We start from the raw sequence: 48,548 nt of genomic DNA on the forward strand, positions 1-48,548 counted from the left end.
AGCCGCGGGCCGTGGTCAGGCTTGTGACGAGTTTGCGCACCCATGCCACGAGGTCGTCGGCCAGGTCGCCGGTGTGGTTCACCGACGCCAGGATCCTGTCGGCGTCTTCGAGCATGACGTCGGCGACCAGCGCGGGGCGGCTGGGCCACCAGCGATAGATCGTCTGCTTTCCCACACCGGCGACCTGGCCGACGACCTCGTGGCATGGGTGCGCAAACTCGTCACAAGCCTGACCACGGCCCGCGGCTCGGCCATGCTGCGCACCCTGACCGCCGCCGGCATGGAGCATGAGGAGACGGCGGTCAAACTGCGCGCCGGCTTCTCCTCGCCGCTGCACGAAAGCGTCCGCAACCGGCTGCTTGCCGACGGCCACGACGAGGCCACGGCCGATTCCGCCGCCGACGCCATCGTCGGCGGCGTGGTGTATCCGATTCTTTCTGGCGCACAACCTTATTCGCGGCTGCGGGCCGAAACGACCACCCGGATAGTCGTCGACGCTCTTGCCCGCCGGCCCTGACAACCCACCCGAATCGGCAGCGCGAGCGCGAGACATGGTCTAGGTATGAAGCTATGACGCTAAATCAGGGGCTGGAGCCGTCTGATCAGCTCGCCCCGAAGTCGCTCGCCGCGTGGCAGTTCTTCCAGCAGATGCTCGCCGACGTCACCAAGGTGGTGACGCAGGACGCCGAGTCCGAGCGAGAACTGCTCGAGGGGCTGCGGGTCATCGCCCGGGTGTCGTCGCTGTGCTCGCAACTATCGGTCGAGGCCGACCTCGACCGGCCGTCGTTCTTCGACATGTGCTCGGACAACCGGATGATCGGCGGCCCCAACCCCGACGGCAACTACTACCTGGCGATGATCCGCGGCGACCGGCGCTACCGGATCACCGGCGCCCGGGGCACAAGCGCCTATCTCGGATTCCAGATCCTGGCCGGCACCGGCCTTAGCCCGCGCCGGATGTCCAACTACATCAGCGACACCGACCTGGCCCTGACGTCGGGCGAATTCGCGCTCGTCCTGTCGGCGGACGAACCGTCCGATCTCGGTGGCGCGCGGTGGGTGCAGATCCCCGACGACGCGTCATCGGTCGTCGTGCGGGAGTATCTCGCCGACCGCGGGTCCGAGGAGCTGGCCACCCTGCGGATCGAAGCGCTCGATCCCGGTCCGCTCGCTCCGCTGACCGACGACGAACTCGCCGAGCAATTCACCGCGATGGCATGGACGCTGATGAAGCTCGTCACGCTGCACCGCACGATCAAGCCCGAGCTGTTGGAGCGTCCCAACACGCTGCTGACGGCCGAGGCCGCCGATCTGGGTGCGGCCGACACCACCCCGGACAACCTGTACATGATGGGCACGTTTCGGCTCGACCCCGGCGAGGCGCTCGTGCTCGACATCGCGCCACCCGACACCAGGTACTGGAACGTCACGCTGGAAAGCGTGTGGCATGAGTGCCTGGAGCCACGCCGCCGGCACAGCTCGGTGACCAACCGTGGGGTGCGGCCGGACGCGGACGGGCGCGTGCGCATCGCGATCTCCGCACAGGACTTCGGTTTTGGCCACTGGCTCGACACCGGTGGCCGGCATCGCGGGTTCGTGGTGCTGCGCTGGCTCGACAACCCCAATCCGCCCGACGTCGCGGTGACGGTGCGCCGGCAAGGGGAACGGGCATGACGCTGAAGGAGAAGTTCGACCCCGACCGGCTCATCGCCGCAGCCTGCGAAGAAGCGGGCAGCGACGACTTCGGCGCGGACGGCTGGCGGCCCGGGCTGGATCGTCTCACCGACGCGCTGATCAACGAGGCACGGCTCTCGGACCTCGGTGTCGAGATCGCCTGCCTGGATGTGATGCGAGCCCTGAAGAACCGGCTCGGCGTGATCGCATGGCGCAAAAAACACCCCGAGATCGCCAGCGAGCCAATCACGCAGCCGATCTTCATCGTCGGCCAACCCCGCTCCGGAACCACGATCCTGTACGACCTGCTCGCCCAGGATCCAGAGCTTCGCGCCCCACTGACCTGGGAGGTCGACGAGCCCTGTCCGGTCCCGCGGCCCGAGACGTATCACACCGATCCGCGCATCGCGCAGGTGCAGGCCAGCATCGAGCTCTCCGAGCAGATCGTTCCCGGCTTCCTCGCATTTCACCCGATGGGCGCGCTCGTCGGGCAGGAGTGCGTCCGGATCACGGCGAGCGAATTCACCAGCATGATCTTTCCGGTGCAGTACCGCCTGCCGAGCTACTCGCATTGGCTCCTCTATGACGCCGACTACGCCGGTGCGTACCGCTTCCATCGAATCTTCCTGCAGCACCTGCAGTCTGGCGTTCCCGGGCAGTGGCTGCTGAAGTCGCCGGCGCATCTGTGGCAGTTGGATGCGCTGCTGGCCGAATATCCCGACGCGCTGATCGTGCAGACGCACCGCGATCCGCTCAACGTCATCTCGTCGATCGCGGCGCTGACCCACCACCTGCGACGGATGTGCAGCGACGAGTCCGACATCGCCGAGTGCGCGGCGCAGTCCTACGAAGAGATCGTCGTCGGCCTCGATCGCGGGATGATGCTGCGCGACGGCGGCGCGGTGCCCGCCGGCCGGGTGATCGACGTGCTGTTCACCGATTTCATGAACGACCCGTGGACCACGATCAACGACATCTATCGGAGGCTGGGCCGCGAGCTGAAACCGGATGCCGCACAAAGGATGCGGGACTTCCTGGCCGCCCATCCCGGGGACGGCGGACGGGGCCGCTACACCTGGTCGGACACCGGCTTGGACGCCGGCGAGGTGCGGGAACGGGTGAGTGCCTATCAGGAACGCTACGGGGTGCCGACCGAACAGCTGCGGTAGCGGATCAGCCCGCGACCGAGGCGTCGTAGATCGACTGGATGGCCGCGTCCAGCGTGGCGTTGAACTGCTCGTCTGATTGGTCGGCGGTGAGCCCCTCGGTCAGCGCGCGGCTGAAGCTGGCGATCACGCCGGTGTTCTGCGCGAGCAGCTTGTTGGCGTCCTCGCGGGAGTAGCCACCCGACAGTGCCAGCACCCGCATCACCCGCGGATGTTCCACCAACGGACGGTAGTGGTTGACCGCGCTGGGCAGGCTGAGCTTGAGCATCACCCGCTGTCCGTCGGGAACGGTTTCGAGCTGCTTGGTGATTTCGTCGCGCAGGATGTCCTCGGCCTGCGCCTTGTCAGCAATCGAGATGGTGACTTCGGGTTCGATGATGGGCACCAGTCCGTGCGACAGCACCTGATGGGCCACCTCGAATTGCTGGGCGACCACTGCGGCAATGCCCTCGGCGTTGGCGCCGCCGATCACCGAGCGCTCTTTGGTGCCGAAAACACCCTTGCCCGCGGCCCGCTCCAGCAGCTCGTCCAACCCCGGCATCGGCTTCATCAGCTGCACTTCGTCGGAGGCCTCGGCCAAACCCTTGTCGATCTTGAGGATCGGCACCACGCCCTTGGTCTCCCACAGGTAGGTGGTCGACGGCTTGCCCTCGATCTCGCGGTCCATGGTCTGCTCGAACAGAATCGCCGCCAGCACCCGGTCACCCGTGAACGCCGGGGAGGTGATGATCCGCGAGCGCATCTGGTGGATGAGGTCGAACATCTCTTCCTCGGAGGAATAGGCGTCCTCCTCGATGCCATACAGGCGCAACGCCTTCGGCGTCGAGCCACCGCTCTGGTCGAGCGCTGCGACGAATCCCTTGCCCGACGTCATCCTGTCTGCTTGCTTTTCGTTCGGCATGGAATTCTCCACTCCCTTGTGGTCGTCGCGCCCCTTTCGTCACGGTGCGCAATCGGGCTCGGATCGTGTCGATCATATTTCGGCCGGCCACAGCCCGGACAGGCGGTGGTCAGGCCTCGGTTGCGTCCTGCTCCGGCGACGCACTTTTGCCGGGCCACAGCGCCATGCGATCGAGAAGCCCGTCGCGCAGCACGAGCGTGTGAAACAGCACCGCGCAGACGTGCGCGGTGAAGGTCAGGAAAAGCAGGAGGGCGAAGACGTTGTGGGCCTGCCGAAGCACGGCGTAGACGTCGATGTTGTGTGGCGCGATGCCGGGCAGCTGAAACGGCCCGACCATGCCGACGGGAAACCGCGCCGCCGAGAGCATGGCCCAGCCGACCAGGGGCTGGATGAGTAGCAGGGCGTAGAGCAGGTACTCCGACCACGACGCGATGCGGCGCTCGGTGGGGCCCATGGTGGCCAGGAAGGGTGGCAGCCGGTGGGTGAGCCTGTTCGCCAGGCGCACCACGGCGAAGATCAGGATCAGCAACCCCAGCGGCCGGTGTATCGCCAGGAGCAGCGGGTAGTAGGTCAGCGATGCGATCATGGTCACCCCGATGAGCAGCTGCGCGATGACCATAGGCGCCATCAGCCAGTGCAAGATTCGGGAGGGAAGGGCGAAACGCCCACGGGCGGCGGTTGTTTCGCTGGCCTCGTCGGTCATGCGCGCACCTGGCTGACGTTGACCTCGCTGGCCGATTTGGGTTCCTCGGCGCGGCGGGTGAAGGAGCGCGCGTAAACCGCCGATCTTGCGGCAAGCAACGGGTCGTCGGAGGCCGCGATGCCATCGGGCAACACCAGCGGGTCGAAGTTGATATCGCGGGCGTTGCCCGCCTCCTCGGTCGCCACCGCGGTGATGGTGATGGTGCCGGCATCGATGCGGCGGCGCGATTGCGGCCACGGTTTGGTGGCGTCGTTCGTCGGATCCCCGGGTTCGCCGATCGTGAGCACCAGCCGCCACTTCAATGGCCGCTGCGCCAACGCCCCGACGAGGTCGTCGAACAGGTAGTCCTTTCCCACCGACGACGCCGGGGGATTCGCCGCGCCGGCTTCCAGCGGAACGGCGGACCAGCGCACGGGAACGGTCGCGCCCGCACCGTTGGTGAAGTGAAAGGCATTCAGGCCGTAGAACGTGCTGTCCGCGAATCCCGCGCTCGGCGGTGATTGCTTGATGAGCTTCATGGCCGCGACGGTCTCGGGGTGGCGGTCGAGGAATGCGGCCATCGCCTGCGGGTCGGGCTTCCCGGTGCCGGGCATGGGCCTGGACGCGAGCAACCGATCGTAAAACCCCTGCGGGGTGCTGTCGGCGAAAACGGGAATGTTGATCATCGCCGTGCGCCACTGCTGCCCGTTGGGAGTCTGGAAAAGCAGCCCCAGTCCGCGGACCGTGTCGGGCTTGTCGGCCTGATCCGGCAGACCGCCGGACAGCGAAAACCGACCGATCACCGGAACGCTGCCCCGCGCGAAAACCGCCGCCCGGCAGATGGCCGCGCCCGCGCCCGTGCTCGCGAAAGACCCTGTGGCGGAAAGCCCTTTGGCATGGTTGCGCCGAAACCCATCGTGGTGGCCGTAGACATGTTCGAAGCGATCGGCGAACCCCGAGGGCGTGAGTTGCGCACCCGGCCGCAGCCAGCCGCCTGCATAGGCAAAGCCGCCGACGTCCACCGCGGCGATACCGGCGACCGCGCCCATCCCGAGCAGCGCGCTACGCCGGGTCAGCGGGCCGAGGCGGGTGGGCCTGGCTTCGGCGGCGTTGTCGTCCCGCTCGCCTTCCTGGTCACCGGGTTCCATGCCCACCATCCTTTCGGTGCTTTTCCGGTGGAGGCTACGGCGCGGGGCCGGAATTCGTTCAACGTGCGGGCGCTCGGCGCGACAAAGTTCAGGCAGATGTCATCTTGCCCGCGCGAGAACGGGGCTCACCTTGCCGTAGCCAGCAGCGAACACCATCGTGCCGTGCGGCCACGCGGCGAAGAAGGTAGGAGGCGAATTCGTCCGCGACGGAGTGGCCCGTTAATCCCCTTTTAGGTCAGATAATCGCCTGCGCTGCAATGGGATTCGACGATAGAAAGGCCAGCAACAACGCATCCCGTAACATCGGCGCCATGGAACCGAGCCGCTGGTGGGGCGACGACCGCGCGATCCTCGATGACGAGGAGGCCCGCCGGCGCATCCTGGACGCCGCCGCCCGCTGCATCGTGCGCCGCGGCAGCACTCAGTTCCGGGTGGGCGAGGTGGCAGACGAAGCCGGGGTGTCGCGGTCGACGGTGTACCGGTACTTCCCGGGCCGCGACGACGTCCTGCTGGGCCTGCTGCTGATGCGCATCGACAACGCGCTTGGTGAACTCGTGCGCTCGCTGCCCGCTCCCGACGACCCGGTTCGGTCGGTGCCCGAGATGGTGTTGGCCCGCGTCGAGTCGGTGGATGGCAATCCGCTGAACGAAGCGCTGTTCGCGGCCGAGAGCACCGCCGTGGCCACCGCCCTGGAGAAGGGGTCCGAACCGATCGTGGAGTTACTGCTGCAGCACTACGAGCCGTTGCTGACTCGATGGAAGCGTGCGGGCCGTCTCTACGACGATCTCGAGGCCCGGTCGATCGTCCAGTGGCTGCACACGGCCACGTTGTTTTTGCTGGCGCCCTCGTGGCGGCGCCGTCCGGCGGCCGACAAACGTGAATTCGTCGAGCAGTTCGTGGTGCGCGCCCTGGTTCCACCAATCAGACAATAATCGGGTATTGTCTGATGTCCAGACGTTCGGTTATTTTTGTCTGACGATGCGTCGGCTCGCGACTGATCGGTGCCCGAATCAGGACGGAACGACATGAAACACGCTGTGGGACAGGCCTTCTCCGCCATGGGCCTGGCCGCCCATCTGGGCCGCGGGCTGGGCCGGGTGACCGCGGACGCCGTGGTCGGAGGCCGGTTGGGGTTGCCGCGCACGGTCGACGACGTCGACACGTCCGTCCTGTCCAAGATCATGGGAAAGACCGTCAGGTCGGTGCGTGTCCTCGGCAGCGACGCGGGGACGTCCTCGCGGGCGCGGTTGGTACTGACCGGAAAAGACGTACCCGAGTCGGTATTCGTCAAGCTCGTGGCACAGACCGTCGCCACCCGCCTGATGGGCGAACTCGGCAGGCTCGGACACACCGAGGTGCGCTTCTACAGCCAACTCGCGCCGGAACTGACCGGCGTCCCCGAGTGCTACGGCGCCGCATTCGACCCCTGGACCGGCCGGTACCTGTTGGTCTTGGAAGATCTGCCGGCCGAGTCGTGCGAATTCCCTGACACGTTGCACCCGCTCTCCCCCGACCAGGCCAGCCTCATCGTCGAATTGCTGGCCGAGTTGCACGCCACCTTCTGGCATCGCCTGCCCCGCGATGGCGGCGGCCCGCTGGGATGGCTCGACACGCCATCGGGTGACGTAACGTCCCTGCTGACCGGTTCGCTGATGCACGCGTCGATCAAACGCCTCGCCGATCGCACCGCCATCCCGGTCGATAACGGCCGCTTCATCGCCGACAACTACCGCGCCGTCGCCGCGGTGATCGACACTCCCCCGCATACGGTCATGCATGGCGACGCGCATCCGGGCAACATGTACTTCTACGGCGGCAAGGCGGGACTGCTGGACTGGCAGGCGGTGCGGCGCGGCCATCCCTCTCGCGAGCTGGCCTACACCCTGATCACTAGCCTGACGCCGGATGACCGCCGCGCGACGCAGCGCGAGTTGCTCGACGACTACCGTCGTGCGCTCGCGGCCGCCGGGGGGCCCGGCCTGGACCGCGACGACCTGTGGCTGCGATATCGCCAGGGCGCGCTGTACGGATATGTCGCCCCCCTGATCACCGCCGGAATGGGCGGAATGCAGGTCGAGGGCATCGCGATGGAAGGACTGCGGCGGGGGGTCGAGGCGCTCGACGACCTGGACGCCGTCGCGGCGCTGAAGCGTTCCCTGTAGCCGAGGCGAAATTCGGCCGAACCTATTGCCATAGCCGCCGCAGGAGTTACGCTACTTCGAGTAGCGAAATACGCGCACAGCTCACTCGGCAACGCAAGGAGAGTCTCGTGTTCGACCTCAAGATCACCGGTGGCACCGTCGTCGATGGCACCGGCGCGGATCGGTTTCGCGCCGACATCGGCATCAAGGATGGAGTGATCGTCGACGTCGTCCGCCGCGGATCCAGCGACGCCGAGATGGGCGGCGAGGCCGCTGAAACCATCGATGCGACAGGTCATGTCGTGGCCCCTGGCTTCGTCGACATCCACACCCACTACGACGGCCAGGTGAGTTGGGACAGCCTGCTCGAGCCGTCCAGCGGCCACGGCGTCACCACGATTGTGACCGGCAACTGCGGCGTCGGCTTTGCGCCGGTGCGGCCCGGCAGCGAGCAGTGGCTGATCGAGCTGATGGAGGGCGTCGAAGACATTCCCGGCACCGCGCTGACCGAGGGCATCACCTGGGGCTGGGAGACCTATCCCGAGTACCTCGACGCGATCGGCAAGCAGAAGTTCGCGATCGACGTGGGCAGCCAGGTCGCCCACGGCGCCATCCGCGCCTACGCGATGGGCGAGCGGGGCGCCCGCAACGAGCCGGCCACCCCCGACGACATCGAGGCGATGGGTCGCCTGGTCACCGAGGCGATCGAAGCCGGTGCGCTGGGCTTCTCCACGTCGCGCACGATGGGCCACCGCGCGATGGACGGCGAACCGGTGCCCGGAACGTTCGCGGCCGAGGAAGAACTGTTCGGCCTGGGCCGCGCCATGGCGGCCGGCGGTCAGGCGGTGTTCGAGCTGGCCCCGCAGGGGTCCGCGGGCGAGGACATCGTCGCCCCGAAGAAGGAACTGGACTGGATGCGGCGGTTGGGCGCCGAGATCGACCGGCCGGTGTCGTTCGCCCTGATCCAGGTGGACGCCGATCCGAAACTGTGGCGCGAAATGCTGGACCTCTCCGCGGACGCGCACGCCGCGGGCAGCCGGTTGCACCCACAGGTCGCGGCGCGTCCGTTCGGCATGATGATCGGTTTCCAGGGCCATCACGGTTTCAGCCACCGGCCCACCTATCGCAAGCTGCAGGCCGAGTTTGGCCGCGAGGAACTCGCGCAGCGCCTGGCCGATCCCGCGGTCAAGGCCGCGATCCTGTCGGAGGACGACGTGCCCGCCGACCCGACCCTGTTGTTCGACGGCATGTTCGCCCTGGTGCAGCACTCCCTGCACCGCCTGTACGCGCTCGGCGACCCGCCCGACTACGAGCCCACCCCCGACCGCACCGTCGCGGCGATCGCCAAGGCGCGCGGCGAGGACCCGCTGTCCACCCTGTACGACCTGATGCTCGAGCGGAACGCGACCGCGATGCTGATGCTGCCGCTGTTCAACTACGCCGAGGGCAACTGCGAGGCGATCCGGGAGATGCTGCTCCATCCCGCCGGGGTGCTGGGACTCTCCGACGGCGGCGCGCACTGCGGGATGATCTGTGACGCCTCCTACCCCACGTTCCTGCTGACGCATTGGGCGCGCGACCGCAGCCGAGGCGAGAAGTTGCCGTTGGAATACGTGATCCGCAAGCAATCCCGTGACACCGCACACCTTTTCGGGCTCACCGATCGCGGCACGATCGAGCCCGGCAAGAAGGCCGACATCAACGTGATCGACCTGGACGCGCTGAGGTTGCACCCCGCGGCGATGGCCTTCGACCTGCCCGCGGGCGGGCATCGGATCCTGCAGGGCGCGAGCGGATATGCGGCGACGATCGTCAGCGGGACGGTGACCCGGCGCCACGATGTCGACACCGGCGCCCGTCCGGGTCGCCTGGTTCGGGGAGCGCGTTAGGGTCCGGCGCATGAAAGTGGCCGCCGGCAACCCGGCCCGCACCCGCGACGAGGATGCGATCGGCGTCCCGCCGGCAGGCCCTACCCTGGTGCCGGCCGAGCGCTACTACTCTCCGGCGTTCGCCGCGCTCGAGATCGAGCGGATGTGGCCGAAAGTCTGGCAGGTCGCCTGCATGCTCGACCACGTCGCGGAGCCGGGCGACTATTTCGAGTACCGCTGCGGGCCCTACGGCGTGCTGATCGTCCACGGTGACGACGGCGTGCTGCGCGCCTTCCAGAACGTCTGTCGCCATCGCGGCAACTCGATCTGCGCCGGCTCGGGTTCCGGACTGCGCGAGCTGAAGTGCGGCTATCACGGCTGGACGTGGGACCTCGCCGGCACGCTCAAGCGGGTGCCCAACCGCAAGGGATTCGGCGCGCTGCGCATGTCGGACTTCCCGTTGATACCGGCCAGGGTCGATACCTGGGAGGGCCTCGTCTTCGTCAACCTCGACGTCAACGCGATGCCGCTGCTCGACTACCTGGAGTCGGTGCCCGACGACATCGCGTGGTGCAATCTGGGCGACTTCCGCTGCTATGCCACCCTCACCGTCGAGGTCGACGCCAACTGGAAGACGATCGCCGACGGCTACAGCGAGACCTACCATATTCAGACGCTGCATCCCGAACTGCTGCGCTGCGTCGACGACATCCATGCGCCGCAGCAGATCTGGGGTCACACCGGCAAGTCCGATCAGCCCTACGGTGTGCAAAGCCCGCGCTTCGACGGCGCATTGAGCGATGAAGAGGTTTGGGACGCCTACGTTTACACGCAGGGTGCGCTCATGGGCGCGGCCGAAGGCACGCCCTTCCCCGCCGATGAACTCCAGCCCGGACAGACGGTGCAGGACCTGATTGCGGCACGCACACGGGCGTTCGCGGCATCCCGCGGTGTCGACCTCGACTGGGCCGACACCGACCGGATCACTCGGCTGCACCAGTACAACGTGTTCCCCAACATGACGCTGCTGGCCAACGCCGACCACCTGACCATCATGTGCTCGCGCCCCGGGCCGGACCCCGACCATGGCGAGTTCGTCATGTTCTTGATGACGCGGATGCCGCCCGGCGCGGCGCGCAACAAGCCGACGGACGTCCGCATGAGCGCCGGGGAGGCCGAGCCCGGCCTGGTCCTAACGCAGGACATCCGCGTGCTGCCGGGCTTGCAGCGCGGCATGCACCAACCCGGCTTCACCCACTTGGTGCTCTCCGGCGAGGAGCGGCGAGTGATCAACATGCATCGCAACCTCGAGCGCTACCTCGACCTACCCGAGGCAGACCGAATCGGCGGGCCCACGTCCGCGGATCGCGGCGAAGTAATTGGCGCGGAGCCTACGAAATAGCCCCCGAGCGAATTACAATCCGGCTGTGGCGATCCCGTCGAACCCGTGCGGTGGCGAGTGGGGGCGGCTATCACATCGGCTAGAGATGCAGTATCAGATTGTCGGCCGCAGGGGGGCGCGGCGGCTGTGCAAGCGCTTCGCGCAGGTGGGTGTCAGGACGCAGCCGGACCGGCTGCAGCAGATGCTGGCAGGCATGCCCGGCTCGGACGAGGAAGTGGCCGATGTCAGATTTGCCTTGATCGCTTCACAGCTGAATCGTCAAACGCGGGCCGCAAAGCTGAAGCGGCTGCAACGACACGGCACCCGCTCGCTGCTGTTCGCGGGCTTGGTTCTGGTCGTATTGAACTTCCTTTTCTGCGTTGCCTACGTCTTGTTGAACCTGGCCCAACAGGCCACGCCGCTGTAAGGCGGGGAAAACGCCCGTACCGGAACTAGTTTGGCTCGAGTCTGAAGACCGCGCAGCGGCCCGCGAGGGCCTCGAACTCGTCGGCGGTTCCCTGCTCGACCAGCCCCGCGCGTTTAAAGAAGCCGACACCCCTCGGTACCTTCTCCGGAAACGCGCGCAATACCGGGCGAGCCTGCTCCGCGTTGAGTTCGACGAAGCTGACGCGCTGCGCGCGACGGCCGCGGGTGACGGTCCCTGCGCCGGCGGCGCGGGCATTGAGCACCCAGTCCGCGTTCGGGTATCCACCGACGACGTAGAGGCCGTCATGCAGCGTGAACGGGGTCGCCGGCGTGCTGCGCGGCTCACCCGATTTGCGGCCGGGCACCGTCAGCACGCGTACCGGTCCGGTGGCGATGCCGGCCTTGTGCATGGCGATCATGACCTTGTTCATTGGTTTGAGCCAGGCGGGTGGTTTCTGATCAGACATCATGTCCTCTTCGACTGGTGTGCCGGCGCGCCTTCAGTAGTATCAATGTGGCTGATATATGTCAAGGCGCCTGACACTAGGCGGGGCCACGCCCATCACCCGCCAGTGTCACGAGAAGTCTTGTCCCCCCCAGCGGACTGGCGTGCAAAGACGCCTCGCCGCCATGCAATTCGGCCTGCTGGGCGACCAGCGCCAGCCCCAATCCGGACCCCGAGCGCGACGCCGTCGACCCGCGGGAGAAGCGTTCGAAGACCGCGGCGCGCTCCTCTTCGGGAATGCCCGTGCCATTGTCGTCGATGGCGATTTCCACGCCGTCGCCGGAACTCGTTACGTTGAGCCGGATTTCGGTGGCGCTACCGTGCTTGACGGCGTTGGCTATGGCGTTGTCGATCACCAGCCGCAGGCCCGTGGGCAACCCCACCATCAAGACCGTGGGCGAGGGCACCAGCGATACCTGCAAGCCCGGGTAGATACGCAACGCGTCGTGCGCGGCACGATCCAGTAGCTCGGTGATGTCGAAGGGAACGAAGTCATCGACGGTGGTCAGATCGCCCTGGGCCAGTCGTTCGAGCGCCGTCAGGGTGGCCTCGATCCGGCTCTGGGTGCGGATGACGTCGCTGATCACCTCTTTACGCTGCTCTGCGCCCAACTCCAACGTCGACAGCACCTCGAGGTTGGTGCGCATGGCGGTCAGCGGAGTGCGCAATTCGTGGGAGGCGACGGCGGCGAAATCGCGAGCGGATTCGAGCGCCGCCTTCGTGCGCTGCTGCTCGTTGCCGATGCGGGCCAGCATGCCCTCGACCGCTTCGGCGATCTCCACGGCCTCCCGCACACCGCGGACCTGAACCTCGTCGGGGCTGGACTGGGCATTGATGGCGCGGGCCTGCTGGGCCAGCAGCAGAAACGGATTGACCATGATCAACGAGATCACCCAGCCGACAAGGATCGTCCCGCCGATGACGCCGGAACAGATCAACAACACCCGCAGGTGCAGTTCGTCGATGCGATGTTGAGCCTCGGCCAGCGGCGCCGCCAGCGCGATCGATGCCGGGCCCGCGGTGAAGGTGCGGACCCGGTATTGCACGCCGTTGATGGTCGTGTTGGCGTAGCCGTTCGGGAGTTGGGGCAGGACGATATTGCCCGGCACCGAGACCGTCGTATCCCCGATGCGCGCGGTGCGCACCAGGTTGCCATCCGGCATGGGCCGATCGGGGTTGGTGAGCTGCGCGCTGTTGAGCATCGAATTGATATCACCCAGACTCGTCACCGAATCCAGCCGGCGGTCGAGCTGGCTGTACTGGTCGTTGGTGACGCCGATCCACACCCACAGGCCCAGGAGGACGACGAGGGTCATCACCGATAGTGCGGCCACGATGACGATCGTGCGCAGCGACAGCACGCGCATCGGGAGCCGTATATGACGAAACACGCGAATATCAGGCTCCCTCTATTGCCCGCGAAAGTGCCCGGTCGATGTCGTGGACGATACTAACGACGGCGGTACGGCGCGAAGGATGGCGTGGCAAGGCGCTCGCGATCGACGGTGGTTTCTCGGTCAGCTAGCCCGGCGCCGGGCCGGCTGACCCGGTCATTTGCCTCCATTCGAGGTGAGTGAGTACTCTCTCACCATGGCTCCGTCGGGACGGGATCGGCTGCTGGCCGAGGCGCTGAAGCTGTTCGCCGCCAAGGGGTACGCGGCGACCTCGGTGGCCGACATTCAGCGCGCCTCCGGCCTCGCCCCGGGATCGGGCGCGCTTTACAAGCACTTCGGCTCCAAGCGTGAGCTGCTAGAGGCCGCCGTCGCGTACCGGATCGACAGCATCGTTTCCGCGCGCGAGCAGTACGACGCCGGGCGGTCGGGCAGCGTCGAGGAGGCGGTGCGCACTGCGGGCGAGCTGATCTGGAGCAACCTGCGCGACAGCGAGGATCTGCTCAAGGTCATGTTGCGCGAGCCTGCCGAGGCCGGCGATCTCGAGACGAAGACGTGGCAGGTCATCACCGACAACGCCTACCAGCGGTTCGCCGACGAATTGGCGGCGTCGAATCGCTCTGGCCGCACCAGCATCCCGGACCCCGAGGCGGCCGCGGCCGTGGCGATCGGGTCGCTTTCCTATGCCGCAACGCTGCAGGCCCTGACCGGCCGCTCGCCCGGAAACATCGACGACGACCGTTACTTCGAGGCCTGGGTCAACCAGACGGTCAGCGTCCTGGCGCAATACACCAACCGTAAAAACCGCTGACCACAACATATTTCAGGAGCAAGTTGTGACCTTTTCACTGCAACTGAGCGACGACGTCATCGAGGTCCGGGACTGGGTGCACAAGTTCGCCAGCGAAGTCATCCGGCCCGCCGCGGCCGAATGGGACGAACGCGAAGAGACCCCGTGGCCCGTGATCCAGGAGGCCGCCAAGGTGGGCCTCTACTCCCCCGATTTCTTCGCGCAGCAGGCGGCCGAGCCGACCGGGCTGGGATTTCTGACCACGTTCGAAGAGATGTTCTGGGGCGACGCCGGTATCGCGCTGTCCATCCTCGGCACCGGGTTGGCCGCGGCGGCCTTGGCGGGCAACGGAACTCCCGAACAGCTGGGCCGCTGGCTGCCCGAGATGTTCGGCACGCCTGAGGATCCCAAGCTGGGCGCGTTCTGCTCGTCGGAACCCGACGCCGGATCTGACGTCGGCGCCATCCGGAGTCGTGCGCACTACGACGAGGCGGCCGGCGAGTGGGTCCTGAACGGCACCAAGACCTGGGCAACCAACGGCGGCATCGCCAACGTGCACATCGTGGTGGCGTCGGTCTATCCCGAGCTCGGCGCGCGCGGCCAGGCCACCTTCGTCATCGGGCCGGACACTGCGGGTCTGGCCCAGGGGCAGAAGTTCAAAAAGCATGGGATCCGCGCTTCGCATACCGCCGAGGTGGTGCTCGACAATGTGCGTCTGCCCGAAGACGCCATCCTCGGCGGCCGGGAGAAGTTCGAGGCCCGCGTCGCGCGGGTCAAATCCGGCGCCTCCGCGGGTGGCCAGGCGGCGATGAAGACCTTCGAGCGAACTCGCCCCACCGTCGGCGCGATGGCCATCGGTGTGGCCCGGGCCGCCTACGAATACGCCCTCGAATATGCCTGCCAGCGTGAGCAATTCGGGCGCAAGATCGGCGAGTTCCAGGCGGTGGCGTTCAAACTGGCGGACATGAAGAGCCGCATCGACGCATCTCGCCTGCTGGTGTGGCGCGCCGGCTGGATGGCGCGCAACAACCAGAACTTCGACTCGGCCGAGGGGTCGATGGCCAAGCTGGTGGCGAGCGAGACCGCGGTCTACGTCACCGACGAGGCCATCCAGATCCTCGGCGGCAACGGATACACCCGTGACTACCCGGTGGAGCGGATGCACCGCGACGCGAAGATCTTCACCATTTTCGAGGGAACCAGCGAGATCCAGCGGCTGGTGATCTCGCGGGCGTTGACGGGGCTGCCGATCCGTTAACCCGCGCTGCGAGACATGATGGCCGGATGACCTACGAGATCCGCGTCCTCGACAGTGAGGACGACCTCGTTGCCGCGGCCAACCTGTTTCGCACCGCCATGGTCGGCTTCCCTCCGCTGCCGAACCTGCAGCCCGGCCAAATCAGCAAGCTGCTCGAGCCCGGCCGTACGGTCGGAGCGTTCGCCGCAGGACAACTCGTCGGCACCGCGGATGCCGTGACGAGCGGGCTGACGCTTCCCGGCGGCGCGGTCGTCGGCCACGCCGCCGTGTCCCACATCGGCGTGCTGCCGTCGTTCACGCGCAAGGGAATCGCCACCGCGCTCATGGATCACCAGCTGCGCGACATCGCGGCGCGGGGTGAGGTGGTCGCAACGTTGCGCGCTTCGGAGGCGACGATCTACGAGCGATACGGCTACGGCGTGGCGAGTTCATCGCAAACCGTCGAGGTTCAGACGGCGCGGGCGGCGCTCCGACGGGGCGTCGGCCCCGGCGCCCCGGTCCGGCTGCTCGACACTGCGCAAACATTTGACGTCCTGCCGCGGATCTACGCCGAGAATCGTCCGTCGCGGGCGGGAACCATCGATCGCCCGGACGTATGGTGGGAGGGTTTGCGGCTGCGGACCGAATCATCCTCGGGCCCCGCGTATGTCGCGGTGTCCGGCGACCCGGGAGCCGAGTCCGGCTTCATCCGCTACCGCCCGGTCGACACCGAACGGTGGTTCGTCAGCGATCAGCGGACCGTCGTGGTCGAAGATTTCTTCGCACCCACCCCCGACGCGTACCTGGGGCTGCTGCGCTTCCTGCTCGGCCTCGATCTCGTCGACCGCGTGATGTTCTGGATGTTGCCGGTCGACGATCCGCTGTCCTGGCTATTGGTCGACCGGCGGGCCATGAAGATTTCCGCGGTGCATGACGAGACATGGTTGCGGGTCATCGATGCCGAGAAGGCGCTGACGGCCCGCCGATACGCCGGCGACGGCGCCGTCACTATCGCCGTGAATGACTCACTGCTGCAGCATAATTCGGCCAGTTACACCATCGCCGGCGACGGCGTGGAACCGACGAAACGGCCCGCCCAGGTGCGCGTCGGTGTCGAGGGGCTCGCCGCCGTCCTGCTCGGCGGCGCCACCTGGCGCGGTCTGGCCGTAGCCGGACTGGCGCGGGCCGACGAGCCCGCGGCACTCGCGGCGGCTGATCGGCTGTTCGCGGTGGCCGAAGCGCCGTACGCCGGATTTTTCTTCTAAGCCGCGCGCGGGCTGAAGCTCGCGCGCAGCGACTCGAAGCCCTGCAGCGTGTTGTTCAAGAGCCGCACGGGCCGGTCAACCTGGATCCGGCTGACCGTGGGAATCATCGCGCGCAGCAGCGCGTGCATCTCCATCTTGGATAGATACATGCCGACGCAGGCGTGGGCGCCAAAGCCCCATCCGAGGTTGGCTCCCTTGCGGTGCAAGGAGAAGACCTCGGGTTGTTCGAATTGTGTCTCGTCCATGTTGGCTGACGCGTAGAGCAGCGCGACTCGTTGACCACGACGCAATCGGATGCCGTCGACCTCGGTGTCTTTCTTCAGCATTCGCGTGAAGCCGCGCACCGGTGAGCCGAGGCGAACGGCTTCGACCGCGGCTGCGGGCACCAGCTCGGGGTTGTGCCGAAGCTCCTCCCACACCTCGAGTTGGGTGCCCAGGCTCCACAGCAGTTGCGCCGACGCCAGGATCGTGGTGTCCAGGCTCGGACCGATGAAGTCGATCACCATGGCCTTGGCTTCCGACGGGCTCAACGCGCCGGCATGTCCCGCCGCGAGCACCGACTCTGCCCATCCGCCATGCTTGACACTCTCGGAGCGGATAGATCGCGCATAGCGCCAAAAACTCAGTCCCACCGGCGCTGCCTTCACGGTGCGGGTGTTGGTCGGGCCCAATACGTCGAAGCCGCCGCGGCCGTATCTCAGCATGCGGTGATGGTCGAGGTCGACGCCGACGAGATCCGCGACCACCCGGATGGGCAGATAAGCGGCGAAATCGGATACCCCGTCGAACTCCGGCCTCTCGCATAGCCGGTCGATGATCGCAGTCGCCTCGGCTTGCAGAACCGGCTCAATGTCGGAAAGCGCCTTGGCCGAGAGGGATTGCAGCAATACGCGCCGCCGCTTCGAGTGGGCCTCGCCGTCGCTGGCGAGCGTGGTGCCGGCGGTCAACACGTTGGTCACCGGATTGGCGGCCACCCCGTTGCCGCTGCAGTAAGTCTCGTCATCGCTAAGCGCCTGGCGCACATCGCGATAGCGGCCCATGACCCACAGTCGGTGCTTCGGCAGCCATACGACGGCCCCCGCATCGCGGATCTGACGATAGGTTTCGGCCGGCCTGAGCAGCGTCTCTTTGCCGTAGAGATCGACGGGCAAGGTCGGCGCCCCCGCCGCAGCACCGCGACGCAACATGTTCAACATTGAACACGCGATCGCCGTCAGCCGTGCGGCGCCTCGGAGATCTTGGTGTCCGGCTTGCCCACCGTCTGGCAGTACGTCAACGCCGACAGCCGAGTCGCCGAGATCTCAATGTTGCTCGGGTCAGCCCCGTTCTTGTCCTTGAGCATCTTGGTGACTTCGTCGTTCTGTTTCTTCTCGTCCTGAGTGGTGAAGTCTTTGCACTTCGTGTCGCCGCCGGTGTTGATGATCTGTGAGGCTGAACACGCACCGGACAGCAGGGCAGCGAGCACGATCGTGGCGGCAGCAATTTGCTTTGTCATTTGCCCTCCCGGATTGCCAGTAGTGGTATCTGTACACCAATTCGGCCGGTTTCAAACTCGGCGGTGGGGTTTGCGCCGGTCGGTGCGCGCGTTTGCGGGCGAGTGCCAGATGTGCCGATCCAACGAGATCGACCCGTGCCGCGGCCCGTGCAACCTTCGGCCGGGTGGGAATAACAGTCGGGGCGCCCTCGTCTTCTACCGTTTGTCGGCCCGGCAGCGAGCGCATGACCGTGGGGAGGAAAAATCAGTGATCTCGTCGGATGTGCGCACCGGCCGGCCTCCGCCGATCTCAGTCAGTGACCAGCGCCGCGGGTCCGACGAAACCCGGGCCGTGTTCACCGGCGTGCTGGTTCTCTTGCTGTCCACGGGCTGGGTGGCCAACCACTTCGTCGCGCTGATGCCGTTGATCGGCGAGCGCCAACATCTCGGCGCGGCCAGGCTCGACGCGATCTTCGCAATCTACGCGCTGGGATTGCTGCCAGGACTGCTCGTCGGCGGCCGGGTATCCGACGCGCTCGGGCGTCAGTCGGTGGCGCTGGCGGGCTCGACAACCGCCATTGCGGGCACATTGGCGATGCTGGTTTCCCAGCACCCTGACGTATTGCTGGTGGGACGGTTGATCGTCGGGATCGGTGTGGGTCTGTTGATGAGTTCCTGCACCGCGTGGGCATCCGATCTGAAGGGTCCCGCGGGTGCGGCCACGGCGGGCGCTGTGTTGCTCTTGGGTTTCGCCATCGGCCCGTTCGCCGCGGGTGTGATCGCGCGGGCCGGACAGCCCGGCGTGCGGGTGTCGTTCGGGCTCGCCGCCGCGATTGTCGTGCTGGCCATGGCCATCACCGTCGTGGCGGTGCGGCGCATGGGCGCGACGGCGCCGGCAACGGCACGGGGCTGGGAGCCTTCGGTGTCAGCACGGCAGGGGACCGCGTGGGCGCTGAGTTGGGCCATGCCTCTGGCGCCGTGGGTGTTCGCCTCGGCGACGTTGGGGTTCATCGCGATCCCCACCCGGGTACACACCGGGCTCGCCGCTCCGATGGCCGTGGGCGCCGCGACGCTGATAGTCAATGGAGTCAGCGGGCTAATTCAGGTGTTGGCGCGTGTGTTTCGCTGGGGTCCACACGCCGGCACCGCCGGTGCCGTGCTGGCCGCGCTCGGTTACGCGGTCACTGCGGCCGCCCCGCCGACCATATCGCTGGCATTGGGCCTGCCGCTGTTCGTCGTTCTCGGGTGCGCGTCCGGACTCTGTTTGCGCGAGGGCCTGATCGACCTGGAAGCCGCGGCGCCGCAACGCATCCGGGGTGCGCTCGTCGGAGTGTTCTATGTGGTGACGTACGTCGGCTTTGGCCTGCCCTTGATCTTGACGACGGTCGGGTCGGGCGTCTCCGCGACGATTCTCGCCGTGATGGCGGTCCTGGCGCTGGCAACGGCGGTGAGTCGGGCGGTGCGGCTGCGCCGAGATCCTCACCGCCCGAGTTGATTCAGGCGAGTTCGATGGCTTCCTGTTGGATCCGTTCGAACTGAGCGCCCATCGCCTCGGACAGCGCGGTCGCGCCGGACAGTGGGCGCACCATCACCATGAAGTCGTCGATCAGACCGTCCTCGTTGAAGTGCAGGAAATCGCAACCGGTGATCTTCTTGCCCGCCACCGTCGTCTCGAACACGAACGCGTGGTCGTGACCGTTGGCGTCGTTGATTTCGCGGATGTAGTGAAAGTCCTCGAAGATCCGCAACACTCCGCGCAGGATTGCCGCGGTGATCGGCTTGCCGACATACGGCTTGAAGGCCACCGGGCTGGTGAACACCACGGTATCGGCCAGCATCGCGTGGATGGCCGCCTCGTCGCGCTCCTCTACCGCCTTGCGGAACGGATGCATCAGGACACCTCGCATTGTCAATTGTTGGGTCCGCTCGATTGACGCTAGAACACCGGTCACGGCGCCGGGCCTGTCAGGTAGTGGGTGATCACCGGTCGCAGCCATTCGGTGAGGTCTGCGTCGTCCATGGCGGTAAGTGAAGGGATGCAAAGGACGTAACGGGCCACCGCGAGGCCCAGGAGTTGCGATCCGACCAGGGCGGCGCGTTCGGCGGCACGATTGGGGACGACTGCGGCCAATGCCGGCGCTACCCGATCGACGAAGACCTCGAGCAGAGCATCAGCGGCGGCTCGGTTTGTCGCGGCCGCCCGCAGTAGCGGGAGAAACGGCCCCTCCGGGCCCCATACGGCACCGAACAGCGGCAGGAGCACATCGGCGACCTGGTCGGGTGCGACGTCGGAGAGATCCGGGAACGTGATGTCGAACCTGGATGCCGCGGCGAAAAGTTCTGCCTTGCTGCCGAAATAGTGCATGACGAGCGCCGGATCGACGCCTGCCGCTGACGCGATCGACCGGATGGTCGTGCGTTCGAAGCCATGGTTTCCGAACTGCGATCGCGCGGTGGCCAGGATGGTCGATCGGGTCGCCTCTCCATCACGCACCTTGGTGGGCATACCGCTCAGTGTATTCAACAACTGTTGACACCCCCTGCATTCCGCGCCTATCGTTGAGTTCAACAGTTGTTGAACTCAAGGTGGGAGGTCACGGCCATGGCGATCACAGCGATCCAGATTGGGCTCGACCCCGACGCGATCGATTACTCCTCACCCGACTTCGCTCAATTTCCGGGCCTGTCGCCGCAGCAGCTACGCGCCGCCAATGATGACAACGTCGCCGCGTTGCGCGCCGCCGGCTACGACGTCGACAACTGCCTTATCGAATTCGGCGATGCCGGAGCTGAGACTGCCCGTCGGTGGCTGGAAGCCAAACACTACGACGCGGTGCTTATCGGCGCCGGTGTGCGACTCGTCGCGAACAATACGCTGCTATTCGAGTCGATCGTCAATGCCGCACACACCACGCAGCCCGGGTGCCGTTTCGTCTTCAATCGTGCAGCCAAGCCAACGCCCGACGACATCCGGCGCTGGTATCCAGACCCGGAGGCGGTGGCGTGATGTCCGCACACGACGTTGATGTGCTCGTCGTCGGCGCCGGGCCGACGGGCCTGACCGCCGCTGGTGACCTCGCTCGGGCCGACAGGTCGGTCACCGTGCTAGAGCGCTGGCCCGTGGCCAACCCGGCAAGCCGCGCCTTCGCCACCATGGCCCGCACCCTCGAGGTCCTCGATGCCCGCGCGCTGGCCGACGATCTGTTGGCGCACGCACACACAGCGCCGGGAGTCACGATTTTTGGCGGTGCCCGCATCGACCTCACGCACCTCGACTCGCCGTACCGATTCGCGATGATCACTCCGCAGACCAACGTCGATCGGGCGCTCGCGGGCTACGCCATCGCGCAGGGCGCCGATATCCGGCGCGGTGTCGAGGTGATCGGACTCGACCAGGACGCCGAGGGCGTCACCGTGACCGCGCGGGCTCACGGCGACAACGAATCCCGTCACACCTGGCGGGCGCGGTACTTGGTCGGCGCCGACGGCGCACACAGTACCGTTCGTGAGTTGGCGGGTGCGGATTTCAGCGGCAAAACGATCCTGTCATCGATCGTGCTCGCCGATGTCAAGCTGACACACGGGCCGGCCGGCGGCGGCCTGACACTGGGCAGTACCCGCAATGAGTTCGCATTCTTAGCCCCCTACGGACGCCATGACTCCGGCGGGTCGTGGTACCGCGCGATGGTATGGGACCGCAACAATCAAGTACCCGATACCGAACCCGTGGACACCGGCGAGATCGTCGGCATCCTTGCGCGGGCAATGAACACCGACCTCGGAGTGCGCGAGGTGGGGTGGAGGTCCCGATTCCATTGCGACGAACGACAAGTCGGACAATACCGGCATGGCCGTGTGTTCCTCGCCGGAGACGCAGCGCACGTCCACTCTCCCATGGGGGGACAGGGCATGAACACCGGCATCCAGGACGCCGCGAACCTCGCTTGGAAGATCGATGCGGTACTCGCGGGAGCGAACGACGCCGTACTCGACAGCTACCAGTCGGAACGCCATCCGATCGGCCAGCGGGTGCTGCTGCAGTCCGGTCTCATGGCGCGTGGCGTCACACTCCGTCCGCGAGTTGCGCGGAAGCTACGAAACTTGCTGATGCCCAGGATCCTTCGTATACCTCGCGTTCGCGACGCGGTAGCCGGAAGCTTCGCGGGAACCACACTGCGGTATGCCCACCGGAAGGGCGAGAACTCTCTAGTTGGCACCTGCGCGACGCAGATCTCGTTGACGCAAGGCCGGCTCACCGAGTTGCAACGCACACCCGGCTTCGTTTTGATTCGTGAGCGCGGCACACCTCCGGTTGACGTAGCTGGAGTGCTTCAAGCGGAGCGGGGCGATTCCGGTCCGGCGGTGCTGGTGCGGCCCGACGGTTACATCGCCTGGGCCGGCGATTCCGCCGACCGGTCCGAGTGGGCGGCGGCCCTCGCTTGGTGGGCGGGATCGAGCTACGGAGCCGGGGTGCTTACCGGGTAGTTGCAAACGGATTGACTGGTTCTACCACCATGGGTCACGATGGCCGCGAGGCGCACGGTGGGCGGACTTGGGGGTCGGAATGGCTGACATCACCGAATTGATCCTCGCCGACCACAATTGGTTCCGCGAACAATTCGCCAGGCTGGACGATCTGCAGGCGCAGACGCCGGAGGACCACCGCGCAATCGAGCGGGTGTGGCGTCCGCTCGCCGACAAGCTCGATGTGCATGCCTACATCGAGGAGAAGATCTTCTACCCCCAATTGCTCAAGCGCGGCGCCGAGGATCCCGAAGGCGAGACGCTCGACGCCATCGGCGACCACAACGAGATTCGCGACGGCGTGCGCGACGCGAAGGCGGCCCCGATCGGGAGTGAACCCTGGTGGGCGGCTGTCGGCCGCACCCGGATAGCCAACGACGACCACATGGCCGAAGAGGAACGCGAAGGCCTGTCGGACTTTCGTCGGCACGCCCCCATCGGCCTACGCGAGGCGCTCGGGCAGCAGTACAGCGAGTTCATGGTGCGCCATCCCACCACCAAGGGGCTGCCGATCGCCGATCGCGACCCCGCACGCTACGTCGAGCACCTCGAGGACAGCCCGCAACCCACCCGCACCGACTATTCGCTCCGGATCGGCAGCCTGAAAGGCCAATGAGCCGGTCAGATCGGAAGGAGATCTCGCATGGCCCGCGAAAGCCACGGCACCCCACCGACGCCGCCCAAGGACGCCAGGAAGACGACCGAGGAGCAGCGTGATCTGCAGGAGAAGCTGAACCATCGGGACGAGGATCCGGATGCCCCTGGTGCGCATCAGTCGCGGTACGACCTTCCGGACGAAAGCACCCGTTAGATCGGTGCGTCAGGCGCGCCGAACCAGGTGGTGAGCGCGTCGGCAAGCTCGGGCCCGGCCCGGTCACCCACCCAGGCGACATGTCCGTCGGGCCGGATCAACATCGCGGGCGCGGCGGGGATCGCACCGAGCGCCGGAAGCTCCCAATCCCCAACGTGTTTCGCGTCGACAAGTTGGACTCGACCGGCCCATGGTGTGATGTCGACACCACCGGGCTCGCCGAGGTTGAGTAGCACCGGACGGGCGTCGTGGAGCAGGGTGAAAACCCGCGTCGCGCCGTTGGCGGTCACGAGGTCGAGATCGGGCATGCGGCGCCCCAGCAACGGGTGGCCCTCGCCGAGGTCGTAGTGGATGTCCAGGCCGGACATCATGGCGGCGAATCGTCGGCGGGCCTCGTCGAAGCTGAGGAGTTCGGAAACGACGTCCCGCAAGGCCTCGGTCCGGTCATCGAGGAGGCGAAGGAGCGCGATTTGCGCCATGGTGTTGCGCAGCACGCGCGCCGCGACCGGGTGCCGTTCGGCATGGTAGGTGTCGAGGAGGCTATCGGGGGCGGTCTGCTTGATCACCTGTGCCAGCTTCCATCCCAGATTCACCGCGTCCTGCACACCTGTGTTGAGTCCCTGCCCGCCTACCGGGTGATGCACATGCGCGGCGTCGCCGGCCAGCAGGACTCGCCGGTCGCGGTAGGCCGCTGCCTGACGTGTCGCATCGGTGAACCTGGAAATCGAAGTGGGACTGTGGATTCCGTAGTCCGTTCCGTAAACAGCGATGAGCGCCTCACTCAGATCGCGTAAGGTGGGGTCGCCGTTTGGTGCGGGGTGCCGTTCGGTCACCATGACCCGAGCCGGGCTTCCATCCGCCAGCGCATGAACGCCGAGGGCGTCGTGGCGGATTCCCCATTCCGGCGGTTGGTCTGCCTCGAAGGCCATTTCGACCTCGGCGATGAGATAGCTCGTTGTCGGATCCCAACCCGGAAAGTCGATGCCGGCCGCTTTACGTGTAAGGCTGCGCCCCCCGTCGCAGCCGACGAGGTACTCGGCCCGCAGCAACTGGCCGTCCGCTGTCTCGACGTCGACACCCGTGCCGTCTTGCGCGATACGCGTCACCTCGCGTCCGCGATAAATCGGCACGGCCAGCTCCTCGACCCAGGACGCCAGTATCCGCTCGATATCGTTCTGCCACAGCGCGAGCCCGTAGGGATGCCGGGTGGGGAAATCGCTGATGTCCAAACGAATTTGGGCGAATCCGGCGACCTGCGCTATCTGACCCTCTGAAAGGAATCGGTCGGCGATTCCGCGCTGATCGAGGACCTCGATCGTGCGCGAATGCAAACCGCCTGAACGCGAGCCGATCACCTCTTGGCTGGCGCGCCGCTCGACAATCGCGACGTCAATACCCGCCAATGCCAATTCACCCGCCAGCATGAGCCCTGTCGGGCCCGCCCCGACAACCACCACCGCGTGGGCGACCGCGCGGCGTGACCTATCCGACTCAAACGAAACATGCACGTCGCAACCCCCGACTGAATGAGTTCTGGCTTCGGCCAACGATTTTGCGGCATTACCCCGGTCTTGCCGCAAGCCCCCGGGTGCGCTATATGTTGAAGGTGAGGGGTTAAATTCGCGCGGAGCGCTCCTAGAAAACCGCGAGCCAGATGGCGATGTACTGGCAGATCGCCGCCACCGCGGTGCACGCGTGGAAGAGTTCGTGATAACCGAAGGTCGTCGGCCAGAGCCGGGGCCAGCGCAGCCCGTAAAACAGCGCACCGATGCTGTACAACGCGCCACCCACGGCTAGCAGCACCGCTGCGGGCAATCCGGCGTTGTGCACGATCGTCCCCGCGTACCAGACCGCGACCCAGCCCAGCAGCAGGTAGAGCATCAAGCTCAACCAGCGCGGGGCCGTCGGCCAGAACAATGTCAGCGCTATTCCGGCTACCGCGCCGCCCCACACGATCGCCAGCACGACATCGCCGGTCCCGCGCGGCATGTCCAGCCGCGCGAACGGTGTATAGCTGCCGGCGATGAGAACGAAGATCATCGAGTGATCGAGCCGCCTCATCCAGTTCCGGACGACCGCCGACTCCCAGTTGACGCGGTGATAGACGGCGCTGACCGCAAACAACGCCACTATCGCGAGGGTGTATGTCAGGGTCGAGTGCCCGGCCCGCTTGGATACCGCCGCCCACGACACTGCCACCAGCGGCATACCCGCAATGACAAACGCGATGGCGCAGTACTGGTGGATCCAACCGCGCAACCGTGGCTTGGTCAGCACATCGGAGGGCGCGGGATCGCCGGTGCCTACCGCGATCGGCCCAAGGGACTCGGGCCGAGCGATCGAATCCGTCTGGTAGCTCATCAGTCCCTCTCCCACAGGATTGCGCCGTCCAGTTGCTTTGTCCCCCGGCAACCTGGGCTCCTCCCTATATCGTCTCGACGGGCTTTTCGTTACGGCTATGTGCCACCTACGAATTGGCTGACCGCGGGCACGTCGATCACCATCGGTTGCGACGGCTGCGGCGTGATTTCGAGGAGGCCGTCGTCGGACTGACCGAAGCCGCTGATCAACAGGGCCTCACAGTTGTCGGCGCCGTCCTCGTAGCGAGGGTAGAGATAGTTGCCGGAGACGCGATGATCGATATGAGAGGGCGCCAGATACAGCGCCGCGTTCTCCATCCAGCCCATTTTGGAATCCTCGACAATGATCGGCATGTCGCCGGGAAGCTCGGCGAGCACCCGCCGGAATTGCTCGACGTTCATCGACCGCCGCCCTCCCTCGCTGCGTGATCTGCTGGCCTTGGCGCAGATGTCCTCAACACGGAGCGCCAGGCTAGGAGCGGGACGCTGAGAGCCCGCTGAGAAGGTCCCTGAGCTCGGCGGGCCCGCGCTGCAGAATCAGACTGTGTGGATGTCTGCGATCCGCCCGTTTCGGCACATGGGGTTCCTGCGATCGGTGCATCCCCGCAACTTGGGCATTCCCGCTCGCTCAGCCGCGGTATCGGCGATCGTCGTCTTGGTGGGACTTGCTTTTGCGGGCGCGGGTTTGGACGCCATCCTGTACCGGTCGTTGTTGGCGGGTGTCGACGATGCCAGCGCCGGCAGAGTCCGCGACATTGCGCAGGTGCTGCAGACCAATTCGCTCAACGAGCTCGACCGCGACCTTTTGACTACGGATCAGCGCGTGGTAGCAATCCAAGTGATCGCTCCCGACGGCAAGGTGGCAAGGCGATCCGGGTCGGCACCGCAAACACCACTCCTGCCCATCAGCGGGTTCGACTCCAATTTGCGCCGCGGTATGCCCGACGATGCGGTGCCCCACGATGACATGCGCATCAGCGGTCAAAAGGTGGACACTGCATCCGGTCAATACACGGTGCTCGTCGGAGGTGGCAGCGAGGCGGTCGAGGCAACCGCACGGGTGGTCGCGCTGCTGTTGGCTTGTGGCGCCCCGATCATCATCGCGGTAGCAGCGGCAGCGACCTACTTGCTCGTCCGCCGCTCACTACAGTCGGTGGACGAAATCCGAAGTAGGGTGGCCGAAATCTCGACGTCCGACTTGGCCGAACGGGTGCCCGTACCAAGCAGTCGCGACGAGATCGCGGCTCTGGCCCTCACCATGAACGAAATGCTGTCGCGCATCGAAGCCGGTCACCGCGCGCAGAAACGGTTCCTGGGCGACGCCTCGCATGAACTGCGCAGCCCGCTGGCCACCATCATCTCCGGATTGGAGGTCGCCGAGGCTCATCCCGAACTGCTCAATGCCGAGCTAGCCGTCAATACCCTGCTTCCCGAGGCGCAACGGATGCGGACCCTGATCGACGATCTGCTGTTGCTGGCCCGCGCCGACGAGCACAGCCTGGTGCTGCGCAGGGAGGAGACCGCCCTCGACGGCCTCGCCGAGGAGCAAGCGGCACGTGTGCGGCGCGAAACGCAATGCAGGCTCGAAACCGACATCCGTCCCGCGCGCCTGACCGGTGACCCCGCGGCACTTTCCCGCATGATCCGCAACCTCGTGGATAACGCTGTCCGCCATGCGAACTCGCAAATCGCCATCGAAGTCGGCAGCCAAAACGGAAGCGCAACACTGATCGTCAGCGACGACGGGCCTGGCATCGCCCCGGCCGAACGGACCCGGGTGTTCGAGCGCTTCGTGCGCCTCGATTCGGACCGTTCACGCAGCGGAGGAGGAACCGGGCTGGGCCTGGCGATTGTCGCCGAGGTTGTCGCCGCTCACGGCGGCGCAGTCACCATCGACGACCGGCCCGGCGGCGGGACCAAGGTGATCGTGACGCTGCCTCAGCACGACAACCGGTAACCGACGCCTCGGACCGTCTCGATGGTGTTGGTGCCGAAGGGGGCGTCGATCTTGCGGCGCACGTACCCCACGTAGACCTCGACAACGTTGTCGGGACCTTGGTAGTGCGCGTCCCACACGTTGCGCAATATCTCGGCCTTCGTCACGACCGTGTCCTTGTTGCGCATGAGGAACTCCAGCACTCCGTATTCACGGGGGGTCAGCGTGATCGGAGTCGAACCACGTAGAACGGTGTGCCGCGCGGGATCCAGGGACAAAGATCCGGCGGTCAACACCGCGGGCCGCTCGGGTGCGCCGCGGCGGACCAATGCCCGCAGGCGCGCGACGAGAACCCTGAACGAAAACGGTTTTGTCAGATAGTCATCCGCTCCGAGATCGAGCGCATCGGTCTCGTCGTACTCGCCATCCTTGGCGGTCAGCATCAGCACCGGTGTCCATACATCCTGTGCCCGCATTCGACGCAGCACCTCGTATCCGCTGTAGCCGGGCAGCATGATGTCGAGGACTACGACATCGAAGCTGTTGTCGACGGCCTCCTGGAGGCCCTCGACGCCGTTACCGACCGCCACGACGACGAAGCCCTCGGCCTTGAGTCCCATAGCCAGAGTCGCCGAAAGTCGTGGCTCGTCCTCGACGAGCAGGACTCTCATGCCGTCACGCTACTTCGCGCGCGGCTTCCGCCTGGCCCGGGTGACGTCCCGCGCGTTGGGGCAGGACGATGAGCAACGCGACGATGATGCCCGCGATGACCGCCGACGCCAGCGGACGGCTCAGGGCCAAGCCGCCGTCGGCGACCGGCTTGTCGAGGAAGTCGCCGACGGTCGCGCCCAGGGGCCGCGTCAGGATGAATGCCACCCAGAACAGGGTCACCCGCGACACGCTGGTCCAGTAGTACAGGGCGACTACCACGAGCAGAGCCGTGGTGAATACCAATGCCCCGCGCTCGTAACCGAATCCGCGGGTATCGGCGAGCCAATCCCCAAGCGCGGTGCCCAGCGTCTGCGAAAACGTGATCGTCGCCCAGTAGAACGCCTCCACCTTCGGCGTCGAAACGGTGCTCACGGACACCGTTCCCTGCGTCCACCGCCACAACCCCAGGGTGGCCAGGAGGCAGGCAAGCAGCAGAAGCGATCCGCCCGTGTAGCCGATTCCCAACTGCCGGTCGGCGAAGTCGGCCAGCGTCGTGCCGAAAGTTGTCGAGGCGACGATCGTCGCCCAGTACAGACTCGCGTGGAAGCGCTTGGCGAAGATCTGCGCCGCAACCAGGACAACCAGGGCCACACCGAAGAGAACGACACCCGCGACGTAGCCCCAGTTCAGCGTCATCGTCACGGTGTCGCCGCCGGTCTCGCCCAGCGTCGTCGCCAATATCTTGATGACCCAGAACCCCAGGGTGACCGCCGGGACCTTGGTCAACGCCTGTTTCGTCATGTCGTTCATCTGGCAGTGACCTTCCGGCCTCGGTGTTTCCTGCATGCCTACGGTAACCGCGCTGAGAAAACGCTGAGATCATTCCCGACGCGGAAGCAGCACAGAGAGATCAAGGCCGTCGACCGCTTGCCCGATACACACGGCTCGCAGGACGTTGTTCGTGAACGCTTCGGCGTCCCCCCACGGGAGGTACGGCTTGGTGATGAGGAGGGACGCAACACCGTGGGCCGCCGCCCACAGCTGCAGGGCGGGTGCGACGGAATCACCTGGCGGAAAGAACTTTTGGTCGATGAGTTCTTGCACAGTGTCTTGCAGGTGGACGAACGCCGAGCTGATGAGCGTTTCGTCGAAGTCGCTACCCCGCCGTGGCGGGGCGCCGGTAGCCACCCGATACATCAGCGGTGTCGCAACCGCGAATCGCACGTAGGCGATGCCCAGGGCATGCAATCGTTCCAGTGGGGTCGGTAGGTCGCGCGCGGCGTCTTGCATGACCTCGCCGAGGCGGCGGTAGTATTTCGCGCACACGGCATCGAGCAGCTCGTCTTTGTCGGCGAAATGCCGATAGAGCGAAGGGGCGGAGATGTTCAGCGCCCGCGTTACTTCTCGCGTCGAGGGTGCCTTGGTGTCTCCCGACGCGATGATGAGTTCCGTTGCCGTGTCGATGATTTGCTCACGCAGCTGCCCGCCCGATCCCCGGGGCAGGCGTTGCCGACGCGTTTCAGGATGCATAGGCGTTTTCCTCGAGCGGCTCATCGGTGATCCCCCAGCGGGCATGCCAGCGCACCAACGCCGCGGGTGCCCACCAGTTGAGCCGGCCCAAGATCCTCATGAAGGCCGGCACCAGCAGCATTCGTATGATGGTGGCGTCCATCAGGATTGCGATGGTCAGTCCGGTTCCGAACATTCTCATGAACGACACTTGCGCGGCGATGAGCGCGGCGAACGAGATCGACATGATCACGGCGGCGGCGGTGATCACGCGGCCGGTGCGGGCCACACCAAGAGCCACCGATTCGTCGTTGTCGGCGCGGGTGCGGCCCGAATTCATCCAATACTCCCGAATGCGGGACATCAGAAATACCTCGTAGTCCATCGAAAGCCCGAAGGCGATACAGAACATCAGAACGGGCATGTTCGAGGTGATCGTCCCGGTGGGCGCGGTGCCCAACGCGCCGAGGTGGCCTTGCTGGAATATCCAGACCAGGGCACCGAACGTCGCCGTCAGGGATATGACGTTGAGAACCAACGCTTTTAGCGGGAGCACCACCGAGCCGGTCAGCATGAACAGCAGTGCGAAGGTCACGACGGCGATGATGCCCAGCACCCACGGCAGCCGAGAGAGTATGCCGTTGACGGCATCGCGGTCCAGTTGTGCTCCGCCGCCGATCATCGGATGGGCGCCCCCGGGCGCCGGTATTGCGTGCAGGGCGTCGAGCTGGCGTTCGGCGGCCGCCGTGTATGGCTCGATCTTGGTCTGCACGGTGAAAAGCGCCGTGTCGTTTTTGATTCCGGTGTGCATCGCCGCCGGGCCGGCCTTGTTTCCGTTGACATAGGCGCCGGTTGGTGCCGACACCGACGAAACCCCTTGCACGCGCGAGAGCTCGGCGGCGTAGCCGTCCAGCTGTTGGCGCGCGGGCTCCGTCACGTGCTCGACGATGACGGAGAGGTTCGTAGCATCGTCGTTGCTGTAATTGGTCCGCAATTCGTCTCCCACTTGGCGGGCCGACGCCGACGCGGGCAGCGTCCGATCATCCGGGAAGCCGAGCTGTACGTCGAGAAATGGCAGTCCCAGAAACAGAAGCGCGGCAACTATTGCCACGGCTATCGGAATGGCATGTGCCATAACACGTTTGGCGATCCGATACCAAAACGTCTCGGTGATGTCCCGGGCAACGGGTTCTGGACGGCGCGTGACGCGTCGCACGAACCGACGGATGTCAAGCGCATCGATGCGATCGCCGAGCAGGGTGATGACCGCGGGAACGATCACCAGGGCCGCCACCGCGCCCACGCTCACTACCGCCACCCCGGCATAGGCGAACGACCTGAGGAAATACATCGGGAAAAGGACCAGCGAAACCAGCGCCAGAGCCACGGTCAAGGCGGCGAACAACACGGTCCGTCCCGAGGTGCGCATGGTCAATACCAGCGCCTCGTCGCGACTCATCCCTGAGGCGACCTCTTCTCGGTACCGGTTGATGATCAGCAGTGAGTAGTCAATTGCCAGCCCGAGTCCCATCGCGATGGTCAGGTTGAGGGAAAAGATCGAAACGTCGGTGAAGTAGGTCAGGGCGCGCAGCACCGACATGGCCCCAAAGATCGAGAAGAGACCCACCACCAGCGGTAGGAGCGCCGCGTTGAGACCACCGAAAATCGCCACCAGCGCAACGAAAGTCACCGGGATCGCGATCAATTCCATGGTCAGCAGGTCGCGCTCGGTCTGCTTGGTGATCTGGCCGTAGACGGTCGCCATCCCGCCGGCGCGCACCGAGACCCCGTCGCGATCGTGCCCGAGGCTTTTGATCAGGCTGGCGGCATGCTTTTGGGCGTCGTTCTCGCCGCCGACCAGGCCGGCCACAATCATCCCGGACTTACCGTCCTTACTGAACAACTCGGCCGCGACCGGGGGCGGCGCGTTCCATGCGGACGTCAAATTGAGCACGACCCCGGAGCGGCGCAGCTCGGCTTCCAACTCGCCGGCGACCTTGGCCACGGCAGGAGTCTTTGCGCCTTGCTCACTGCTGAGCATCAACACCAGCGACTGGTCACTGATACCGAACTTGTCGACGAGAGTCTGCGCCACCCGCGCAGATTCGGACGTCGGGTCCTGCTGCCCACCCGCGGCAAGGTGCCTCGCGACCGGGAGACCGAACACGGCGGCGGCGACCGCCACCAGCAATGCCGCCCCCAACACCAGTCGCGGCGCACCGACAACAAATCGCGTCAACCGTTCCAGCATCAGCATCCTTCGCAATAAGGTAGCGACGCTACCGTAGCGACGTTACTCCGAGGCGGTCAAGGCCAATGGGCAGATCCGCGTCGCCGTCGGGCTGAGTTTCGCGTAGTCAACTACGCGTGTGGCGCGTCCGTCGAACGACGGAATGTGGGAGCGGCCGCACAGGTGGTGCGGCGATCCCAACGCCGTTAGGAGCATGAAATGACCATTGACAATGACGCCGTCAACGCCGAGCCGACAGTGGACGAGAAACCAGAGTCGGCGTGCAAGCACATATCACCGGTGGACCTTTTAAGCGACGTACGCCTCCACCCCGAGCCGAGTCCGTTCGAGGTCGCGAAAAAGTGGTGGGTTTGGTCGGGTGTCACGCATGTCGGTGACTGTGTCCTGCAGGACGAGATGTTAACGATTCAAGCTGACGGAACGGCGAACTTCTTTGCGCACGTGAAGTCCAGTGACGATGACGACCGATGGGTGTTCTACGGTGGCATCTCCTTGCTCGACGTGCACGGCGTCGTCTTGTGGACCAGCCCCAAGCTGATCGGCCCGCCGATGATTTGGGAGGACGAATGGGCGACCTGGGACGAGAATTTCGGGTTCCCAGCCGTGTGGTTCGACTCCGCCGCCAGCGCACGGATTAACCAGGCGCACTGCTGATCCCGTTAGGTGTTCCGTTGCCTGCCCGGCCGCCGCACCGACGCCAGCGTTGACGCGGTGGCCGCGGCGGTCGGCGCGGGCGCGGATCCACCGCCCGATGCCCGACGAACTGTTAGTGTCCACCTCAGCTTCAGCTATTACGGCGAACGACGACCTGGAGCAACCGTGTGCACGGTTAGCAACGACACCGCCGGACCGGCCAGCAGATGGCCGGTGCGCGATGCCAATTCGGCCCCGCGCGGTGGTTCCCGCGTTGGGCAGTCAAACCCATTGAGCGGAGGCGATCATGACGCTCGGAGAGCGGCTGGCGCGAGTAGCAGAGTTGACAGATCGGTGGCTCGGATGGTCCCGACTTCCCAAGCCGTTGGGGCTCGCCGTCCTCGTCGGATTGCGTGAGCAACTGCGCGCAGACAACCTTTACGACACCGGTCGCGGATCCGCCGACCGCCCGCCCGCGGGTGACGGTGTCACTCCCGTGCGCGACGCCCGCACCCTGGACGGCACGAACAACGACCTGCAGAACCCACTAATGGGATCATTGGGCAGCCGATTCGGCCGCAACGTCGCCACCGAATTGACCTATCCAGAAGAACCCGACCGCATCCTGGAACCCAATCCCCGTTTGATCAGCCAGCGACTGCTCAGGCGTGACAGCTTCAAGCCGGCGACCACGCTCAACCTGCTGGCTGCCGCCTGGATCCAATTCGAGGTGCACGACTGGTTCAGCCACGGCACCATCGACGACAACCCCTGGCAGATCCCCGTCGAGCCCCCCGATCCTTGGCCCGACCCCGTCATGACCATCAAACGAACTCCACCCGACCCCAGCCCGGATCCGTCGGGACCACCAACCTTCGTCACCCGGGACACCCATTGGTGGGACGGATCCCAGATCTACGGCAACACCCCAGGATTCGCCAACGGGCTACGCACCGGCGAGCTGGGTCAGGTCAAGATCGACGACGTCGGCCTGCACCCGGAGGATCTCGAGACCTACCTTGACCCGCACGGGGCGATCAGGGCCAACTTCTGGCTCGGGTTAGCGCTACTGCATTCCCTGTTCTTGCGTGAGCACAACGCGATCTGCCGCGAACTACACCTGCGCAATCCCACGATGACGGACCAGCAGCTCTACGACAAAGCCTGCCTGGTCAACTCGGCGCTGATGGCCAAGATTCACACCCTGGAGTGGACCCCAGCGATCATCGCCCACCCCACCACCGAGTCCGCCATGCGGGCCAACTGGTTCGGGGTGCTCGGGCAGCGCTTCGATGGGCGCTACGGCCGCCTCACCCCGAGTGAGGTTCTGCAGGGCATCCCCGGATCACCCACCAACCACGACGGTGTGCCGTATTCACTGACCGAGGAATTCGTCGCCGTCTACCGCATGCATCCCCTGATCCCCGACGACTACGTCGTGCGCTCGCTTCGCGACGATAAGGAGCTGGCGCACTACGAGCTACCCGAGCTGGCGCTGCCCCATGTCCGAGAGCGCTTGGCGCAGTGGGAAACCGACGACCTGTTCTACTCGATGGGGGTCGCGAACCCCGGCCAGATTACGCTGCACAACTTTCCGGTCCACTTACAGGACTTCCACCGGGTCGACGACATTCCTATCGACCTGGCCGCCGCGGACATCCTGCGGATCCGGGAACGTGGTGTGCCGCGCTACAACGCTTTTCGGCGGATGCTTCGACTCAAGCCCGCCGCCACCTTCGAAGAACTCACCGACAATCCGGCGTGGGCCGAGGAGCTGCGCCAGATCTACGGCGACGTCGAACGCGTCGATCTCATGATCGGCCTGTACGCCGAGCCAAAGCCACCGGGTTTTGGGTTCAGCGACACCGCTTTTCGTATCTTCATCCTGATGGCCTCCCGCCGGCTGCGAAGCGACCGCTTCTTCACCACCGACTTCACCCCGGCGATGTACACCGAAGCCGGCATGGAGTGGGTGCACACCAATTCCATGCGGACCGTGCTGCTGCGACATTTCCCCGCGCTGGAGCCCACCCTGCGCTCGGTCACCAATCCGTTCGCCCCGTGGCCAAGAACACCCGCGCGTGCGTGGACCCGGATGTCCCCGCCGCGAACGGATGTGCGCCGCTATCCCCCGCCACCGGGCCCGCAGCCCACGTACGTCCCCTACAGCGACGCCCTCGAACAGCCCGGGCCCGAGGAGGACCGTGAGATCGACGGAATCGTCAAGGCGTTGCACGGCAACAACGAATGGGCCTACAAGAAGTTTCATCACGGCCTGCGCGACGCCCACGCCAAGACGTTGGCCGTGCTGCGGGGCGAGCTCATCGTCTATCCCGATCTGCGGCCCGAGCTGGCTCAGGGACTGTTCGCGCAGCCACGCACCTATCCGGTGGTCACCCGGCTGTCGACCACCTCCGGGGTGATCCGAAGCGACCAAATACGCGGGGTACACGGCCTGGCGATCAAGGTGCTCCTGGACGAGCCCGGCGACCGCATCCTGGCCGACGATGATGCCAAGACTCAGGACTTCCTGCTGGTGACCCATCGGGAATTCCCCTTCGCCGATGTGCGGGCTTACCTGCGGCGCGGCATGCCCCTGGCGTGGCTGTTGGCACGCCTGTCCGATCCGGGGCTCAGCGCCGTCGGCGCGGCGCTCACGCGGGCCAAATCCATCCTGTCCCGGGTTGGCGTGGCACTTCCCAACGCCGTGGAGATCTTCATCGAGCCCAACACCCACATCCTGGGACAGAACTTCTATTCGTCGGCGCCCATCCGGTGGGGCGACAATGTCGCGAAATTCGAGATCGTGCCGCTGTCGGAGTCGGTGAAGACACTGGCCGGTCAGCTGCTGCCAGCTGACAGCGGCTACGACGCCTACCGCAGCCAGGTATTCGACTTCTTCGCGAGCAATAGCGCCGAATTCGAGCTGCGCGCCCAACTGTGCACCGACCTGGCCCGGATGCCCATCGAGGACGCGACGGTGCCGTGGCCGGAAGAAGTCAGTCCTCATATCGGGGTCGCCAAGCTCCGTTATGAGCAACAGAATCCGGACTCCCCAGACCGGCGCCGGTTCGGCGACGACGTGCTGTCCTATAACTCGTGGCGCGGGCTGGCCGCGCACCGCCCGCTAGGCCCGATCAACCGCCTCAAACTGAAGGTCTACGAAGCCTCCAGCAACTTCCGCCACGACAAGAACAATGTCCGCCCCTTCGAGCCGACCGTCGCTGACCTGCCCCAGTGAGCGCGCCGGCTCACTCACCGGCTCGACCCGAGCCCGGGCGGCGCGGGCGGTGGCGCACCTGCGCACCCAAAATTTAGGTTCACGGGCGATTTCATTCGGCACCGACCCCGGGACGGCCCTAGACTTCCCATACATGAGCAGCCGGTGGCAGTTGCTCGAACGGCCGGTGGAGCAACAAACGATCCGCGCCGCGCTCACCGGTGACGAGCAGCGCGGCGTGGTACTCATCGGGCCCGCCGGCGTCGGTAAGACAACACTGGCCCGCACCGTCACCGACACGCTGCCTTCCGCCGTGCACTGGGCCGCATGCACCGAGTCCTCGCAGGCGATCCCGCTCGGTGCGTTCATGCAGTGGGTGGGTGCCTCGAGTGCCCGGGACCCCATCGCGCTGCTGGCCGCGGCGCGCGAAAATATGCTCGCCGGCGCCGAGCCCGTGGTCGGCGTGGACGACGCGCATCTGCTTGACCAGCTCTCGGCCACGCTGTTGCACCACATCGCCGTCGAGCGGAGCGGGCGCATCGTCGCCACCGTCCGCAGCGGCGAAGCCGTGCCGGATGCGGTCACCTCGCTGTGGAAGGACGGCTACCTGCAGCGGTTCGATTTGGAGCCGCTGTCGAAGGAGCAGAGCATCGCGCTGGTCGAATCGGTGCTCGGCGGCATCCTGGAAGGTCTGTCGGCCGATGTCATGTGGTCGGCGTCCGGCGGTAATCCGCTGTTTCTGCGGCACATGGTCGAGGGCGCAGTGGAAGCCCGCACGCTGACCGAGGTCGACGGCGTCTGGCAGTTGCGCGGGCCCACGGCCGTCTCCTCCGGCCTGGCCGAGCTACTGGAGAGCCGGCTCGATCACGCCGGCGCCGCGGCGCTCGGCGCGCTGAAGTTCCTGGCATTCTGCGAGCCGCTGGATCTCGATGCGCTCGTCGAACTGGCCGGTGAAGAGGCCGTCGACGCCGCCGAACTGCAAGGGCTGATTCGCATCGTGCGCGACGGTCACATGCTCAACGCCCGCATCACCCATCCGCTGTACGGGGACGTGATGCGCCGCCGCACCGGCACCGCCTCCGCGCGAAAACTGCGCGGCAATATCGTGTCGGTGCTCGCCGCGAGGGACGTCACCTCTCCGGCGGATCGCATCCGCCTGGCGCAACTGTCCGTCGACAGCGACCAGGTAGCAGACAACGCTCTGCTAGTGGCCGCCGCTAAGGACGCCGTCTTCCTAGCCAACCTTCCCCTCGGGGAACGATTGGCGCGCAGCGCATTTGAGCATGGCGACGGGCTGCGCGCCGGCGAGTTGCTCTCGCGGGCGGTGCTGTGGCAGGGAAGACCGGGGGAAGCCGATTCGATCCTGGCGCAGTTCAACCCCGACGAACTCGACGAGCTGCAGCTCGTGCTTTGGGGCATCCCGCGGCTGTCCACGCTGTTCTGGTCGATGGGCGAAATAGACCAAGCCCACGACATCCTTTCGCTGATGCGTCAACGGGTCACCCATCACGCGCTGCGCCTCGTCGTCGAGGCCACCGGGGCGGCGATGGCGGTGCACCAGAACAAGCTTGACGAAGGCATCGCGGCCGCCGAGGCCGTCCTGGCCGACCCCGAAGCGCCGGAACAGGCCGCCGACTTCGCGGCCTTCGCTGCCGGCCTGGCCATGCCCGTCGCCGGCCGGGGCGCCGGCTTCGAACCGATCGCGGCGCGCTGTCGCGTCGAGCACAAACCCACCGACGGGATGATCCGCTGGATGATCCGCTATGGCGACATCCTGGCGCTGACCCACACCGGCAGCCTGGATTTGGCCGACCGTCGGGTGGCCGACTACAGCCGGTTCTCCTCACAGGGGCAGTTCGTCGGCTGGGCTATCGCGAAGATCATGGCCGGACTGGTCGCCACGTACCGGGGCAAGTTCCCTCAGGCCATCACGGCATTCGAGCAGGCGTTGGCGGCGCTCAATGCCGAGAACTCGTTGCCGTGGCGGCTGCCCGGCCGGCTGCTGTTGGCCCGGGCGTATGCCGGATTGGGCCGCACCGCCGAAGCCGAGCGGGTTCTTGCCGACGCCAAGGAGCACTCCGGTCCGCACCTGGACTTGCACGAGCCGATGGCGATGATCGCGAGGGCGTGGCTGGCCGCCGGCCGCGGCGGCGAGCGCACCGGTGTCGATCTGGCGCGCGCCGCCGCCGACACCGCCCACCGAGCCGGCCAGTACGCCGTCGAGGCCGAAGCGCTGCACCACGCCGCCCGCTTCGGCGACCGGACCGTCGCGGGGCGGCTGGGCGCGTTGGCCAAACGGGTCGACGGCACGGTGGCCGGACTCTACGCTCGCCACGCCGCGGCCGTGGCCGGCTCCGATCCGCACGCCCTCGACGCGGTGAGCAGCGACTTCGAGAAGGCGGGGTTGCTGCTCTCGGCCGCGGACGCCGCCGCGCAGGCCGTCGTGCTCTACGAGCGCAGCGGCCACAACCGGCACACCACCGAAGCCGCGGCGCGGGCGCTTCGACTAGCCGCGCTATGCGGCGGAGCGAACACACCGGCGATCCGGGCCGCGGCCCAACCGCTGCCCATCAGCTCCCGGGAACGCGAGATCGCGGCCCTGATCGCCGAAGGTCTGTCCAACCGCGAGATCGCCGACAAGCTCACGGTCTCCGTACGCACCGTCGAAGGCCACATTTACCGCGCCTGCATCAAACTCGACATCTCCGACCGCGAAGAACTGGCGGCCGTCGTCGCGCGCAACACGACCTGAACCGGGCCGCTCGCGGCAAACCCGCAGGCCGCAGGGGTGACTACCTCACCCTGGCGGTCCTCGGCCACGCCTTCTCGAGTAGTCCCGCCGCTCGCCTGATCGGTTTCTTTCCGGCAGATCCGGCCGACCGCACTGCCGCCGGCAGTGCCAACCCGCTCATCACACCTGAATTAGACACGCTCGCAACATGTTTGCTTCGCTATCACCCCCGGCTAGCAAAAATCAGCGCGGCGACGGCCTCGGCGATCGCTGCCGGAGACTCGACCGGCGCCGCAAGGTCCTGCGCCGCAATACAGGTAGTCCGTTACGCGTGCCGTCGACACCGGTGGATTCATAAATTCTTCATCACAGCCGGACTGACCGGAACCGAACCCCGCCCCTCAGGGAGTCGAAATGTTATCTACCGCGAAGACAGTGGCGCCAGACGAGCGCGCCGCTGCAACGATTGAACCGGCCCGCAGCGCGGACGCCGCGGAAGCGCAGAGCACTATCGCCGCTTCCCCGCCGCCCGTTCTCATCAGCGAACGCGAAGTCATGTTCGCAACTGCCGCTGCCGGTGCCACATCGCAGACCGCCGCCACCCGCCGGCACTGGATCGCCCAGCTGTGGCAACGGCTGTCGGCGGCGCTGGACTCGCTGGACTCCTATGTCGAGCGTGAGCCGCGTCGCTACTACGCACGGCGCCCGCTCTACATCGAGAACGCCGCAATGGCGCGCGAAATGGAACGGCTATGAATGACCTGCTCATAGCCATGGAAGCGGTCATGCTGATAATTGTCAGCGTCGGAATTCATCGCCTCTCCGCATGGTTAGAGCGCTGGGATTACGAACGCCACCGCGAGGATTGAGGCGGCACGTTCGCTGATATGGCAATCGAGCGGGGATGGCAGCCACCAGGCAGTACGGCTCACGATCGCCATTGATCCCCTTATTGGCAATTTGATTTGTAGCGATATTCATGTGCTGCCCCGTGCAATCCAGCAAAATATGTCAAGCTATCCGTTAGCCACATTGGCCGGCGACTAACGGTCGAGCCTGGGAGGCGAAATGCGCAAACGTCTGTCGGCAATGAAGAAACGTCTGTCAGCGTGGCTACCAATTATCGCGCTGGGAATGATCGTCGCGGGCGCGCTCAGCTGCTTTGGTGTGGACGGCCCGTGTATACGGCAACTGACCCGCTACGCATTTGGAGATCCCGCGATCGGCGAGCCTAGATCGCAATTATCCGCACCAATACTCAGTGACGTATGTTTGTTGGTCGCCTATGGGTTGGTGCTGCTGGGTTGCGCGTTGTTCTATCGTGCTCGCGCGAGTTCCCGAGCAGGTCGCGGAATCGCCGCCTTCGTCATCGCCGCGGTAGTCATCGCGGTGCTAGCAAACGGGATCGAAGACCTGCTGCTGTGGATCACGCCGGCCCAGCACGGAATCGGTTGGCGCACCGCGGAAGCCGCCGCGACCATCAAGTTTTGCATGATCGCAGTGGGGGCAGTCGGGGTACTTGCTTCCCTTGGGATCGTCCTGCGTGACCTAATGGCCTGGTACCGGCGGCTAAGCATCTGGCATAGCTGCAAGGGCGTGTCGATTCCGCAGATGCTGCGCTCGGTCAAACTATTTCGGTGGATCAAGACCGACGCGGAGGCTGAACCCCTGCCGGCGCCGTGGTGGGATGACGTACTGGCACCTAATGACTTGCCGAAGCCGACGGAAACCCAAGAGGCCGTCAAAAAGGCAGTTGCAGATTCCGGCCAGACGGCTGAAGCCGTCATCGAAAACCAGCAGCGCTGGCTGCACTCTTATAGTGTGCCCGGCGTCACCGACGCGCTGAAGAATCGCACGGAACCGCTTCGCGCGCTGTGCCTTTCGGGCGGAGGTGTTCGGTCTGCCTGCGTGGCGATGGGCGCTATGCAGGTGTTCTCCAAACCATCCAGCGCAACCGATGCCGTGGCGAAACCGAGCGGGAATGGCAGCAGCGCTGCAACGCTGTTGGACGGCCTGGACTACGTCATCTCGGTGTCGGGAGGCGGATATGCCGCCGGCGCGCGGCTGCTGGCGGTACAGGACAAACAGGTCGACCCGCAGCAAAAGCGCACCGAGAAACGGAAGCGCAACAAGCAACCCGAGCAAGGGGACAAACCCCAACCACCCCTGCCGAACGTGGTGCCGATCTCGAAGCGGTTTGAAGAAGGATCGGCAGAGTTCGATCACATTCGCAGCCGGTCGAGCTACATCGCTGACTCACCAGTCGGCTTGCTGCGCGCGCTCGTAGAGGTGCTCAAGAATCTGGTGGCCTCGCTTGCGACCATCTTCACCGTCCCCGTTATCGCGGGCTCGGCGCTGGGGTGGCTACTCGCCCGAATCCCGATCGCCGCATTCCCCCCGGTGCCGGACGGGCGCGCAGCCATCGACCCGAACAACGGCAAATATTTCCCCTCACTTATCACCCATTCCGCTGCCTATTGGGCGCTGGGATTCTTCGCTTTGTGGGCCGTAGCGTTCACCCTGTACGCGCTCTTCGAGGAGTGGAAATCGAGTAGTCGGAGCAGCGAAGACCGGCAGCTGTTGGCGCTGCGCTTGGCGCGTGCGAGCGCCGGGTTCGCGCTGGTGGTCTTCACGCTCACGATCGCGCTGCCCGGCTTGATGCGACTCTGCTCGGGCGTGAGCGGCCAGGCGCCATCCACGGGCGGTGCGTTCGCCGCGCTGTCAGGGGTCGTCGGACTCAACTACGTCGCCGCGCTGATCGCCATGATCTGGCGCGACAAGAACAAGCTGATCAAGAGCGCCGGCATGCAAACGTCCCCGGGATTGCTGAAACGGATCCTGCCGCCTCAGGTCATCTCGCTGCTGCTGACGGTCGCCACCTTCGCTGTGCTTCTGGTGGTATGGCTGGCGCTGCTGGGCAGCTTCGCCGCCGGCGCATTTCATTACTGCGCACGAAACGGATTGGGCGAACACCTCGCGCACCTGCCTCCTGGGATCTGGTGGCTGGGCGGCGTCGCCCTCACCTGGTTATTCATCGGGTTCGCTGATGTCACGTCTTTGAGCCTGCACCCCTTCTATCGACGCCGGCTCGCACACACCTTCGCGGTCCGCCGCGCCCCCGACAAGGGCGCGCCGAACGAAGCCGTGCGGTATCGCGACGACGAACCCACCTGGCTGCACTGGTACGGCCGGACGACTAACGGCCCACAATTCGTGTTTGCGTGCGCGGCCACCATCACCGGCCCCGACAGGCCCGCGCCCGGGCTCAACGCGGTGTCGTACGTGATGAGCGCGGACTACATCGGCGGACCGGCGCTGGGTTGGTTCCACACCGAGAAACTGTTCGAGGCGGCGCCACCCCGGATTCGCCGGGACCTGACCGTGGAAGCCGCAGTCGCGGTGAGCGGCGCGGCGTTCGCCTCGGCGATGGGACGCCAGAACAAGGGAATCGAGAAATTGCTCGCCGTCTCCGGTGCGCGCCTGGGCACCTGGTTGCCCAATCCGAGCTTCGTTACCCAACTCAGGGACGCCGAACACCGCAACGATTCAGGCCTCGACTGCCTACCTCGGGGATGGCCAAAATCGCTACCGACCATCCGGGGCGGCGGATACCTGTATCGAGAAATCCTCGGTATCAACAACATCGACGCGCGCCTAGTCCAGATCACGGACGGCGGCCACTATGACAACTCGGGTCTCGTGGAAGCGCTCCGGCGCCGATGCGGACTGATCTTCGTCATCGACGGAGGCGGTGACCCGCCGCCACTGCCCATCGGACTCACCGACGCAATTCGGCTAGCGAAATATGAACTAGGCGTGGAGATCACGCTGAACGAGACGGGTCCGTACTCCGTCGAGAACATCACGCCGGGATCTGGAAAACACTTCGCCAAAGACGACGCGCTGGCCAACCTCAACAGCCGTATCACTCGCGGGGCGGTCGTCAAGGGTGACATCACCTATCCAGCAGCGGCGGGGCTCGAGAAAAGCGCTGGCATCCTGATTTTCGCGAAAGCGGTACTGTGCGAAGCCTGCCCGTACTGGCTGCTGACGTACGCGGCGTCCAGCGACATCTTTCCCCACGATCCGACGTCCGACCAATGGTTCAGCGAGGGACAGTTCGCCGCGTACACCGAACTGGGCCGCGTCATCGCCGACGAAGCCGTCAAATGCGCCGCATCTCTACAACCCACGTCCAGCGGTGCCAGGCGGCGCACTGTGTCAGTCCCGTGATTCCTTTGACAGCAATTGCGGAAGGCCGAAGTGCCGCAACGCTTCGACATCCTGGAAGGACACGACGTGACCGATACCGCGCGGCGCGAAAGTGAGTACGTGTAGGGCGTGCAGGCGATGCTGCCCACCGGCGGTCGCCGGGTACAGCGCCACCGCGGGTTGTCCATTGGCCGATGTCCGCACGACCGGGGTTTTGCCGAACGCACGCATGCGTGCGCCGAGAAAGGCGCCGATCGTGGCGTTGCCCCTAAACCAGGTGAGGAATGGTGGCATCTCGAAGAGGGCGTCCTCGGTCAAGACGGCGACCAGTTCGTCCACATCGGCGTTTTGAAACGCGGCCACATACCGGTCGAGCAGTTCACGCTGCCGCTCTTCCAATGGCGGCGCCGGCGAGTCGACATTTGCGGGCAGATGCGTGCGGGCCCGCTGCAGCGCGCTGTTCACCGCGGCGACGCTCAAATCGAGCAGTGTCGCGACTTCGGTTGCGGGCCAACCCAATACCTCCCGTAGGATCAGCACCGCGCGCTGCCGCGGGGGGAGAAGTTGCAGCGCGGCCACGAAGGCCAGCCGCATGGACTCCCGTGCGGCCACCACCTTGACCGGGTCACTTGTCGTGGCGGCCAACAGCGAATCGGGAGCGGGCTGCAGCCATGGCACCTCTGGGCTAGCCGCCATGACACGCGCGGTGGGGTCGTTGGCCGGCTCATGCAGATCCGACGGCAGCGGGCGCCGCTTTGCACGCTCGAGCGCCTTGATGAACGCCCGGGTGGCGATGCGGTACAACCACGTGCGCAGCGACGAGCGCCCCTCGAAATGCTCGTAGGCGCGCCACGCGTCCAAATAGACGTCCTGCACTACGTCTTCGGCGTCGTCGACGGATCCGAGCATGCGGTAGCCGTAGGCGATCAGCTCGGCCCGAAACGGCTCAGCCAGCCGCGCGAAGTCGTCGCCGTTGTCAGTGGTGATGCTCATGTTGATCCGGTGCCCCATACGTGTCGTGCCAAGGCCATTCGTTGATGTAGCGCTGCCGGCCCAACGGGGTCAGATCGAGGAACCGGTAGGTGCTCAGCATGACATCGGCGCCGACACCGTAGGCCGAGTAGGTGTGAAACACCTTGCCGCCGTCCTGGACGAAAACGCTGATGCCTTGCCCGTCGGCACCATTGGTGGCCACGTATCCCAGCCCTTCGCGGATCAGCGTTTCCTTGTCCTTGTAGTTGTATTCGACCGGCGCGATCGATTCGTCGGTGCTGACGTGGAAGTCGTAGTTGAAGTCGGAACCGTGAGACGAGTACCAAGGCAGCCGCCATCCCATGCGGGCCTTGAACTCGTTGAGCCTCGGGTACGGCACGCGTGACACCAGCGCCAGCGTGGTGTCGGCGCCCTCGTTGAGATGGATCGGATCCGGCATGTTGTCCACGGCGAATGAGCAACTCGGACAGCCGTCGTCGATGTCGTGCAGCCACATGAAGTGGTAGACGATCAACTGGCCGCGGCCCTCGAACAGGTCGATCAGCGCGACCTCGCCGTCGGGTCCCTCGAAGACATAGTCCTTATCGATGGCCACCGCGGGAAGTGCGCGGCGCTGCTCGGCCAGCATCGCGAGCTGCCGGCTGGCGGCCTTTTCCCCGGCCAGCAGGTCGAGGCGTTCCGCCAGCCACTCCTCGCGCGTCGCCGTACGGGGGATTTTCATTTTTCGCTCCTTTCCTCAGCGGTACTGAGGCAGCCACCCGCCAAAACTCATCGGTGGGGCTCAGGGTCGGCGACCGTGATAGGAGCCGATCACCGCCGCGTACATCACGACCGGCGGAGTGGCCAGGCGCTTGGCGAGTTCACGGTGGAATTCGCGGTGGGCGCCGCAGCCCTCGAACGGGTCTGTGGTGCCGTCGAATGCGACGATGTGCATGAAGCCGACCCCGTCGTCGAACATCAGTACCTGGTAGTCGACCCCGCCAGGATCTCGGGCGGCCAGTTCGCGTAGCACGTCCTCGATCAGCTCGCGGTTGCGTTGCGCGGCATCGGTGGTCGTGAAGTACTGCACCACGGCGGCTCTCCTCACCCGCATCACCTCCACCGGTACAGAGGGCGGCGGGCTGCCGATCTCATCGCCTCCGGCGCGATGAGTTTCACCGGCTCGAGTCCCCCATATAGGCGACCCCAATAGAAACCAGGAGGAGAAATGAAACTCGACAACGACGCGCGACAACTCGTCAGCGCAAACCCAGCGACGCTGGTCACGAACAATCGCGACGGCAGCCCCCAAGTCAGTGTGGTCTGGATCGTGGTGCAGAGCACCGCCGACGGCGATGACGAGCTGGTCGTCGCCCATCTGGAGGAGCACCAGAAGGTCCGAAACATTCGGCGTGATCCCCGCGTGGCGGTGACCATCGTGTCCGACGACCGCAGCGGCCTGCAGACGCCCTACTTGTCGATCAAGGGCACGGCGCGCATCGAGGAGGGCGGCGCGCCCGAACTGCTGGGCGAGATTGCCACGGCGCTCCTCGGGCCGGGCACCGGTTTTCCGCCGCCCGGCTCGCCACCCGGATATCTGACTCGCATCACGATCGACAAGGTCGGCGGCGTCGGGCCCTGGGCGGCGTGATGGCGGACGGCGTCGCTTCCGCAGAACTTCAGGAGTGAATCCAAGCGGTGCGTTAGGGTCTGGTTTGTAGCCGACTGCGGGCGAGGTAAGCAACGACTGCGAGATCCATCAGGGACGCGATGCCGCTAAGTGAAGGTGCACAGTTCGCCGGCTATACCCTGGTGCGGCTGCTTGGCAGCGGTGGGATGGGCGAGGTGTATTTGGCCCGCCATCCTCGATTCCCGCGGCACGAAGCGCTCAAGGTGTTGCGGGCGGATGTCTCGGCCGATCCCGATTTCCAGCAGCGCTTCAATCGGGAGGCCGAGTTGGCGTCCCGGTTGTGGCACCCTCACATCGTCGGCGTGCATGACCGCGGCGAATTTGAAGGGCAACTGTGGATCACGATGGACTACGTCGACGGCACCGACCTCGGCGAACTGGTCAGCACGCACTATCGCTCAGGAATGCCCGCCGAGGCGGCGCTGTCGGTGGTCAATGCCGTCAGCGACGCCTTGGACTACGCCCACCACCGCGGCTTGCTACACCGCGACGTCAAGCCCGCCAACATCATGGTCAGTCGGCCCGATGACGGTGGTACACCGCGAATCTTATTGAGCGACTTCGGTATCGCCCGCCCGATCGATGACACCACCGGTCTCACGGTGACCAACATGGCGGTGGGAACCGTTAACTACAGCGCGCCCGAACAGCTCATGGGCGCGGCCCTCGACGGCCGCGCTGACCAATACGCGCTGGCGGCTACCGCCTACTACTTGTTGACCGGCACCAAGATGTTCTCCAACCTTCCCGCGGTAGCCGTGATCAGCGCTCACCTGACGGCGCCACCACCACTTCCCGGGGCCGTGCGCCCCGACCTTGCCAGCACCGATGCGGTCTTCGCCCGCGCCTTGGCTAAAGACCCTCGCCAGCGTTTCGAGCGGTGCGCCGACTTCGCGGCGGCCTTGGCCGACCGGCTGCGGATCGCCCCTCACCCAGGTGGCCCATACGCCGCAGCTCCGACGCCCGGGCCCGGTGACCGCCAGGCCTGGACAATGGTCAGGCCGGGACCGGCCCCAACGCCGCATCACGACTCTTCACCGCAGCCGCGACGGCGGTCGCGGCGCTGGGTCGCGGCCGTGGTCGCCGCCGTGATCTGCGTCGCTGGTGTAGGCGCGTATTTGGTCGTTTCGCACGGCGCCGATCGCCATGCCCCGCCGAGTTCGGGCGCCGCTGAGGGCGCCGCGCGGCTGGCCGCACAGAACTATCTCCAGGCGCTCTCGCGCGGGGACGCCTCCGCCGCTTTATCGTTGAGCGCCAAACCGCCGGCCACCACGGAGTGGGTCAGCGCCGATGCACTGCGCGCCCAATTGGCGTCGGCACCGATCACTGACATCACGGTCACCTCGGCTCCCCAGGCGTCGGGCGATGACCCCAGTAGCGTCCAGCACGTGATCTTGTCGGCGCGCTTCGGCGCGACGCTGTCACAGGCCCGAATCGCGTTGCGACGCAACGGCAACGACTGGAAGCTCGACACCGCCACCGTGCCCATCGACATCGGTACGCCGGGGACCAAAAACGCCTCCTTCAAGGCCGTCGCACTGTTCGGAATCGCCACGAACGGAACGACGCCGGTCTCGGTTTTTCCTGGCCCCCTCCTCGTCTCATCGTCCAACCGATTCATCGACATCAGTGCGCAGGCAGCACCGGTGCTACTGAACGCACTGTCTCCCAACGCCACCCACCCCAGCGTTCAACCCGTAGCGACGCTCAACGACACCGGCCTGCAGGCCGCCAAAGTGGCGGTCGACAACTGGGAAAAATACTGCTATCACGGCGTCGCCCCGCCGCCAGAGTGCGGTCAAGGCTATTCCTCTGACAACACAGGCACCGTCACCAGTGCAGGCGACTTCTCCCAGGCCAAGCTCGCGTTCGATCCCACCACCATGAAAGTCGTTGTCTCGGGCACCATCAAATACACGGGGACCACATCGACTGGCAACCCCTTCGATGTGACCTATAACGCGTCTGGCACAGTCGATTTGACCAAGGATCCTCCGGCGTATGCGGTGCGCTCCTAAGCAGAGATCAAAGTCCACGCCTGAACCGAGGAGGCGAATCCTATGCCGTTGAGCGAAGGTGCAGCGTTTGCCGGCTACACGGTGGTGCGGCTGCTGGGCACGGGCGAGATGGCCGAGGTGTATTTGGTCCGGCATCCCCGGTTACCGAGATTGGAGGCGCTCAAGGTTCTGCGTGCGGATCTATCGGGCGACCGAAACTTTCAGCAACGGTTCATCAGCGAGGCCGATCGGGCCTCGGGGCTGTGGCATCCCCATATCGTCGGGGTGCACGACCGCGGCGAATTCAACGGTCAGCTCTGGATCGCGATGGACTATGTCGACGGCCCCAACCTACGCGAAGTCCTGTCCCGGCACCCGTCGGGACTCACTCCCGCCGAGGTGCTCGCGGTGGTGAGCGGCGTCGGCGACGCGTTAGACCATGCTCATCACCGTGGCCTGCTACACCGCGACGTCAAGCCGGCCAACATCATGATCAGCCATCCCGACGACGGCGGCACACCACGAATCTTGTTGAGCGACTTCGGCATCGCCCGCCCTGCCGAGGACGACGACGTGACCACCAGCGTGGTGACAGACACCATCAAAACGATGGGAACGTTCAACTACGCCGCACCCGAACTCCTGCGCGGAGCCGCACTCGATGGCCGCGCCGACCAATACGCACTGGCCGCCACGGCCTACCACATGCTGACGGGCGTCCAGCCATTTGCCGACGCCAACCCCATCTCCGTGATCCGCGCGCACCTGACCGCGCCCCCTCCCCGCCCCGGAGCCATGCGCTCTGAGCTGGCCAACACTGACGCTGTCTTCGCGCAGGCCTTGGCCAAGGATCCCGCCCAGCGCTTCGCCCGTTGCAGCGACTTCGCCGCCGCCCTGGCGGGCCAACTCCAAACCCCGCCCACCCTGGCCAGCGCCTCCAAATAGTGCTGGCCGGCCTGGCGGGCGGCTTCGCGGTCTTGGGCCGCGCGCTGGGCGGCGTCG

The 48,548-nt window shown here is 65.8% G+C and carries 42 protein-coding genes and 4 pseudogenes; 26 read left to right on the top strand and 20 right to left on the bottom strand.

The genetic code is table 11. The features are described 5' to 3' along the window. A pseudogene (locus tag A5744_RS24910) lies at nucleotides 1-181 on the bottom strand (TetR family transcriptional regulator); the annotation flags it as partial. Between A5744_RS24910 and A5744_RS04425 the strand changes: the two are divergent. The 3 genes and pseudogenes from A5744_RS04425 to A5744_RS04435 all read left to right on the top strand — a co-directional run. Continuing rightward, nucleotides 158-517: pseudogene (locus A5744_RS04425) on the top strand (TetR-like C-terminal domain-containing protein); the annotation flags it as partial. The pseudogenes A5744_RS24910 and A5744_RS04425 sit on opposite strands and share 24 nt — an antisense overlap. A 53-nt stretch (nucleotides 518-570) precedes the next feature. Then, nucleotides 571-1,674: a DUF1214 domain-containing protein gene (locus tag A5744_RS04430; protein ID WP_076058759.1), complete on the top strand. Its 1,104-nt coding sequence runs from the start codon at nucleotides 571-573 to the stop codon at nucleotides 1,672-1,674. Then, the gene (locus tag A5744_RS04435; RefSeq protein ID WP_076058761.1) at nucleotides 1,671-2,843 is read left to right on the top strand and encodes a sulfotransferase; all 1,173 of its coding nucleotides are present in this window, start codon (nucleotides 1,671-1,673) and stop codon (nucleotides 2,841-2,843) included. The genes A5744_RS04430 and A5744_RS04435 overlap by 4 nt, the downstream gene beginning before the upstream one ends. Before the next feature lie 4 nt (nucleotides 2,844-2,847). On the opposite strand, the gene A5744_RS04440 is transcribed toward A5744_RS04435, so the two are convergent. The 3 genes from A5744_RS04440 to A5744_RS04450 all read right to left on the bottom strand — a co-directional run bounded on the left by A5744_RS04440 (nucleotide 2,848) and on the right by A5744_RS04450 (nucleotide 5,571). Then, the gene (locus tag A5744_RS04440; RefSeq protein WP_076058763.1) at nucleotides 2,848-3,741 is read right to left on the bottom strand and encodes a fructose bisphosphate aldolase; all 894 of its coding nucleotides are present in this window, start codon (nucleotides 3,739-3,741) and stop codon (nucleotides 2,848-2,850) included. 109 nt (nucleotides 3,742-3,850) lie between these two features. Then, on the bottom strand, nucleotides 3,851-4,444 hold the full coding sequence (locus tag A5744_RS04445) for a cytochrome b/b6 domain-containing protein (protein ID WP_076058765.1): 594 nt from the start codon (nucleotides 4,442-4,444) through the stop codon (nucleotides 3,851-3,853). Continuing rightward, a complete protein-coding gene (locus A5744_RS04450) occupies nucleotides 4,441-5,571 on the bottom strand; it encodes a catalase family peroxidase (RefSeq protein ID WP_276206955.1) in 1,131 nt (376 codons plus the stop codon). The genes A5744_RS04445 and A5744_RS04450 overlap by 4 nt, the downstream gene beginning before the upstream one ends. A gap of 311 nt (nucleotides 5,572-5,882) precedes the next feature. Between A5744_RS04450 and A5744_RS04455 the strand changes: the two genes are divergently transcribed. From A5744_RS04455 to A5744_RS04475, 5 genes are all read left to right on the top strand, one after another. Next, complete coding sequence (locus A5744_RS04455) at nucleotides 5,883-6,503, top strand: TetR/AcrR family transcriptional regulator (RefSeq protein ID WP_076058818.1); 621 nt, start codon at nucleotides 5,883-5,885, stop codon at nucleotides 6,501-6,503. Between the two features lie 93 nt (nucleotides 6,504-6,596). Then, the gene (locus A5744_RS04460; RefSeq protein ID WP_076058766.1) at nucleotides 6,597-7,733 is read left to right on the top strand and encodes a phosphotransferase; all 1,137 of its coding nucleotides are present in this window, start codon (nucleotides 6,597-6,599) and stop codon (nucleotides 7,731-7,733) included. A gap of 107 nt (nucleotides 7,734-7,840) precedes the next feature. Continuing rightward, complete coding sequence (locus tag A5744_RS04465) at nucleotides 7,841-9,601, top strand: amidohydrolase family protein (protein ID WP_076058768.1); 1,761 nt, start codon at nucleotides 7,841-7,843, stop codon at nucleotides 9,599-9,601. 10 nt (nucleotides 9,602-9,611) lie between these two features. Beyond that, nucleotides 9,612-10,982 carry an aromatic ring-hydroxylating dioxygenase subunit alpha gene (locus A5744_RS04470; protein ID WP_076058820.1) on the top strand — a complete coding sequence of 457 codons (1,371 nt, stop codon included), beginning with the start codon at nucleotides 9,612-9,614 and terminating at the stop codon, nucleotides 10,980-10,982. Between the two features lie 25 nt (nucleotides 10,983-11,007). Continuing rightward, nucleotides 11,008-11,388 (top strand): hypothetical protein, encoded by a 381-nt coding sequence (locus A5744_RS04475; protein ID WP_240562964.1) that lies wholly within the window; start codon nucleotides 11,008-11,010, stop codon nucleotides 11,386-11,388. Nucleotides 11,389-11,413: 25 nt separating this feature from the next. Here the strand turns inward: A5744_RS04475 and A5744_RS04480 are convergent, their stop codons facing one another. Beyond that, nucleotides 11,414-11,854 carry a nitroreductase family deazaflavin-dependent oxidoreductase gene (locus tag A5744_RS04480; RefSeq protein WP_076058824.1) on the bottom strand — a complete coding sequence of 147 codons (441 nt, stop codon included), beginning with the start codon at nucleotides 11,852-11,854 and terminating at the stop codon, nucleotides 11,414-11,416. Between the two features lie 76 nt (nucleotides 11,855-11,930). Next, nucleotides 11,931-13,259, bottom strand: a complete 1,329-nt coding sequence (locus A5744_RS04485; RefSeq protein WP_076058770.1) for a HAMP domain-containing sensor histidine kinase — start codon at nucleotides 13,257-13,259, stop codon at nucleotides 11,931-11,933. 223 nt (nucleotides 13,260-13,482) lie between these two features. Between A5744_RS04485 and A5744_RS04490 the strand changes: the two genes are divergently transcribed. The 3 genes from A5744_RS04490 to A5744_RS04500 are packed head-to-tail and all read left to right on the top strand — an operon-like array spanning nucleotide 13,483 to nucleotide 16,575. Further along, nucleotides 13,483-14,094 carry a TetR/AcrR family transcriptional regulator gene (locus A5744_RS04490; protein ID WP_076058772.1) on the top strand — a complete coding sequence of 204 codons (612 nt, stop codon included), beginning with the start codon at nucleotides 13,483-13,485 and terminating at the stop codon, nucleotides 14,092-14,094. A gap of 25 nt (nucleotides 14,095-14,119) precedes the next feature. Continuing rightward, nucleotides 14,120-15,331 (top strand): acyl-CoA dehydrogenase family protein, encoded by a 1,212-nt coding sequence (locus A5744_RS04495; protein WP_076058774.1) that lies wholly within the window; start codon nucleotides 14,120-14,122, stop codon nucleotides 15,329-15,331. Between the two features lie 26 nt (nucleotides 15,332-15,357). Beyond that, nucleotides 15,358-16,575 carry a GNAT family N-acetyltransferase gene (locus A5744_RS04500; RefSeq protein ID WP_076058775.1) on the top strand — a complete coding sequence of 406 codons (1,218 nt, stop codon included), beginning with the start codon at nucleotides 15,358-15,360 and terminating at the stop codon, nucleotides 16,573-16,575. Here the strand turns inward: A5744_RS04500 and A5744_RS04505 are convergent. Next, nucleotides 16,572-17,762 (bottom strand): cytochrome P450, encoded by a 1,191-nt coding sequence (locus tag A5744_RS04505; RefSeq protein ID WP_076058825.1) that lies wholly within the window; start codon nucleotides 17,760-17,762, stop codon nucleotides 16,572-16,574. The genes A5744_RS04500 and A5744_RS04505 overlap by 4 nt on opposite strands. A 26-nt stretch (nucleotides 17,763-17,788) precedes the next feature. After that, the gene (locus A5744_RS04510; protein WP_076058777.1) at nucleotides 17,789-18,070 is read right to left on the bottom strand and encodes a hypothetical protein; all 282 of its coding nucleotides are present in this window, start codon (nucleotides 18,068-18,070) and stop codon (nucleotides 17,789-17,791) included. Between the two features lie 247 nt (nucleotides 18,071-18,317). On the opposite strand from A5744_RS04510, the gene A5744_RS04515 reads away from it, so the two are divergent. After that, nucleotides 18,318-19,544 carry an MFS transporter gene (locus tag A5744_RS04515; RefSeq protein ID WP_076058779.1) on the top strand — a complete coding sequence of 409 codons (1,227 nt, stop codon included), beginning with the start codon at nucleotides 18,318-18,320 and terminating at the stop codon, nucleotides 19,542-19,544. A gap of 1 nt (nucleotide 19,545) precedes the next feature. Here A5744_RS04515 and A5744_RS04520 read toward each other — a convergent pair whose 3' ends face one another. Together A5744_RS04520 and A5744_RS04525 are read right to left on the bottom strand one after the other, a co-directional pair. Further along, nucleotides 19,546-19,941, bottom strand: coding sequence for a nuclear transport factor 2 family protein (locus A5744_RS04520; protein WP_076058827.1), 396 nt, complete (start codon nucleotides 19,939-19,941; stop codon nucleotides 19,546-19,548). Nucleotides 19,942-19,997: 56 nt separating this feature from the next. Further along, the gene (locus A5744_RS04525; RefSeq protein WP_076058780.1) at nucleotides 19,998-20,555 is read right to left on the bottom strand and encodes a TetR/AcrR family transcriptional regulator; all 558 of its coding nucleotides are present in this window, start codon (nucleotides 20,553-20,555) and stop codon (nucleotides 19,998-20,000) included. 96 nt (nucleotides 20,556-20,651) lie between these two features. Between A5744_RS04525 and A5744_RS04530 the strand changes: the two genes are divergently transcribed. The 4 genes from A5744_RS04530 to A5744_RS24580 all read left to right on the top strand — a co-directional run bounded on the left by A5744_RS04530 (nucleotide 20,652) and on the right by A5744_RS24580 (nucleotide 23,384). Then, the gene (locus A5744_RS04530) at nucleotides 20,652-21,056 is read left to right on the top strand and encodes a hypothetical protein (protein WP_076058782.1); all 405 of its coding nucleotides are present in this window, start codon (nucleotides 20,652-20,654) and stop codon (nucleotides 21,054-21,056) included. Continuing rightward, complete coding sequence (locus tag A5744_RS04535; RefSeq protein WP_076058784.1) at nucleotides 21,056-22,534, top strand: FAD-dependent oxidoreductase; 1,479 nt, start codon at nucleotides 21,056-21,058, stop codon at nucleotides 22,532-22,534. Before A5744_RS04530 ends, A5744_RS04535 begins: the two co-directional genes overlap by 1 nt. A gap of 79 nt (nucleotides 22,535-22,613) precedes the next feature. After that, on the top strand, nucleotides 22,614-23,189 hold the full coding sequence (locus tag A5744_RS04540; RefSeq protein ID WP_076058786.1) for a hemerythrin domain-containing protein: 576 nt from the start codon (nucleotides 22,614-22,616) through the stop codon (nucleotides 23,187-23,189). A 27-nt stretch (nucleotides 23,190-23,216) separates the two neighbouring features. Next, complete coding sequence (locus tag A5744_RS24580) at nucleotides 23,217-23,384, top strand: hypothetical protein (RefSeq protein ID WP_170874425.1); 168 nt, start codon at nucleotides 23,217-23,219, stop codon at nucleotides 23,382-23,384. Here the strand turns inward: A5744_RS24580 and A5744_RS04545 are convergent. The 3 genes from A5744_RS04545 to A5744_RS04555 form a co-directional block, all read right to left on the bottom strand. Further along, nucleotides 23,381-24,892 (bottom strand): FAD-dependent monooxygenase, encoded by a 1,512-nt coding sequence (locus A5744_RS04545; protein WP_276206956.1) that lies wholly within the window; start codon nucleotides 24,890-24,892, stop codon nucleotides 23,381-23,383. The two genes, A5744_RS24580 and A5744_RS04545, sit on opposite strands and share 4 nt — an antisense overlap. 127 nt (nucleotides 24,893-25,019) lie before the next feature. Beyond that, nucleotides 25,020-25,745, bottom strand: coding sequence for a hemolysin III family protein (locus tag A5744_RS04550; RefSeq protein ID WP_076058789.1), 726 nt, complete (start codon nucleotides 25,743-25,745; stop codon nucleotides 25,020-25,022). 95 nt (nucleotides 25,746-25,840) lie between these two features. After that, nucleotides 25,841-26,146 (bottom strand): hypothetical protein, encoded by a 306-nt coding sequence (locus A5744_RS04555; RefSeq protein ID WP_076058790.1) that lies wholly within the window; start codon nucleotides 26,144-26,146, stop codon nucleotides 25,841-25,843. Nucleotides 26,147-26,321: 175 nt separating this feature from the next. Between A5744_RS04555 and A5744_RS04560 the strand changes: the two genes are divergently transcribed. Then, nucleotides 26,322-27,701, top strand: coding sequence for an ATP-binding protein (locus A5744_RS04560; protein ID WP_076058792.1), 1,380 nt, complete (start codon nucleotides 26,322-26,324; stop codon nucleotides 27,699-27,701). On the opposite strand, the gene A5744_RS04565 is transcribed toward A5744_RS04560, so the two are convergent. The 4 genes from A5744_RS04565 to A5744_RS04580 all read right to left on the bottom strand — a co-directional run bounded on the left by A5744_RS04565 (nucleotide 27,683) and on the right by A5744_RS04580 (nucleotide 32,091). Then, the gene (locus A5744_RS04565) at nucleotides 27,683-28,351 is read right to left on the bottom strand and encodes a response regulator transcription factor (protein ID WP_076058794.1); all 669 of its coding nucleotides are present in this window, start codon (nucleotides 28,349-28,351) and stop codon (nucleotides 27,683-27,685) included. The two genes, A5744_RS04560 and A5744_RS04565, sit on opposite strands and share 19 nt — an antisense overlap. Nucleotides 28,352-28,355: 4 nt before the next feature. Continuing rightward, nucleotides 28,356-29,141 (bottom strand): hypothetical protein, encoded by a 786-nt coding sequence (locus tag A5744_RS04570; RefSeq protein ID WP_076058796.1) that lies wholly within the window; start codon nucleotides 29,139-29,141, stop codon nucleotides 28,356-28,358. Between the two features lie 69 nt (nucleotides 29,142-29,210). Beyond that, the gene (locus A5744_RS04575) at nucleotides 29,211-29,861 is read right to left on the bottom strand and encodes a TetR/AcrR family transcriptional regulator (protein WP_076058797.1); all 651 of its coding nucleotides are present in this window, start codon (nucleotides 29,859-29,861) and stop codon (nucleotides 29,211-29,213) included. Then, entirely contained in the window at nucleotides 29,851-32,091 is a 2,241-nt protein-coding gene (locus A5744_RS04580) for an MMPL family transporter (protein WP_076058829.1), read from the bottom strand. Before A5744_RS04580 ends, A5744_RS04575 begins: the two co-directional genes overlap by 11 nt. 198 nt (nucleotides 32,092-32,289) lie before the next feature. On the opposite strand from A5744_RS04580, the gene A5744_RS04585 reads away from it, so the two are divergent. The 6 genes and pseudogenes from A5744_RS04585 (at nucleotide 32,290) to A5744_RS04605 (ending at nucleotide 42,908) form a co-directional block, all read left to right on the top strand. After that, the gene (locus A5744_RS04585) at nucleotides 32,290-32,745 is read left to right on the top strand and encodes a DUF6294 family protein (RefSeq protein ID WP_076058799.1); all 456 of its coding nucleotides are present in this window, start codon (nucleotides 32,290-32,292) and stop codon (nucleotides 32,743-32,745) included. A 286-nt stretch (nucleotides 32,746-33,031) separates the two neighbouring features. Further along, nucleotides 33,032-34,789: pseudogene (locus A5744_RS24585) on the top strand (peroxidase family protein); the annotation flags it as partial. A gap of 30 nt (nucleotides 34,790-34,819) precedes the next feature. Next, entirely contained in the window at nucleotides 34,820-35,965 is a 1,146-nt protein-coding gene (locus tag A5744_RS24590) for a catalase family protein (RefSeq protein WP_170874426.1), read from the top strand. Between the two features lie 133 nt (nucleotides 35,966-36,098). Continuing rightward, a complete protein-coding gene (locus A5744_RS04595) occupies nucleotides 36,099-38,696 on the top strand; it encodes a LuxR C-terminal-related transcriptional regulator (protein WP_076058803.1) in 2,598 nt (865 codons plus the stop codon). Between the two features lie 393 nt (nucleotides 38,697-39,089). Beyond that, complete coding sequence (locus tag A5744_RS04600; protein WP_139331238.1) at nucleotides 39,090-39,431, top strand: hypothetical protein; 342 nt, start codon at nucleotides 39,090-39,092, stop codon at nucleotides 39,429-39,431. Between the two features lie 519 nt (nucleotides 39,432-39,950). Then, nucleotides 39,951-42,908, top strand: a complete 2,958-nt coding sequence (locus A5744_RS04605) for a hypothetical protein (protein WP_139331239.1) — start codon at nucleotides 39,951-39,953, stop codon at nucleotides 42,906-42,908. Here A5744_RS04605 and A5744_RS04610 read toward each other — a convergent pair. From A5744_RS04610 to A5744_RS04620, 3 genes are read right to left on the bottom strand one after another with little or no spacing between them, the layout of a single operon-like run. Then, nucleotides 42,897-43,880: a sigma-70 family RNA polymerase sigma factor gene (locus tag A5744_RS04610; protein ID WP_076058831.1), complete on the bottom strand. Its 984-nt coding sequence runs from the start codon at nucleotides 43,878-43,880 to the stop codon at nucleotides 42,897-42,899. The genes A5744_RS04605 and A5744_RS04610 overlap by 12 nt on opposite strands. After that, entirely contained in the window at nucleotides 43,864-44,601 is a 738-nt protein-coding gene (locus tag A5744_RS04615) for a DUF899 domain-containing protein (RefSeq protein WP_076058808.1), read from the bottom strand. Before A5744_RS04615 ends, A5744_RS04610 begins: the two co-directional genes overlap by 17 nt. A gap of 60 nt (nucleotides 44,602-44,661) precedes the next feature. Continuing rightward, a complete protein-coding gene (locus A5744_RS04620) occupies nucleotides 44,662-44,967 on the bottom strand; it encodes a hypothetical protein (protein WP_139331240.1) in 306 nt (101 codons plus the stop codon). A gap of 120 nt (nucleotides 44,968-45,087) precedes the next feature. Here A5744_RS04620 and A5744_RS04625 point away from each other — a divergent pair, with 120 nt between their 5' ends. The 3 genes and pseudogenes from A5744_RS04625 (at nucleotide 45,088) to A5744_RS04635 (ending at nucleotide 48,491) form a co-directional block, all read left to right on the top strand. Beyond that, nucleotides 45,088-45,510 (top strand): TIGR03618 family F420-dependent PPOX class oxidoreductase, encoded by a 423-nt coding sequence (locus A5744_RS04625; RefSeq protein WP_076058811.1) that lies wholly within the window; start codon nucleotides 45,088-45,090, stop codon nucleotides 45,508-45,510. Nucleotides 45,511-45,629: 119 nt separating this feature from the next. After that, a pseudogene (locus tag A5744_RS25290) lies at nucleotides 45,630-46,466 on the top strand (serine/threonine-protein kinase); the annotation flags it as partial. Between the two features lie 1,149 nt (nucleotides 46,467-47,615). Continuing rightward, nucleotides 47,616-48,491, top strand: coding sequence for a serine/threonine-protein kinase (locus A5744_RS04635; protein ID WP_346425760.1), 876 nt, complete (start codon nucleotides 47,616-47,618; stop codon nucleotides 48,489-48,491). Nucleotides 48,492-48,548: the final 57 nt, after the last annotated feature.

It is taken from the genome of Mycobacterium sp. IS-1264, assembly GCF_001954195.1.
Lineage (GTDB): Bacteria > Actinomycetota > Actinomycetes > Mycobacteriales > Mycobacteriaceae > Mycobacterium.

Excerpts from the sequence above, each read along its gene's own strand:
- A5744_RS04430 (WP_076058759.1), top strand. The coding sequence starts at position 571 with ATGACGCTAAATCAGGGGCTGGAGCCGTCTGATCAGCTCGCCCCGAAG.
- A5744_RS04435 (WP_076058761.1), top strand. The coding sequence starts at position 1,671 with ATGACGCTGAAGGAGAAGTTCGACCCCGACCGGCTCATCGCCGCAGCC.
- A5744_RS04440 (WP_076058763.1), bottom strand. The coding sequence starts at position 3,741 with ATGCCGAACGAAAAGCAAGCAGACAGGATGACGTCGGGCAAGGGATTC.
- A5744_RS04445 (WP_076058765.1), bottom strand. The coding sequence starts at position 4,444 with ATGACCGACGAGGCCAGCGAAACAACCGCCGCCCGTGGGCGTTTCGCC.
- A5744_RS04450 (WP_276206955.1), bottom strand. The coding sequence starts at position 5,571 with ATGGAACCCGGTGACCAGGAAGGCGAGCGGGACGACAACGCCGCCGAA.
- A5744_RS04455 (WP_076058818.1), top strand. The coding sequence starts at position 5,883 with ATGGAACCGAGCCGCTGGTGGGGCGACGACCGCGCGATCCTCGATGAC.
- A5744_RS04460 (WP_076058766.1), top strand. The coding sequence starts at position 6,597 with ATGAAACACGCTGTGGGACAGGCCTTCTCCGCCATGGGCCTGGCCGCC.
- A5744_RS04470 (WP_076058820.1), top strand. The coding sequence starts at position 9,612 with ATGAAAGTGGCCGCCGGCAACCCGGCCCGCACCCGCGACGAGGATGCG.
- A5744_RS04480 (WP_076058824.1), bottom strand. The coding sequence starts at position 11,854 with ATGTCTGATCAGAAACCACCCGCCTGGCTCAAACCAATGAACAAGGTC.
- A5744_RS04485 (WP_076058770.1), bottom strand. The coding sequence starts at position 13,259 with ATGCGCGTGCTGTCGCTGCGCACGATCGTCATCGTGGCCGCACTATCG.
- A5744_RS04490 (WP_076058772.1), top strand. The coding sequence starts at position 13,483 with ATGGCTCCGTCGGGACGGGATCGGCTGCTGGCCGAGGCGCTGAAGCTG.
- A5744_RS04500 (WP_076058775.1), top strand. The coding sequence starts at position 15,358 with ATGACCTACGAGATCCGCGTCCTCGACAGTGAGGACGACCTCGTTGCC.
- A5744_RS04505 (WP_076058825.1), bottom strand. The coding sequence starts at position 17,762 with ATGTTGCGTCGCGGTGCTGCGGCGGGGGCGCCGACCTTGCCCGTCGAT.
- A5744_RS04510 (WP_076058777.1), bottom strand. The coding sequence starts at position 18,070 with ATGACAAAGCAAATTGCTGCCGCCACGATCGTGCTCGCTGCCCTGCTG.
- A5744_RS04520 (WP_076058827.1), bottom strand. The coding sequence starts at position 19,941 with ATGCATCCGTTCCGCAAGGCGGTAGAGGAGCGCGACGAGGCGGCCATC.
- A5744_RS04525 (WP_076058780.1), bottom strand. The coding sequence starts at position 20,555 with ATGCCCACCAAGGTGCGTGATGGAGAGGCGACCCGATCGACCATCCTG.
- A5744_RS04530 (WP_076058782.1), top strand. The coding sequence starts at position 20,652 with ATGGCGATCACAGCGATCCAGATTGGGCTCGACCCCGACGCGATCGAT.
- A5744_RS04535 (WP_076058784.1), top strand. The coding sequence starts at position 21,056 with ATGTCCGCACACGACGTTGATGTGCTCGTCGTCGGCGCCGGGCCGACG.
- A5744_RS04540 (WP_076058786.1), top strand. The coding sequence starts at position 22,614 with ATGGCTGACATCACCGAATTGATCCTCGCCGACCACAATTGGTTCCGC.
- A5744_RS24580 (WP_170874425.1), top strand. The coding sequence starts at position 23,217 with ATGGCCCGCGAAAGCCACGGCACCCCACCGACGCCGCCCAAGGACGCC.
- A5744_RS04550 (WP_076058789.1), bottom strand. The coding sequence starts at position 25,745 with ATGAGCTACCAGACGGATTCGATCGCTCGGCCCGAGTCCCTTGGGCCG.
- A5744_RS04555 (WP_076058790.1), bottom strand. The coding sequence starts at position 26,146 with ATGAACGTCGAGCAATTCCGGCGGGTGCTCGCCGAGCTTCCCGGCGAC.
- A5744_RS04560 (WP_076058792.1), top strand. The coding sequence starts at position 26,322 with ATGGGGTTCCTGCGATCGGTGCATCCCCGCAACTTGGGCATTCCCGCT.
- A5744_RS04565 (WP_076058794.1), bottom strand. The coding sequence starts at position 28,351 with ATGAGAGTCCTGCTCGTCGAGGACGAGCCACGACTTTCGGCGACTCTG.
- A5744_RS04570 (WP_076058796.1), bottom strand. The coding sequence starts at position 29,141 with ATGAACGACATGACGAAACAGGCGTTGACCAAGGTCCCGGCGGTCACC.
- A5744_RS04575 (WP_076058797.1), bottom strand. The coding sequence starts at position 29,861 with ATGCATCCTGAAACGCGTCGGCAACGCCTGCCCCGGGGATCGGGCGGG.
- A5744_RS04580 (WP_076058829.1), bottom strand. The coding sequence starts at position 32,091 with ATGCTGGAACGGTTGACGCGATTTGTTGTCGGTGCGCCGCGACTGGTG.
- A5744_RS04585 (WP_076058799.1), top strand. The coding sequence starts at position 32,290 with ATGACCATTGACAATGACGCCGTCAACGCCGAGCCGACAGTGGACGAG.
- A5744_RS24590 (WP_170874426.1), top strand. The coding sequence starts at position 34,820 with ATGTCCCCGCCGCGAACGGATGTGCGCCGCTATCCCCCGCCACCGGGC.
- A5744_RS04595 (WP_076058803.1), top strand. The coding sequence starts at position 36,099 with ATGAGCAGCCGGTGGCAGTTGCTCGAACGGCCGGTGGAGCAACAAACG.
- A5744_RS04600 (WP_139331238.1), top strand. The coding sequence starts at position 39,090 with ATGTTATCTACCGCGAAGACAGTGGCGCCAGACGAGCGCGCCGCTGCA.
- A5744_RS04610 (WP_076058831.1), bottom strand. The coding sequence starts at position 43,880 with ATGAGCATCACCACTGACAACGGCGACGACTTCGCGCGGCTGGCTGAG.
- A5744_RS04615 (WP_076058808.1), bottom strand. The coding sequence starts at position 44,601 with ATGAAAATCCCCCGTACGGCGACGCGCGAGGAGTGGCTGGCGGAACGC.
- A5744_RS04625 (WP_076058811.1), top strand. The coding sequence starts at position 45,088 with ATGAAACTCGACAACGACGCGCGACAACTCGTCAGCGCAAACCCAGCG.